This is a genomic window from Flavobacterium hydrocarbonoxydans (assembly GCF_009789235.1).
GTDB lineage: Bacteria > Bacteroidota > Bacteroidia > Flavobacteriales > Flavobacteriaceae > Flavobacterium > Flavobacterium hydrocarbonoxydans.
This window is the reverse complement of sequence record NZ_WSTB01000009.1, coordinates 57,672-115,342: the sequence shown is the minus strand read 5'-3', so window position 1 is coordinate 115,342 and position 57,671 is coordinate 57,672. Positions and strand designations below refer to the sequence as shown.

Annotated in this window: 46 protein-coding genes and 3 tRNA genes (2 of these 49 cut by a window edge); 22 read left to right on the top strand and 27 right to left on the bottom strand. The window is 35.2% G+C overall.

The genetic code is table 11. The features are described from left to right. Positions 1 to 1,096, bottom strand: partial view of a 3-isopropylmalate dehydratase large subunit gene (leuC, locus tag GON26_RS15815; protein WP_160375743.1) — the 5' portion only. The gene continues 299 nt to the left of window position 1, outside the view; 1,096 of the gene's 1,395 nt are visible here — the first part of the coding sequence; it begins with the start codon at positions 1,094 to 1,096; its stop codon lies beyond the left edge, outside the window. Between the two features lie 668 nt (positions 1,097 to 1,764). Between leuC and dnaE the strand changes: the two genes are divergently transcribed. Both dnaE and GON26_RS15805 read left to right on the top strand, forming a co-directional pair. Continuing rightward, a complete protein-coding gene (gene dnaE, locus GON26_RS15810) occupies positions 1,765 to 6,300 on the top strand; it encodes a DNA polymerase III subunit alpha (protein ID WP_160375742.1) in 4,536 nt (1,511 codons plus the stop codon). Between the two features lie 177 nt (positions 6,301 to 6,477). Next, positions 6,478 to 7,434: an outer membrane beta-barrel protein gene (locus GON26_RS15805; RefSeq protein ID WP_160375741.1), complete on the top strand. Its 957-nt coding sequence runs from the start codon at positions 6,478 to 6,480 to the stop codon at positions 7,432 to 7,434. A gap of 201 nt (positions 7,435 to 7,635) precedes the next feature. Here GON26_RS15805 and GON26_RS15800 read toward each other — a convergent pair whose 3' ends face one another. The 4 genes from GON26_RS15800 to GON26_RS15785 form a co-directional block, all read right to left on the bottom strand. Then, entirely contained in the window at positions 7,636 to 8,628 is a 993-nt protein-coding gene (locus GON26_RS15800; RefSeq protein WP_160375740.1) for a Gfo/Idh/MocA family protein, read from the bottom strand. A 950-nt stretch (positions 8,629 to 9,578) separates the two neighbouring features. Then, complete coding sequence (locus GON26_RS15795) at positions 9,579 to 11,666, bottom strand: prolyl oligopeptidase family serine peptidase (protein WP_394350408.1); 2,088 nt, start codon at positions 11,664 to 11,666, stop codon at positions 9,579 to 9,581. 370 nt (positions 11,667 to 12,036) lie between these two features. Beyond that, positions 12,037 to 14,244 (bottom strand): TonB-dependent receptor, encoded by a 2,208-nt coding sequence (locus tag GON26_RS15790; protein WP_160375738.1) that lies wholly within the window; start codon positions 14,242 to 14,244, stop codon positions 12,037 to 12,039. Positions 14,245 to 14,403: 159 nt separating this feature from the next. Continuing rightward, the gene (locus GON26_RS15785) at positions 14,404 to 14,757 is read right to left on the bottom strand and encodes a hypothetical protein (protein ID WP_160375737.1); all 354 of its coding nucleotides are present in this window, start codon (positions 14,755 to 14,757) and stop codon (positions 14,404 to 14,406) included. A 190-nt stretch (positions 14,758 to 14,947) separates the two neighbouring features. On the opposite strand from GON26_RS15785, the gene GON26_RS15780 reads away from it, so the two are divergent. Further along, positions 14,948 to 15,679 carry a porin family protein gene (locus GON26_RS15780; RefSeq protein ID WP_230407952.1) on the top strand — a complete coding sequence of 244 codons (732 nt, stop codon included), beginning with the start codon at positions 14,948 to 14,950 and terminating at the stop codon, positions 15,677 to 15,679. On the opposite strand, the gene GON26_RS15775 is transcribed toward GON26_RS15780, so the two are convergent. Then, complete coding sequence (locus tag GON26_RS15775) at positions 15,674 to 16,279, bottom strand: hypothetical protein (RefSeq protein ID WP_230407951.1); 606 nt, start codon at positions 16,277 to 16,279, stop codon at positions 15,674 to 15,676. The two genes, GON26_RS15780 and GON26_RS15775, sit on opposite strands and share 6 nt — an antisense overlap. A 132-nt stretch (positions 16,280 to 16,411) precedes the next feature. Here GON26_RS15775 and GON26_RS15770 point away from each other — a divergent pair, with 132 nt between their 5' ends. The 3 genes from GON26_RS15770 to GON26_RS15760 all read left to right on the top strand — a co-directional run bounded on the left by GON26_RS15770 (position 16,412) and on the right by GON26_RS15760 (position 20,482). After that, the gene (locus GON26_RS15770) at positions 16,412 to 18,880 is read left to right on the top strand and encodes a bifunctional UDP-N-acetylmuramoyl-tripeptide:D-alanyl-D-alanine ligase/alanine racemase (protein ID WP_160375736.1); all 2,469 of its coding nucleotides are present in this window, start codon (positions 16,412 to 16,414) and stop codon (positions 18,878 to 18,880) included. Between the two features lie 70 nt (positions 18,881 to 18,950). Then, positions 18,951 to 19,325, top strand: coding sequence for a large conductance mechanosensitive channel protein MscL (mscL, locus tag GON26_RS15765; RefSeq protein ID WP_160375735.1), 375 nt, complete (start codon positions 18,951 to 18,953; stop codon positions 19,323 to 19,325). A gap of 167 nt (positions 19,326 to 19,492) precedes the next feature. Next, positions 19,493 to 20,482: an aspartate-semialdehyde dehydrogenase gene (locus tag GON26_RS15760; RefSeq protein ID WP_160375734.1), complete on the top strand. Its 990-nt coding sequence runs from the start codon at positions 19,493 to 19,495 to the stop codon at positions 20,480 to 20,482. Between the two features lie 200 nt (positions 20,483 to 20,682). Here the strand turns inward: GON26_RS15760 and GON26_RS15755 are convergent, their stop codons facing one another. The 7 genes from GON26_RS15755 to GON26_RS15725 all read right to left on the bottom strand — a co-directional run bounded on the left by GON26_RS15755 (position 20,683) and on the right by GON26_RS15725 (position 28,304). Next, positions 20,683 to 21,000, bottom strand: coding sequence for a 2Fe-2S iron-sulfur cluster-binding family protein (locus GON26_RS15755; protein WP_007805184.1), 318 nt, complete (start codon positions 20,998 to 21,000; stop codon positions 20,683 to 20,685). Positions 21,001 to 21,059: 59 nt separating this feature from the next. Continuing rightward, entirely contained in the window at positions 21,060 to 21,533 is a 474-nt protein-coding gene (locus tag GON26_RS15750) for a hypothetical protein (protein WP_160375733.1), read from the bottom strand. 224 nt (positions 21,534 to 21,757) lie between these two features. Next, the gene (locus GON26_RS15745) at positions 21,758 to 21,997 is read right to left on the bottom strand and encodes a NifU family protein (protein ID WP_160375732.1); all 240 of its coding nucleotides are present in this window, start codon (positions 21,995 to 21,997) and stop codon (positions 21,758 to 21,760) included. Between the two features lie 106 nt (positions 21,998 to 22,103). Beyond that, the gene (locus tag GON26_RS15740) at positions 22,104 to 23,237 is read right to left on the bottom strand and encodes an Mrp/NBP35 family ATP-binding protein (RefSeq protein WP_160375731.1); all 1,134 of its coding nucleotides are present in this window, start codon (positions 23,235 to 23,237) and stop codon (positions 22,104 to 22,106) included. A 207-nt stretch (positions 23,238 to 23,444) separates the two neighbouring features. Continuing rightward, the gene (locus tag GON26_RS15735) at positions 23,445 to 25,874 is read right to left on the bottom strand and encodes an ABC transporter permease (RefSeq protein WP_160375730.1); all 2,430 of its coding nucleotides are present in this window, start codon (positions 25,872 to 25,874) and stop codon (positions 23,445 to 23,447) included. 205 nt (positions 25,875 to 26,079) lie between these two features. Beyond that, complete coding sequence (locus GON26_RS15730; protein ID WP_160375729.1) at positions 26,080 to 26,787, bottom strand: ABC transporter ATP-binding protein; 708 nt, start codon at positions 26,785 to 26,787, stop codon at positions 26,080 to 26,082. Positions 26,788 to 27,059: 272 nt separating this feature from the next. Continuing rightward, positions 27,060 to 28,304 carry an efflux RND transporter periplasmic adaptor subunit gene (locus GON26_RS15725; protein ID WP_160375728.1) on the bottom strand — a complete coding sequence of 415 codons (1,245 nt, stop codon included), beginning with the start codon at positions 28,302 to 28,304 and terminating at the stop codon, positions 27,060 to 27,062. 158 nt (positions 28,305 to 28,462) lie between these two features. On the opposite strand from GON26_RS15725, the gene GON26_RS15720 reads away from it, so the two are divergent. Then, positions 28,463 to 29,809, top strand: a complete 1,347-nt coding sequence (locus tag GON26_RS15720; RefSeq protein WP_160375727.1) for a sigma-54-dependent transcriptional regulator — start codon at positions 28,463 to 28,465, stop codon at positions 29,807 to 29,809. Positions 29,810 to 29,927: 118 nt separating this feature from the next. Then, positions 29,928 to 31,253, top strand: coding sequence for a sensor histidine kinase (locus GON26_RS15715; RefSeq protein WP_160375726.1), 1,326 nt, complete (start codon positions 29,928 to 29,930; stop codon positions 31,251 to 31,253). Between the two features lie 161 nt (positions 31,254 to 31,414). On the opposite strand, the gene GON26_RS15710 is transcribed toward GON26_RS15715, so the two are convergent. From GON26_RS15710 to GON26_RS15690, 5 genes are all read right to left on the bottom strand, one after another. Continuing rightward, positions 31,415 to 31,744, bottom strand: coding sequence for an MGMT family protein (locus GON26_RS15710; RefSeq protein WP_160375725.1), 330 nt, complete (start codon positions 31,742 to 31,744; stop codon positions 31,415 to 31,417). A 121-nt stretch (positions 31,745 to 31,865) separates the two neighbouring features. Continuing rightward, positions 31,866 to 32,501: a LysE family transporter gene (locus GON26_RS15705; RefSeq protein WP_160375724.1), complete on the bottom strand. Its 636-nt coding sequence runs from the start codon at positions 32,499 to 32,501 to the stop codon at positions 31,866 to 31,868. 43 nt (positions 32,502 to 32,544) lie between these two features. Continuing rightward, a complete protein-coding gene (gene trmB / locus GON26_RS15700; protein ID WP_160375723.1) occupies positions 32,545 to 33,222 on the bottom strand; it encodes a tRNA (guanosine(46)-N7)-methyltransferase TrmB in 678 nt (225 codons plus the stop codon). 198 nt (positions 33,223 to 33,420) lie between these two features. Further along, positions 33,421 to 34,803, bottom strand: coding sequence for an ammonium transporter (locus GON26_RS15695; RefSeq protein ID WP_160375722.1), 1,383 nt, complete (start codon positions 34,801 to 34,803; stop codon positions 33,421 to 33,423). Between the two features lie 260 nt (positions 34,804 to 35,063). Further along, positions 35,064 to 35,555 carry a nuclear transport factor 2 family protein gene (locus tag GON26_RS15690; protein WP_160375721.1) on the bottom strand — a complete coding sequence of 164 codons (492 nt, stop codon included), beginning with the start codon at positions 35,553 to 35,555 and terminating at the stop codon, positions 35,064 to 35,066. 516 nt (positions 35,556 to 36,071) lie between these two features. On the opposite strand from GON26_RS15690, the gene GON26_RS15685 reads away from it, so the two are divergent. After that, a complete protein-coding gene (locus tag GON26_RS15685) occupies positions 36,072 to 36,746 on the top strand; it encodes a hypothetical protein (protein ID WP_160375720.1) in 675 nt (224 codons plus the stop codon). A 156-nt stretch (positions 36,747 to 36,902) separates the two neighbouring features. On the opposite strand, the gene GON26_RS15680 is transcribed toward GON26_RS15685, so the two are convergent. The 5 genes from GON26_RS15680 to GON26_RS15660 form a co-directional block, all read right to left on the bottom strand. Next, complete coding sequence (locus GON26_RS15680) at positions 36,903 to 37,217, bottom strand: HPF/RaiA family ribosome-associated protein (protein ID WP_160375719.1); 315 nt, start codon at positions 37,215 to 37,217, stop codon at positions 36,903 to 36,905. Positions 37,218 to 37,340: 123 nt separating this feature from the next. Beyond that, positions 37,341 to 37,760: a very short patch repair endonuclease gene (locus tag GON26_RS15675; RefSeq protein ID WP_160375718.1), complete on the bottom strand. Its 420-nt coding sequence runs from the start codon at positions 37,758 to 37,760 to the stop codon at positions 37,341 to 37,343. A gap of 16 nt (positions 37,761 to 37,776) precedes the next feature. Then, positions 37,777 to 38,904 (bottom strand): HNH endonuclease, encoded by a 1,128-nt coding sequence (locus tag GON26_RS15670; protein WP_160375717.1) that lies wholly within the window; start codon positions 38,902 to 38,904, stop codon positions 37,777 to 37,779. Between the two features lie 6 nt (positions 38,905 to 38,910). Beyond that, positions 38,911 to 40,155 carry a DNA (cytosine-5-)-methyltransferase gene (gene dcm, locus GON26_RS15665; RefSeq protein ID WP_160375716.1) on the bottom strand — a complete coding sequence of 415 codons (1,245 nt, stop codon included), beginning with the start codon at positions 40,153 to 40,155 and terminating at the stop codon, positions 38,911 to 38,913. Continuing rightward, complete coding sequence (locus tag GON26_RS15660) at positions 40,152 to 40,373, bottom strand: helix-turn-helix domain-containing protein (RefSeq protein WP_160375715.1); 222 nt, start codon at positions 40,371 to 40,373, stop codon at positions 40,152 to 40,154. The genes dcm and GON26_RS15660 overlap by 4 nt, the downstream gene beginning before the upstream one ends. 284 nt (positions 40,374 to 40,657) lie before the next feature. Between GON26_RS15660 and GON26_RS15655 the strand changes: the two genes are divergently transcribed. Next, positions 40,658 to 41,155, top strand: a complete 498-nt coding sequence (locus tag GON26_RS15655; protein WP_160375714.1) for a hypothetical protein — start codon at positions 40,658 to 40,660, stop codon at positions 41,153 to 41,155. A 680-nt stretch (positions 41,156 to 41,835) separates the two neighbouring features. Here GON26_RS15655 and GON26_RS15650 read toward each other — a convergent pair. Further along, entirely contained in the window at positions 41,836 to 44,298 is a 2,463-nt protein-coding gene (locus GON26_RS15650) for an AsmA family protein (RefSeq protein WP_160375713.1), read from the bottom strand. Positions 44,299 to 44,540: 242 nt separating this feature from the next. Between GON26_RS15650 and trxA the strand changes: the two genes are divergently transcribed. After that, on the top strand, positions 44,541 to 44,858 hold the full coding sequence (gene trxA / locus GON26_RS15645; RefSeq protein ID WP_007805142.1) for a thioredoxin: 318 nt from the start codon (positions 44,541 to 44,543) through the stop codon (positions 44,856 to 44,858). A 308-nt stretch (positions 44,859 to 45,166) separates the two neighbouring features. Here trxA and GON26_RS15640 read toward each other — a convergent pair whose 3' ends face one another. Next, positions 45,167 to 47,242, bottom strand: a complete 2,076-nt coding sequence (locus tag GON26_RS15640; RefSeq protein WP_160375712.1) for an ATP-binding protein — start codon at positions 47,240 to 47,242, stop codon at positions 45,167 to 45,169. Then, on the bottom strand, positions 47,239 to 47,943 hold the full coding sequence (locus GON26_RS15635; RefSeq protein WP_160375711.1) for a LytR/AlgR family response regulator transcription factor: 705 nt from the start codon (positions 47,941 to 47,943) through the stop codon (positions 47,239 to 47,241). The genes GON26_RS15640 and GON26_RS15635 overlap by 4 nt, the downstream gene beginning before the upstream one ends. Before the next feature lie 164 nt (positions 47,944 to 48,107). Between GON26_RS15635 and GON26_RS15630 the strand changes: the two genes are divergently transcribed. The 4 genes from GON26_RS15630 to GON26_RS15615 all read left to right on the top strand — a co-directional run bounded on the left by GON26_RS15630 (position 48,108) and on the right by GON26_RS15615 (position 50,434). Continuing rightward, the gene (locus GON26_RS15630) at positions 48,108 to 48,695 is read left to right on the top strand and encodes a DUF4082 domain-containing protein (RefSeq protein ID WP_160375710.1); all 588 of its coding nucleotides are present in this window, start codon (positions 48,108 to 48,110) and stop codon (positions 48,693 to 48,695) included. Between the two features lie 133 nt (positions 48,696 to 48,828). Next, a complete protein-coding gene (locus GON26_RS15625; RefSeq protein WP_160375709.1) occupies positions 48,829 to 49,755 on the top strand; it encodes a DUF58 domain-containing protein in 927 nt (308 codons plus the stop codon). Positions 49,756 to 49,841: 86 nt separating this feature from the next. After that, a tRNA-Asp gene (locus GON26_RS15620) sits at positions 49,842 to 49,915 on the top strand. A 445-nt stretch (positions 49,916 to 50,360) separates the two neighbouring features. Then, positions 50,361 to 50,434: transfer RNA gene (locus GON26_RS15615), tRNA-Asp, on the top strand. Between the two features lie 350 nt (positions 50,435 to 50,784). Here the strand turns inward: GON26_RS15615 and GON26_RS15610 are convergent. Continuing rightward, positions 50,785 to 50,857 (bottom strand) — tRNA-Phe (locus GON26_RS15610). A 144-nt stretch (positions 50,858 to 51,001) separates the two neighbouring features. Between GON26_RS15610 and GON26_RS15605 the strand changes: the two genes are divergently transcribed. From GON26_RS15605 to GON26_RS15575, 7 genes are all read left to right on the top strand, one after another. Then, entirely contained in the window at positions 51,002 to 51,736 is a 735-nt protein-coding gene (locus GON26_RS15605; RefSeq protein ID WP_160375708.1) for a type III pantothenate kinase, read from the top strand. 22 nt (positions 51,737 to 51,758) lie between these two features. Further along, the gene (locus tag GON26_RS15600; protein ID WP_317164714.1) at positions 51,759 to 52,955 is read left to right on the top strand and encodes a hypothetical protein; all 1,197 of its coding nucleotides are present in this window, start codon (positions 51,759 to 51,761) and stop codon (positions 52,953 to 52,955) included. Between the two features lie 53 nt (positions 52,956 to 53,008). After that, positions 53,009 to 53,563: an LPS export ABC transporter periplasmic protein LptC gene (lptC, locus tag GON26_RS15595; protein ID WP_160375706.1), complete on the top strand. Its 555-nt coding sequence runs from the start codon at positions 53,009 to 53,011 to the stop codon at positions 53,561 to 53,563. Between the two features lie 12 nt (positions 53,564 to 53,575). Continuing rightward, positions 53,576 to 53,770 carry a hypothetical protein gene (locus GON26_RS15590; RefSeq protein ID WP_160375705.1) on the top strand — a complete coding sequence of 65 codons (195 nt, stop codon included), beginning with the start codon at positions 53,576 to 53,578 and terminating at the stop codon, positions 53,768 to 53,770. 3 nt (positions 53,771 to 53,773) lie between these two features. Further along, positions 53,774 to 55,033: a hemolysin family protein gene (locus GON26_RS15585; protein WP_160375704.1), complete on the top strand. Its 1,260-nt coding sequence runs from the start codon at positions 53,774 to 53,776 to the stop codon at positions 55,031 to 55,033. A 109-nt stretch (positions 55,034 to 55,142) separates the two neighbouring features. Further along, positions 55,143 to 57,242 carry a peptidylprolyl isomerase gene (locus GON26_RS15580; protein WP_160375703.1) on the top strand — a complete coding sequence of 700 codons (2,100 nt, stop codon included), beginning with the start codon at positions 55,143 to 55,145 and terminating at the stop codon, positions 57,240 to 57,242. Positions 57,243 to 57,511: 269 nt separating this feature from the next. Beyond that, positions 57,512 to 57,671 carry the 5' end (the start) of a hypothetical protein gene (locus GON26_RS15575; protein ID WP_230407950.1) on the top strand. Its footprint extends 299 nt past the window's final position, so the window shows 160 of its 459 coding nt (coding positions 1-160); its start codon is at positions 57,512 to 57,514; the stop codon falls past the right edge of the window.

Below are 57,671 nucleotides of genomic sequence, written 5' to 3'. Positions count from 1 at the left end.
CTTTTTTTCTTCCTTTTACAATTTCGGCGAAAGCCCTAAAATCTTCAATACGACCGTTGGTACAACTTCCTAAAAAGACATAATCAATTGGTTTTCCAATCATCACATCATCTTCGTTGAAACCCATGTAGGCAAGCGATTTTTTGTAAGTTTCCTCACCACCTTCAACCTGGTCGGCGCTCGGAATATGTTTTGAGATACCAATTCCCATTCCAGGGTTAGTACCATACGTAATCATTGGTTCAATGTCTGACGCTTTGATGTTTAATTCAGCATCAAAAACAGCATCAGCATCAGTTTTTAAAGTTTTCCAGTATGCAACTGCTTTATCCCAGGCTTCACCTTTAGGGGCAAACAATCTTCCTTCAAGGAAATCAAAAGTAGTTTGGTCAGGAGCAATCATTCCTCCACGAGCACCCATTTCGATAGAAAGGTTACAAACCGTCATACGGCCTTCCATAGTCATGTTTTCGAAAACGTCTCCAGCATATTCTACAAAATAACCTGTTCCTCCAGAAGTAGTTAACTGAGCGATAATGTAAAGTGCAACGTCTTTTGGTCCAACACCTTTGCTTAATTGACCGTTTACGTTGATACGCATTTTCTTTGGTTTTGGCTGCATGATGCATTGCGTAGAAAGCACCATTTCTACCTCAGAAGTTCCGATACCAAAAGCAATCGCTCCAAAAGCACCGTGAGTAGAAGTGTGGGAATCTCCACAAACAATGGTTGCACCTGGCAAAGTGATTCCGTTTTCAGGACCTACTACGTGTACAATTCCGTTTTTTTGGTGACCTAATCCCCAGTGCGAAATACCGTATTCGGCAGCATTATCTTCAAGGGCTTTTAGCTGATTGGCAGATAAAGCATCTTCAACTGGTAAATGTTGGTTTATGGTTGGTGTATTGTGATCGGCAGTTGCAAAAGTACGTTCCGGGTATAAAACCTTAACGCCTCTGGCTTTTAATCCTAAAAAAGCAACGGGACTTGTAACTTCGTGAATGAAATGGCGGTCAATAAAAAACACATCTGGTCCATCTTCAATTTTACGTACTACATGCGAATCCCATACTTTGTCAAATAATGTCTTACTCATTTTATTTTTTTTTAATTGTAATTTCTATAACCACGGCAATTTTCTGATAATAGCAAAACAAATGTAAAAAAAGATACAAAGGGGTCAATTTCAATATTTCATTATATACGATACCCAAAACAAATTACAAATTGTGATTGGCTTTTTTTGTAATCAGATTTGGTTGTAAAATGAATATAAATTGGTTTTGTTTTTCTTTTTTAGGCTAATTTTAGTTGAATTGCTTTTAATTTTGATAGTTTGCAAATTTATCTTAAAATCACTATAAAACACTGTGTTTTGTTTTAAAAAATGTAACAAAATGAGTAGAAATAGTAATAATTGTTATTTTTTGATTCTCTTTTAGAATTTAAGAAGTTGGAAATTAATATGATTTTAAAGCCTAAAAATTCAATTTAGAATGGATATTGGTAAGTTCCGTTTTAATTCAAATACTACGACATCCAAGAAGTGTATTTTTATGAAATTTTATGAATTTTAAGACGAAAGCTGATTAGTTGATAAGAATCATTTTTTCATCTTGAATCCATTTTCTTTCCCTAAAAAAAACGTAAATTTGAACTTCCGTCAAATTCGACTTGTTGCTTTTTTATAATCCCTATAATCAGGGATTTACAATATTAAGCATTGGAATTTGGAATTTTTAAAATTGTCTTTTTACAAAATCTATGTATTTAATATTCGATACCGAAACCACCGGACTGCCAAAACGCTGGGATGCTCCAATCACCGATTCTGATAACTGGCCTCGTTGTATTCAGATTGCGTGGCAGCTGCATGACGAAATGGGGCAACTCATAGAGCATCAGGATTATCTGGTAAAACCAGACGGATTTAATATTCCGTATGATGCGGAGCGTATTCACGGAATTTCAACCGAATTGGCGGAAGCCGATGGAATCTCATTGGCCGAAGTTTTAGAGAAATTCAACATCGCTTTAAGCAAAACCAAATTTATTGTGGGTCAGAATTTAGGTTTCGACGTCAATATTATGGGTGCCGAATTTCATCGAATGGGAGTAGATTCGCCAATGAGTACAATGCCAGTTTTGGACACTTGTACCGAAGTTACCGCTTCATTATTGAAATTGCCCGGAGGTCGTGGAGGGAAATTCAAATTACCTACTTTGACTGAATTACATAGTTATCTTTTTAATAAACCTTTCGCGGAAGCCCACAACGCAACTGCCGATGTTGAGGCAACTACGCGTTGTTTTCTGGAATTAATTAGAAGAGAAGTTTTTACCAAAGAAGAACTTGATGTTCCTAAGGAGTATTTCAGGGAATTTCAAGAGAGAAATCCACAGGAATTTCCTTTAATTGGTTTAAAACATATCAATTTAAAAGCGGCTTCTGATAAAATCAGGGAGCAGCTAAAATCGTTGGTTTCAGACGAACCAATTGTTACCGTTACTGAATCTGATAAAGCCGATTTTAAAGCGGCCAGATATGCACATTTACACAATCATACGCAGTTTTCGGTACTTCAATCAACTATTGGGATTGGGAATATTGTTTCGGCTACAGCCAAAAATAAAATGCCTGCCGTTGCGATGACCGATACGGGGAATATGATGGGGGCTTTCCACTTTGTGAGCGCTGTCATGAACCACAATAAAGCGGCTTCTGCAAAAAATAAAGCTTTGGTTGAAGCGGGCGAAGAACCTACTGAAACTGAAATGAAACCTATTGTGGGTTGCGAATTTAATGTTTGCGATAACCATTTGGATAAATCCAAAAAAGACAACGGAAATCAGGTTGTATTGTTGGCTAAAAATAAAAAAGGCTATCACAATCTGGCGAAAATGTCTTCGATTGCCTTTACGGATGGATTTTATTATGTTCCGAGAATTGATCGAAAAATTATCGAGCAATACAAAGAAGATATTATGGTTTTGTCCGGGAATTTATACGGAGAGATTCCGAGTAAAATTCTAAATATTGGTGAGGTTCAGGCCGAAGAAGCCTTAATCTGGTGGAAGGAACAATTTGGAGATGATTTTTATCTCGAAGTGATGCGCCACAATCAGGAAGATGAAAATCGTGTCAATAAAACCCTGATTGAGTTTTCTCAGAAACACAATGTCAAATTAATTGCAACAAATAATACTTATTATTTAAATAAAGAAGACGCCAATGCGCACGATATTTTATTGTGTGTAAAAGACGGTGAAAAACAAGCTACGCCAATTGGCCGTGGTCGTGGTTACCGTTACGGACTGCCTAATCAGGAATACTATTATAAGTCGGAAGAAGAGATGAAAAAACTCTTTGCTGATTTACCTGAAGCTATTATAAATATTCAGGAAATTGTGGATAAAGTGGAGGGATATTCACTTTACCGTGATGTATTGCTTCCAAAATTTGATATTCCCGAAGAATTTATAGTTGTCGAAGATGAAGCTGACGGCGGAGTTCGTGGAGAAAATAAATATTTGCGTCACCTGACTATGGTGGGAGCAAAGAAAAGATATGGCGAAATTACCGAATCGATTCAGGAACGTTTGGATTTTGAGTTACTGACGATTTCGAATTCCGGATATCCAGGTTATTTTTTGATTGTACAGGATTTCATTGCCGAAGCCCGAAATATGGATGTTTCGGTAGGACCTGGGCGTGGTTCTGCTGCAGGTTCGGCCGTTGCGTATTGCTTAGGAATTACCAATATTGACCCGATTAAGTACGATTTGCTTTTTGAGCGTTTCCTAAATCCGGATCGTGTATCGATGCCCGATATTGATATCGATTTTGATGATGAGGGCCGTGGTCGTGTTATGGATTACGTAATCAATAAATATGGAAAAAATCAGGTGGCACAGATTATCACCTATGGTAAGATGGCAACCAAATCGGCTATTCGTGACACGGCTCGTGTACTGGATTTACCGTTGTTTGAAGCCGATAGAATTGCCAAACTGATTCCGGGAATGATGCCGTCAAAATGGAATTTGGCGCGTTTTATTTCGGAGAGTGAAGAAGATGTAAAAAAGGCTTTGCGTTCGGATGAATTTGATAATGTAAAAGAATTAATTGCGATTGCGAACGAAGGCGATTTGGCTGGAGAAACCATTCAGCAGGCAAAAATTCTGGAAGGCTCGATGCGAAATACCGGAATTCACGCCTGTGGAGTAATCATCACGCCATCGGATATTACGAATTTCGTTCCGGTTACCACTGCAAAAGATTCGGATTTATATGTAACACAGTTTGATAACTCGGTTGCTGAAAGTGCGGGATTGCTGAAAATGGACTTCCTGGGTCTGAAGACCCTTACCTTAATAAAAGACACCGTAAAACTGGTAAAATACAGAACCGGAAAAGAACTGGATCCAGACACTTTTCCGATTGATGATGAAGAAACGTACGCGCTTTTCCAAAGAGGAGAAACGGTTGGAATCTTCCAGTACGAGTCGCCTGGAATGCAGAAATACATGAAGGATCTGAAGCCCACGGTTTTTGGAGATTTAATTGCGATGAACGCCTTGTATCGCCCGGGACCTTTAGAGTATATCCCTTCTTTCGTTCGAAGAAAAAATGGCGAAGAAGAAATTAAATACGATTTGGATGCCTGCGAAGAATATTTGGGAGAAACCTACGGAATTACCGTTTATCAGGAGCAGGTAATGCTTTTGTCGCAATCGCTGGCTGATTTTACCAAAGGTGAGGCCGACGTTTTGCGTAAAGCGATGGGTAAAAAACAAAAGGATGTACTGGATAAAATGAAGCCTAAATTTGTGGAACAGGCTGCAGCAAAAGGTCATGATGCAAAGGTTTTGGAGAAAATCTGGAAAGACTGGGAAGCCTTTGCAAGTTACGCCTTCAACAAATCGCACTCGACTTGTTATGCCTGGATTGCGTACCAAACAGCCTATTTAAAGGCGCATTATCCTGCCGAATATATGGCAGCGGTACTTTCGAATAACATGAATGATATCAAACAGGTTTCCTTTTTTATGGAAGAATGTAAACGCATGGGATTGCAGGTTTTAGGTCCTTGCGTGAATGAGTCGTATTATAAATTTACCGTAAACGATGATTATGCTGTTCGTTTTGGGATGGGAGCGATTAAGGGTGTAGGTTCAGGAGCGGTAAATACCATTGTAGAGAGCAGAAAAGACGGAAAATACAAATCGATTTTTGATTTGGCTAAACGAATAGATTTGCGTGCAGCCAATAAAAAAGCGATAGAAAACTTAGCGCTTGCAGGAGGTTTCGATTCTTTTGAAGGAACCACCAGAGCACAATATTTTCATGATGAAGGTGACGGAATTACCTTTTATGAAAAAGCCATGCGTTACGGTTCGAAATATCAGGAAAACGAAAATTCATCGCAGGTGAGTTTGTTTGGAGAAGCCAGTGAAGTGCAGATTGCAGAACCGGTTGTGCCTCCTTGCGAAGACTGGAGCACGATGGAAAAACTGGCCAAAGAAAAAGAGGTAGTCGGGATTTATATTTCCGGGCATCCGCTGGATGATTTTAGATTTGAAATGAAATACTTCTGCAATGCCCGATTGGAAGCCTTGAAGAGTATGGAACAATATGTAGGCAAAAATCTAACGTTTGCCGGAATTATTAATAATGTGCAGCATCGTGTTTCTAAAAACGGAAAAGGCTGGGCGATGTTTAATCTGGAAGGATATGATGAGAGTTATGAGTTCAGGATTTTTAATGAAGAATATTTAAAATTCCGCCATTTCCTGATTCAGAATAATTTTGCTTATATCAAAGTGTTAGTAAAAGACGGCTGGGTAAATCATGATACCGGTAAAAAATCTGATCCGAGAATACAATTTGTTGAGGTAAGACAATTGCAGGATGTGCTGGAAGCATTTGCTAAAAAACTGATTTTGTTATTGAATATTAAAGACTTACAAAAAGAATTTATTTATAAATTAAGTGATTTGTTTAATCATAATAAAGGTGATAATTCGGTTGCTTTTGAAATTATGGAACTAGAAAAAATCAAGCGATTAGTTGAGGTTGAAACTACAAATGATTTTGAAAATGATGATGCTGTTTTTACAGAAGAAAATGATGATGCAGATACTGGTCTGGAAGAAACCAAAACGCAGGAAGTAACTGAGGTAGAAGAGATAAAAGTAGTAACCAAACTTTCGATGCCAAGTCGTCGTCTGAAGGTTAAGATCTCGCATGAGTTACTGGCAGAACTGGAGAAAATGCAGATTAACTTTAAGCTCAACTAAATTTTAACAGTTAAAATTTAGAAGATAATTATTTTTTTTAGTTAAAAATATGCACGCATAGTAATTTTTTAATAGTATTGCGCCATAAGATAACGATTGCGCGTTAAGTCTAACAATGCAGGCAAAAAGATTGTGTTAAAATATTTTAAGTTTGCATAAATTAATTAAAACAAAATTATGAAAAAGAACCTATTTTTATTAGGACTTATGCTTTGCTCTATGGCCACGATAGCGCAAACTGAAACGACAGACAAACCAGAAAGCTGGTATTTTAAATTAGGAGGATCATACTTCAATCAAACTGCTTCAACTGAATTTCCAACTGTAGGAGGAAATGCAGCTTTATCAAAAACATATGTAGGCGGGAAATTAGTTTCTGAAAAAAGTGTCACTGGTTCTTTTGGACAAGGATATAGAACTGGAATTACTGCTGGTTACCGTTTTTCTGTTCGTTTAGGAGTTGAGTTAGGAGTTAATTATTACACAAGTAATGATAAGACTATGGCTCAGACTGTGTCAGATTTACCTATTACGCCAACTGGTGTTTATAGTTTCAAATCAGTAGGTCAGATTAGTGCTTTTGATGTTGCTCCGGCAATCGTAATGTTTTTAGGTGAATCTCATGGTTTTGAACCTTATACTAAAGTAGGTATTTTGGTTCCTATTCATGGAGATTTAGAAATTACTTCAGATGCTTATGCACCGATTGCTTTTAATCCAACTACAGGTGCTCCAGTTGCTTTTGGAGATGTTCACAGTGTTGATAAAGTAAAACCAAACCCTACTTTAGGATTCTCTGCTGTAATGGGTACTTCTTATAAATTAGGAAAACACATTTCTGCCTTTGCAGAATTAGAATACCGTAATTTTACTGTACACGGAAAAACTAAAGAAACAACAGAATTTACAGTGAATGGGAAAGATGCTTTGGCAACCAGAACTACAGCTCAAAGATATACAAATTACACAGACAGATTAGATGTTAATTCTAATAATCCTTTGTTTAATCCAAATACAGCGACACCAACAGATCCAAAAGATACTACACGTCCTAATGATAAAATGGATGAATTAAGTTCTTATGTTGGGATCTCAGGTTTAGGTTTGACTTTAGGTCTTAAATACAGTCTATAATTATTTAGAATTTATAGTTTTTAAAAAGAGGATATTCGGAAGAGTATCCTCTTTTTTTTTGGTTTTGTTCTTTTGAAAATGGGTGCCCTAGCCCTGATGGGAGGGAAGATCCTTTTGTGCCGGGGTTCGGCACAAAAGATCTGGAAGGACAGCAGGATTAGCTCCTGAAAATGCTATATCTTAAATAACTGCGCTAATAGTTTATTTTGAATTTCTGAATTCTTTTAAAACTTCATCGATCACCCAGGAAGTTCTGGCCGCAGAAGTTCCTTTTGAAGGAGCGATTCCTTCGTTGCCGAGCAGTTCAGCTACTACGGTTTCGATAAAGGGCTGTTGGATGTGCAAGGGGTTTTCGATGGTGATGCTTTCTTTTTCGCCGTTTGCAAGCTGGATATGGATAGGGTCGTTCCCAAAGGTGGAAAACGAAATTTTTCCTTTGTCGCCTACAATTTCAGTGTTGTCGTAACGCTCGTGACTGGCAAAATTCCATAAACCGGTTCCGTGTATTCCGTTTTCGAATAAAAAGGACATCGAGACAGCGTCTTCGGCAGGATACGCCTGAAGTTGCGAACTGGCATGACCGCGAACGGATTTTATTGGGCCAAGTGCATAATCCAGAAAGTCTAAAGTATGACAAGCCAGATCAACAAAGATTCCGCCGCCCGAAATATGAGGCAAAACGGTCCAGGGAAGATTGATTTCGTCATCGTAACGTGCTTCAAAAGAATGATATAAAACACAATTTACGTGTCTTACGGTACCAATTTTTCCCTGATCGATAAGTTCTTTTATTTTCAGGAAACGAGGCAAGCGTCTTCGGTAATACGCCACAAAAAGCGGAACATTATGTTCTTTGCAGGCGCTGATCATTTCGTTGCATTCTTCGAAATTCAGTGCCATTGGTTTTTCGACATAGACTGGTTTTCCGGCTTTGGCGCATAAAATTGTGTATTCTTTATGAGAGGATGGAGGCGTTGCGATATAGACGGCATCGACTTCGGGATCGTTTATTAGGTCATGGGCATTGGAGTACCATTTGGGTACATTATGGCGTTTGGCGTAATCTTCGGCAAGTGCTGCATCTCTGCGCATTACAGCAACCAGGGCTGAATTAGGTGTTTTTTGAAAAGCAGGGCCGCTTTTTACTTCGGTTACATTGCCGCAGCCTATGATTCCCCATCGGATAATATTCATGTTTTTGGTTTTTTGATTGTTTCAAATTTAAAAAAAGGTTTGCCACGAATTGCACAAATTTTCGCTAATTTTTGTTTTGAAAATATTTTAAAAAATGGCCACAAATTCACGAATTATTTTTCACGCAGATTTAAAAAAGATTTTAGCAGATGTGCGCAGATTTTTTTTAATTATTTAAATCTGCTCAATCTGCAGAATCTGCGGGAGACTAAAATTTTTAAAAATGGCCACGACCCGAGCGGTAGTGAATAGGCGAAGCAATTCACGAATTATTTTTCACGCAGATTTAAAAAAGATTTTAGCAGATGTGCGCAGATTTTTTTAATTATTTAAATCTGCTCAATCTGCAGAATCTGCGGGAGACTAAAATTTTAAAAAATAAGCCACGACCCGAACGGTAGTGAATAGGCGAAGAAATTCACGAATTATTTTTCACGCAGATTTAAAAAAGATTTTAGCAGATGTGCGCAGATTTTTTTTAATTTTAAATCTGCTCAATCTGCAGAATCTGCGGGAGACTAATTTTTTTAAAAAATAAGCCACGACCCGAGCGGTAGCGAATAGGCGAAGCAATTCATGAATTATTTTTCACGCAGATTTAAAATGATTTTAGAAGATGTGCGCAGATTTTTTTTAATTATTTAAATCTGTTTAATCTGCAGAATCTGCGGGAGACCATTTTCCAGCATATAAAAAAGTGAAGCCACGAATTAATTAGTGAAAATTTGTGTAATTCGTGGCGAAAAAAACAGCCACGAATTCACGAATTTTTTTTAATAGTTGAGGTAAAAAAAGTTCAGCCACAGATTAAAAGGATTCTCACAGATTAAGAAAAAGTGTTTACCACGAATAAATTAGTGAAAATTTGTGTAATTCGTGGCGAAAAAAATAGCCACGAACTCACAAAAATAATTCGTGAATTAGTGGCTATAAAAATTAGAATTAAAGTTTTACTTTTTAGGCAAAGCTTTAAAACCCATATTATAAAGTGTGAATGCTTGTATATCTACATTTTCCTGAATGGTAGCTGCTACAGATTTTCCTGCTCCGTGTCCTGCTTTTACATCAATGCGAATCAAAACCGGATTGTTTCCTGTTTGTTTTTCCTGTAATTCTGATGCAAATTTGAAACTATGAGCCGGCACTACACGGTCATCATGATCACCGGTTGTAACCATTGTTGCCGGGTAATTAACCCCTTTTTTTACATTGTGTACCGGAGAGTATCCTTTAAGGTATTCAAACATTTCTTTATTGTCCTGAGCTGTTCCGTAATCATAAGACCAACCCGCACCTGCAGTAAAAGCATTATAACGCAGCATATCCATAACACCAACTGCCGGCAATGCTACTTTTATCAAATCTGGGCGTTGTGTCATGGTTGCGCCTACCAATAAACCTCCGTTTGAACCTCCGCGTATGGCTAAGAAATCAGATGAGGTGTATTTTTGAGTAATTAGATATTCAGCCGCAGCAATGAAATCATCAAATACATTTTGCTTTTGCAATTTGGTACCGGCATCGTGCCATTTTTTACCGTATTCGCCACCACCTCTAAGATTCGCCACTGCGTAAACTCCGCCATTTTCCATCCAGACAGCATTTGCAATACTGAAACTTGGAGTCAGACTAATGTTGAATCCGCCATAACCATAAAGTATTGTTGGGTTTTTTCCGTCTAGTTTTATTCCTTTTTTATAGGTAATGATCATCGGGATTTTTGTTCCGTCTTTTGAAGTATAGAAAACTTGTTTGGATTCGTAATCGTCTGTTTTAAAATCAACTTTTGGTTTTTCATAAATTGCTGATTTTCCAGATTTTGGTTCAAACGAAAAGATTGTACCCGGTGTTGTATAATTGGTAAAAGAATAATACAGTGTTTTATCTTCTTTTTTTCCACCAAATCCAGCTGCTGTTCCTACGGCAGGCAGTTTGATTTCACGAATTAATTTTCCGTTGTAATCGTATTGCTGCACTAATGAAACGGCATCTTTTGTATAATTGGCAAAAAAGAAACCTCCGCCAGTAGCAGGCGACAAAATATTTTGCGTTTCAGCAATAAAATCTTTCCAGTTTTCCGGCTTCGGATTACTTACATCAACAGTAACTACGCGTTTGTTTGGCGCATTCAAATCAGTCTCGATAAACAATTTTGTTCCTTCGTTTTCGATGATGGAGTTATCGCTGTTGAAATTATCCACAATAGTCACAACCGGACTGTCTGTTGTTTTTAAATCTTTAATATATAATTCGTTTCCATAAGTAGAGTTTGCAGCCGAAATGACTAAATAATGATCATCTTCAGTAACATAACCTCCTACATATCTACGTTTTTCATCTGCTCCAAAAATAACTTTATCCTCTTTTTGAGAAGTTCCTAATTTATGAAAATACAATTTGTGCTGATCCGTTTTAGCAGATAATTCGCTTCCTTTAGGCTTTTCATAACTAGAGTAATAAAAACCTTCGTTTCCGTGCCAGGAGATGCCGCTAAATTTTACGTCAACCAAAGTATCTTCTAAAACCTTTTTAGAAATAGCATCAATAATAATTACTTTTCTCCAGTCGCTTCCGCCTTCAGAAATGGCATAAGCGGCTTTGGTTCCGTCTTTAGAAAAATCTAATCCGCCTAACGAAGTGGTTCCGTCTTTAGAAAATGTATTTGGATCCAAAAAAACTTCTTCTTTTCCGTTTGAATCTTTTCTGTAAATTACAGATTGATTTTGTAAACCATTATTTTTAGAAAAATAGGTAAACTTTCCTTCTATAGATGGAGCACCTATTTTTTCATAGTTCCAAAGTTTTTCCATGCGCTGTTTTAAAGCATCACGAAACGGAATCTGATTTAAATATCCATAAGTTACTTCGTTTTGCGCTTTAACCCAGGCTCCGGTTTCTGCCGATTTATCATCTTCCAGCCAACGAAAAGGATCGCTTACTTTGGTATCAAAATAAACATCAACAGTTTCCCCTTTTTTGGTTTCTGGGTATTTTATTTTGCTTTGCCCGAGCGAAATTCCTGCAGTTGTAATTGCCATTAGTATTATTGTTTTCTTCATAGTTAAGTTTTGTGGTATGTAACAAAAATAGTACTTTTTGTGAGAAAAGAATTTAAACCATATAAGTTATATGAGTAAATGTAAGCAGACTTAAATTAAATGAGCTTAACTCATTGGGTGAAATTATTTTTAACACATAGATACATAGCTTATTGAACTCAAAAAAGGCGTTTCACTTGCGTTAAAACATCCCGATAGTTATCGGGACTATGTGAGAAGAAACGAGTTTCTTTTTGATTTCCTTTTTTTAAAATCATAAAATCTATGTTTTCTATGTGTTTAATTAAATTCTTATTAATTACACCCAACGGGTAATGAACTTATATAACTTATATGGTTTAAGAAAAAATCATAAATTAAAATTTACTCCCAAAACAATGTTTCTTCCAATGTTTGGGATACCATCGGTCTTTAGTCTTGAAAGGTGTGCAATGTATTCTTTATCGAATAAGTTGTTTCCGTTCAGACTTAGGTCAAAAGCAGTTTTTCCTAATTTTATGGTTCCTCCAAAACCTAAATTAACCAAAGTATATCCTTTTGAAGCTGTTTCAAAACCACTCACATTTTTCTGATCTAATGTCGAAGAAACATTCAGTGAAGCATATCCTTCTTTTAGCCAGTTTTTAATATTAAATTCGGTTCTTAATGTATTGTTCCAATTGTTTGCAGGAATTAATGGTAAGTAATCTCCATTTTGTTTTTCGCCTGTTACGGTTTCAAAACTGGTTTCAAAATGCAGCCAGTCTAAAGGATGTGGATGCAAATGCAGCCCAACTTCTCCTCCGTATAATTTGGCATTATCTTGTGTGTAGGCAAAAACGTCATTGTCGTCTAAAACATCACCTGTTGGCGAAGTATAAATGTAATGGTTGATGTGATTATAGAATCCGTTTACGAAAAACTCAAAATGCGTGCTTTTGTATTCAATATTCAAATCCGTCTGAACGTTTTGTTCGGTTTTTAAATCACTATTTCCAATTTCGTATCTGTTCGTTCCTTCATGTACTCCGTTTGAAGTTAATTCGGCTAAATTGGGCGCTCTAAATCCGGTAGCCACATTCAGTCTTAATGTAAAATCTTCAGCAAAATTAGTTTTGTATCCAAGTGAAGCATTAAAACTGTCAAAAGATTTGTCTAAAGCTTCAAAATAACCTTCTTCACCTTCTATTCCGTGCGCTTCAGAGTTTACGTTTCGGTTGTCAAAACGTAAACCAGCTTGCAGAACATTACTTCCCCATTCGTAATTAGCTGTTCCAAAAACACCAAAATCGTTTGTGGTAGCATTCGGAATCAAATATTCTTCACCCAAATTATCATTGGTTTGGTGCATTCCCTGAACACCAACAATAGTTTCAATTTTACCGAATTTCGGGAAATGATATTTTGCGTTGTAATTGAATGTTTTCAGTTTCATTCGCAAAACGGCTTCGTTGCTGTCTTCGAACTCGCTTCGGTCATTGGCAATGTAGCCCAGATCAACATCTAATTTCGAATTTTCAAAAAAGATAACATTATTCAAACTCAACAAATGATTAAAAATTCCTTGTCTCGGGAATAAAGTATTCTTGCTGGAAGATTGTTCTGCGATACCTTCTTCTGGAATTCCGATGTCTAATTTATTGTAATTGTATCTCAAAACACTAGAAAAAGTCGAGTTGCTGTATCCAACGCCTGTTTTAAAATCGGTTTCGTTATAACGGGAATTGGTTACGCGATCGCCGTCTTTAATTTTGTAATCAGAATGCGTGTTGAAGCTGCCGCGTGCCAGAAATTTCCAGTTGTCCGTAGAAGTTTTCAATCCGATTGAAGAATTGCTTCCTTCGGTATTCGTGAAATATTTTTGACTTAAATTGGCTTTAAAAGTATTCGCATCAGCAAATTTTTCTGGATTGAAATATAAAACTCCTCCCAAAGCATCAGAACCGTATAATAAAGAAGCCGGACCTTTGATAACTTCGACGCTTTCAATTCCGGCATCGTTTAAGCCTAAACCATGCTCGTCACCAAATTGCTGGTTTTCGATTCGGACACCTTGCGAATACACCAAAACGCGATTGCCGCTAAGACCTCGAATAACCGGTTTTCCGATGGAAGTTCCGGTAGAAATTTGTGAAACTCCTGGAATAGTCGCTAAGCCTTCAATTAGGGTTGAAGTTCCTTTTTGTTGTAATGTTTTAATACTTTGATGTTCGACTTTCATCACGTTTTGCGATTGTAATCTGTTGAAAGGAGTTGAAACAATTACTTCGTCCATCTCCAGAATAGATTCTTCCAGCGTAATGTCTAGAGTGTTTTCTTTTACTAATTTCGGAATCGTTTTGTTGATAGTGGTGTAGCCAATATAAGTAAAATTCAATCGTAAACTTCCGTTTGGTAAGTTGCTGAATTCGTATTTTCCGTTTTCGTCAGTGGTAGTTCCTTTATGTAATTCAGAAGCATAGACAGAAACACCTGGTAATGCCTGGTTCTGAGAATCGGTTACGGTTCCAGAAATAGTATTTTGAGCAGAAACAATGCCCGAGAACCCTAAAATAAGGGCTATGATTAATTTTTTCATTTGAAAATGATTGCTATAGTTAATTGATTTTTTGCTTTAAAAATGAATTAAAAATAACGGTAAAACTTGCCGATCTCTACATTATAAAGATGGGGAAGGTGTACTGAATTTTAATTCAATTTTAGAAAAGATTGGTTTTATTTCGATTAAATCGAAAAATTAAGCAACTATAACAACAGGTGGGCCACGTAATAAATACGCATTTTCAGAAAATAAAATAATGTTTTCCTGAATCGTAAAGAAATAGGGAATTTCTTTGTGAAAAGTAATAAATCGAAACGAAAAAGTTTCAGGAATAATAGAACTTCCAAAAGCAAAATGGCAAACATAACATAAGTCATAATTATCATGCTGATGTGTTATACCACCTTGTTTTTCATCGTATTGATGATGACAATGTTTTTCAGAAAGCTGTTGTGCAACGTGTTCATAACTGTGTACGGACTGAAACAATATCGAGAACAATATTGTCAGAGCCAAAGAAACACTTACTATCAGTTGCTTTTTATTCATGCAGGACAAAGGTATAAAAGAGCTTTGAAAAATGATTGGTTTTTTAGGGATAAGTAATGGTTTTGTTGAAAATAATTCGGCAATTGATTTTATTTGTAATCAAAAATAGAATTATTGCATTCAAATCTATTCTTAAACTACCATTATAGTATATTTGTAAGTGAAATATTTTACCCTAAAAAACGTTTACTTGAAACCATCCTTAAAACCAAAATACGATATGCGATTATTTTTTAGTTGTTTGTTTTTAGTGTCGTTTTTCAATGTTTTTTCGCAGGAAGAAACAAAACCTGAAATAAAACCAGTTGTAAAAATTGATTCTTTGTACAGAGAAGATCAGTTTTATGTTTTGGTAGTTTACAATGCTATCATGAAAGGACCAGACGGAATTAAGCAAGACCGTTTTTCTGCTGGACTTTCGGTTGGTTTTTTAAGAGATATGCCTATTAATAAAGACAGGACTTTTGCCTTAGCAACAGGATTGGGACTGAGTTATAAAAATTATTATCAAAATATGACTATAACAGGTACAAAAGACGCTCCGGTTTATAATGTTGTCGATTATAATGATATCAATAAAAATAAATTTTATGGATATTCAGTTGATCTTCCGGTCGAGTTGAGATGGCGAAATTCTACTTACGAAAGTTATAAGTTCTGGAGAATTTATGGCGGAATGAAGTTTAGTTACGTCATGTTTGATAAATCCGTTTTTAATGGCGATGGTCAAACCGTAAAAATCAAAAACAACCCGGATTTCAACAAATTTCAATACGGAGTTTACCTTTCTGCAGGCTTTAATACCTGGAATTTATACGCGTATTACGGATTGAATTCGTTGTTTAAATCTTCTGCCAGAACCCCTACAGAAGAGGTTGATATCAGGACAATGAATTTAGGGATGATTTTTTATATTTTATAACCACAAATACAAAAATAATAACTGAGGAATAATCCCAATTGCTGTTCCTATTACGAGTTCATTATTAGAATGTGCCTCCATTACCAAACGCGATGACGCGACAATTCCCGTTAACATAATCAAAAAAGCTGCCCAGTACGGATTGTGCATTTGCAAGTGCATGTTCAGCCCGATGACAAAAATGGCCAAACCACTAATGGCAATCATGTGCAGGCTTGCTTTTATTTTGAAAAGCGAACAAATTAAGGCTAATATTGTGCTGAACAACGCACCAAGAAAAAAGAAATGAAGCTCAGGATAACGGCTAATAACAATGCTTCTTTTGACCAATAAAATAAGTAAAAAGCATTGCAAAACCAACGGAATTCTGCGTTGTGAGTTTTCATGAATCATGACCGATTTTACATTTCCCGTTGACCTTAGCAACAAGAAAAATAAAATAGGAACCAGAAAAGTAATAATGAAAATCTGAAACAGAACATAGTATTTTTCCTGATTAGTAAAAGCATCATCTTTGCAAAAAAGATAAAATAAGGTAGCGTACATCGGGATAAAAACCGGATGTAATATATAGGAGAATATGGGCAGAAATTTTTTCAAAATACTCAGATTTGAGGTCTTCAACAAATATAATCAAATATAAATACCGATTTGCAAACGGTATATTTTTTAAGAAAATCACAACTCTTTTCTGTTTTTAATGTTTTAAATTTGACAAAAAGAATTTTCTACATGAGCATAAATTCAAAAAATCTTGTCCCGGTTCTTCATGCTGAATGGGTAGGTTCTCAGACTGCCGTTTTAATTGACACTATTTCTATCGATAGCCGTTCGTTGCAAAACGGGGCACAAACGTTGTTTTTTGCTTTATCAGGCACGAACAATGATGCTCATTTATATATTTCTGAGCTTATAGAAAAAGGCGTACAAAACTTTGTTGTACAATACATTCCAGATAATTGTTTAGGCAAAGCCAATTTTTTAATAGTGAAAAATTCGATAACGGCACTTCAGAAATTTGCAGGCTATTATCGTGATTTGTTTCATTTCCCTATTATCGGATTGACCGGAAGTAACGGCAAAACGATAGTAAAAGAATGGCTCAACTTTTTATTGAGTCCGGATTATAATATTATTCGTAGCCCTAAAAGTTACAATTCGCAGGTAGGTGTTCCGCTTTCGATTGTGGCTATTAACGAAAAACATAATTTAGGTATTTTCGAAGCTGGAATTTCAACAGTGAACGAAATGGACAACCTCGAAAAAATCATTAAACCTACTATTGGAGTGCTTACGAATATTGGCTCTGCACACGATGAAGGTTTTCTGAATTTAGTTCAAAAGATTGATGAAAAACTACTTTTATTTAAAGAAAGTGAAGTCATTATTTATCAGAAAAACGAAATTGTCGATTCTTGTCTTTCACAATTTCTGGCCGAATACATGCTCAATACCAGAATACTTTTTTCCTGGAGTTATACAGATAAACAGGCCGATGTTTTTATTCAAAAAAAAGAAAATATAACTGGAACTAATACTTTAGAATACCAATATAAAGGCGAAACTTTTGATCTGGAAATTCCTTTTCTGGACTCGGCCTCAGTAGAAAACAGTATTACGTGTTTGTTGGTTTTGCTGTATTTTAAATATGATTTTGCCATCATTCAGAGTCGGATGCAGCTTTTATATCCGGTAAAAATGCGTCTGGAAGTAAAAAACGGAATCCATAATTGCAGTATTATTGATGATAGTTATAGTTCTGATTTTCAGTCTTTAAAAATTGCTTTGGATTTTTTGGAAAGTCAAAAAAAGAATGCAAAAAAGACAGTTATTTTATCAGATATTTTTCAGAGCGGATTTTCAAATTCAGAATTATATTCTAAAGTAGCGCAATTAATTTCAGATAATAAAATCAATAGAATTATCGGAATTGGCGAAACAATCACTTCTTTTAAAGATCAATTTTCTAATATTATAACTTTTCAAAACAAGGAAGATTTTATAAAGAATTTTGAAAACTTAGCATTTGAAAATGAAACGATTTTAATAAAAGGCGCAAGATCATTTCAGTTCGAGGAAATTGTTGCTTTATTAGAAGAGAAAACCCATGAAACCATTCTTGAAATCAATCTGGATTCCATAAGTCATAATTTGAATTTCTTTAAATCTAAATTAGGGGCAAATGTCAAAATCATGGTGATGGTTAAAGCATTTGGTTATGGAAATGGAGGCTTGGAAATCGCTAAATTATTAGAACATCATAAAGTAGATTATTTAGGTGTGGCTTTCGCCGATGAAGGAATTTCGTTAAAAAATGGAGGAATTATGTTGCCCATAATGGTGCTAAATCCGGAATCAACCAGTTTCCCTTCGATTATTCAATATCAATTAGAACCTGAGATTTACAGCATAAAAGGGTTAAATGCTTTTTTGAAAATCGCCCAGGAAAAGAATTTAAAAAATTATCCGATTCATATAAAACTCGATACTGGAATGCATCGTTTGGGTTTTGAAGAAAATACGCTTGACGAATTAATTGCAACTCTTAAAGGAAATACAACAGTTCAGATTCAGAGTATTTTGTCGCACATGGCTACCAGTGATGAGGCCAGGCATTATGATTTTGCCAATTCTCAAATTCAATTGTTCGAAAAATTATCTTCTAAATTGATGAATGCGCTGAACGTAAACCCAATACGTCACATTTTGAATACTTCCGGAATTAGCAATTTTCCGGATGCACAATACAATATGGTACGCTTAGGAATTGGTTTGTACGGTGTTTCCAATGATTTATCGGAACAAAAATATCTGGAGAATGTTGGGACTTTAAAATCCATTATTTCTCAGGTGCGAACCATTCCGGCTGGAGATAGTGTGGGTTACGGACGACGTTTTATGGCAGAAAAAGAAACTAAAATTGCCACGATTCCAATAGGTTACGCCGATGGAATTTCGAGACTATGGGGCAATGAAGTTGGTTATGTGATGATCAAAAACCAAAAAGCACCAATCGTAGGCAGTATTTGCATGGATATGTTAATGGTAAATGTTACAGGAATTGATTGTAAAGAGGGCGATTCGGTTATTATTTTTGGAGAAAATCCTACGGTTACCCAAATGGCAGATGCTTTAAAAACCATTCCGTACGAAATTTTGACAAGTATCTCGCAACGTGTAAAACGGGTATTTTTCAGGTAGATTTACAAAACTTTAGAGAAAATTATGTATTTTCGATATTCAATTAATTCTAAATAAAAGCAAATCAATTATGGGAATATTTACAGAGTTTAAGGAATTTGCAGTTAAAGGCAACGTAGTTGATTTGGCTGTCGGTGTAATCATTGGAGCGGCTTTTGGTAAAATTGTTAGCTCATTTATAGAAAATGTAATTACACCATTATTATTAAAACCAGCATTAGATGCCGCACATTTATCAACTATAGAAGAATTAACCGCTTTTGGAGGTGTAAAATATGGCTTATTTATTTCGGCTGTGATTAACTTTATAATTGTTGCTTTTGTATTGTTTATTATAATTAAAGGTATAAACGCAGCAAAGAAAAAAGATGAGGTTGCTCCACCACCAGCTGGACCAACTCAAGAAGAGCTATTAACGCAAATTAGAGATTTGCTTAAAAAATAATTCCGCTACACTATTGTCTAACTAAACCGTTTCTTAACTGAGGCGGTTTTTTTACTTTTTGTTTGTTTTGTAACATTTTGTTATTTTTTGTGAACCGAATTGTTTTCGCTTTTATTATTCTTACTTTTGCATTCTAAATTAGTACATTCATAATAAAAAATATAAAAATGAGAATAGCGGTTGTAGGCGCCACTGGTATGGTTGGCGAAGTAATGCTAAAAGTTTTAGCAGAAAGAAATTTTCCGGTTACAGAATTAATTCCGGTTGCTTCTGAGAGATCAGTAGGAAAAGAAATTGAATATAACGGTAAAAAATATAAAGTAGTAGGCATGCAAACGGCTGTAGATATGAAAGCTGATATTGCTGTTTTTTCTGCTGGAGGAGATACTTCGCTAGAATGGGCACCAAAATTTGCTGCTGCAGGAACAACCGTTATCGACAACTCATCGGCATGGAGAATGGATCCTACTAAAAAATTGATCGTTCCGGAAATCAATGCTTCGACTTTGACAAAAGAAGATAAAATTATTGCAAACCCAAACTGTTCTACTATTCAGATGGTTTTGGCATTGGCTCCTTTGCATAAAAAATACAACATCAAAAGAATCATTGTTTCTACCTATCAATCTATTACTGGAACAGGTGTAAAAGCAGTTCGTCAGTTAGAAAATGAATACGCAGGGGTACAAGGTGAAATGGCTTATAAATACCAAATTCATAGAAATGCAATTCCTCACTGTGATAGTTTTGAAGAAAACGGATACACAAAAGAAGAAATGAAACTAGTTCGTGAGACTCAAAAAATTCTGGGCGATAACACCATTAGAGTTACTGCTACTGCTGTTCGTGTGCCTGTTGTTGGTGGACATAGTGAAGCGGTAAATGTGGAGTTTACCAACGATTTTGATGTAAATGAAGTTCGCGAAATCTTACACCACACTGATGGAGTTGTTGTTCAGGATAACCTGGATACTTTTACCTATCCGATGGCATTGTATGCTGAAGGTAAAAATGATGTTTTTGTGGGAAGAATTCGTCGTGACGAAAGCCAGCCAAACACTTTAAACATGTGGATTGTTGCAGATAACTTAAGAAAAGGCGCAGCTACTAATACAATTCAAATCGCTGAATATTTGATTGCAGCTGGCTTAGTATAATCTGAGAATAAAGAAAATTGTTATAAAGAGAAAACCGTAATTGCAGCAATGTAATTACGGTTTTTTTGTTATGAATAATCAGAAAAAGATCAAATAAAAAATTCCAAATTACAATCGGCGAACTGCTACATTGGAATTTGGAATTTTTAATATTGGAATTTCGTCCCGAAGTCTTGGGATAAAATAGTGATAATTATTATTTAGTATTCTGGAGCTAATTCTAGTTCCAGTCCTTCTAATTCTGTAGTAATTGGTATCTGACAACCTAAACGGCTATTAGACTTAACATAAAATGCCTCCGAAAGCATGGCCTCTTCATCATCTCCCATTTCTGGTAATGCAACATCGTTTAGAACATAACACTGGCAGGAAGCACACATGGCCATCCCTCCACAGGTTCCTTCAACAGGAAGTTCGTATGCTTTGCATAACTCCATTATATTCATTGCCATATCAGTAGGAGCTTGTAATTCGTGTATAACTCCTTCACGATCTTTAATCTTTATTAATACATCCATTTTTTATTATTGGAATTTTTATAGGATTTGAAAACGTGTTCAAAACCTTTAATTATTAATTAACTAGCTGGTTTAAAGCTAAAAGCGTATTCTTTACTCGCATCTTTTACGTGCATTTTTAAACCTAAAATACTACCTTTTTCTAAAATGGTAATAACTGCTACAACAGAATAATAATCATTATCCTTTTGAAAAACAAGCATCCCTTCATAGGTAGAATTTACTACTCCTTGTTTATCCGTTTGCGTTTTAATTTTTCTTGGACTTGTAAACTCGGCAGAAGTATAAGTGTTCTTGTTCGAAAACTTGGCTCTTCCATCGCAAAAATCATATAAAAAATCATAATTGGTAATTCGTAAGCTTCCGGCTTCTGTAGTTGTCGAAACAACAATTTGTCCTGAATATTGAAAATCTGACCATTCTTCTGATTCGTTTACCCAGGCTTTATCTACAAATAAATTTTGTGGTGTTTGCTGAGCATAATTTGCTGAAATAGTAAATAACAATAAAAATAGAGCGTAATAATTCTTCATAATTTAAGATTTAGGGTTATGTTACAAATTTAAGTTAAAAGTGTAACAATTGTCTAACTAAATCTCTTAAAACTTTATGTTCTTTTTTGTTAAAACCACAAAAAAACACTCTTTTTTAAATGATATCTTCATTTTTAATAAAAAAATCGACCGTATGGAGTATTATTCTTATTAAAAACCAGATTTCTTTTTAGGCATAAAATAGCTAAAATCGATGTAATCTACTACATTATATTTACCACAGTTTCGATTTGTGGAGCATATTTTTTTATAGTAGTTTCAACACCAGCTTTTAGTGTCATTTGATTTACACTGCAGCTAATACAGGCGCCCTCAAGACGAACTTTTACGTGTTTGTCTTCTTCAATAGAAATTAAGGTAATATCTCCACCATCCGAATTCAGGAAAGGTCTGATTTCGTCCAGTGCCAATAAAACATTATTTGTTAATTCTTCTGTTGTCATAATATTTAATGTGTCAATTAAACAATGTGTCAATGAGATAATGTGTCAATTAGATAATTTTAACTACCCAATATTCATTATCTAATTTTCTCATTATCTAAATTTTCTAATTTTTCTTTACTGCAGAACATCCTGCCATTGTTGTTATTTTGATGGCTTCTGTAGCTGGTAAACTGTCATTTCTGTTTACAACTTCCTGTACTACATTTCGGGTGATTTCCTCAAAAACAGTTTCGATTTTCGAAGCCGTTTGCAAAGCTGCTGGGCGACCGTAATCACCTGCTTCACGAATAGATTGTACAATTGGAACTTCTCCTAAAAACGGAACATTTAAATCTTCTGCCAGGTTTTTAGCGCCTTCTTGCCCAAAGATATAATATTTATTGTCAGGTAATTCTTCGGGTGTAAAGTACGCCATATTTTCGATAATACCTAAAACTGGGACATTGATATTATCTTGCATAAACATCGCTACCCCTTTTTTGGCATCGGCAAGTGCCACAGCTTGTGGGGTACTTACTACAACAGCACCCGTAATTGGCAATGATTGCATGATCGATAAATGAATATCTCCTGTTCCCGGAGGCAAATCCAGTAACATGAAATCTAATTCACCCCAATCAGCATCAAAAATCATTTGGTTTAATGCTTTCGCAGCCATTGGACCTCTCCAGATAACAGCCTGACTTGGCGCAGTAAAGAATCCGATAGAAAGAATTTTCACTTCAAAACTTTCGATAGGTTTCATTTTAGATTTTCCGTCAACCGTAACGGATATTGGTTTTTCATTTTCAACATCAAACATAATAGGCATCGAAGGTCCGTAGATATCAGCATCTAAAACTCCAACTGAAAATCCCATTTTTGCTAATGTTACCGCAAGATTGGCAGTAACAGTAGATTTTCCAACACCACCTTTTCCGGAAGCAACAGCAATAATGTTTTTGATTCCCGGAATGGCTTTTCCTTTTATTTCGTTTGGATTTTCTTTAGCTTCAACCTTAATGTTTACTTTAACCTTTGCTTCAGGCGAAATCAATTCGTGAATTGTTTTCTTAATATCATCTTCGGCTCTTTTTTTGATGTGCATTGCAGGTGTGTGAAGCAATAAATCTACTACCACTTCATCACCAAAAGTAATTACGTTGGCAACAGCACCACTTTCAACCATATTTTTTCCTTCTCCAGCTATGGTAATTGTTTCCAGAGCTTTAAGAATTTCTTTTCTGTCTAATTTCATTTTTAATGTAGTATTTTCTATTGATCGAAATCGATTTGGAAATTAAATTAATTTAAACGGATTTCAGACTGCAAAGATAAATCATTAAGTTCGGATTTTTACTGTTTTAGATTGTATTTATTGATGACGTGATTGATAGACTGTATTTATAAAAGAAACCCGATAAATCCTTGGAATCTATCGGGTTAAAAAAAATGGTCTACAAGATTATTCGTATTTCAGGTATTTTAAAATATCTATTTTAGTTACCTGATATGCTTTTGTTAAAACTATTATTAAGGTTAAAAGCAATAATGATACCAAAGCGATACTAAACGGGATAAAAGAAATATTAATTCTGAAAGCAAAATCTTCCAGCCATTTTTGCAGCAAGATGTAAGCCGGAACAATCCCGATGACAAAACCTAAAAGACAAAAAAGAATGTATTGTTTTGATAATGTTCTCAGTAAAACATCTGTTTCGGCTCCTAATGTTTTTCGGATTGCAATTTCTTTTAATCTTCTTTCCATCGAAAAAGAAGCTAAAGCAAATAATCCAAAAATAGCAATGATGATAACGACAAGATTCAAAATAAAGAATAAGTTTTTCTGTTTCCCCTGTTGCTCGTATGTTTTAGCGAAACCCTTATTTACAAATTCGTAGTCAAAAGGATAATCAGGATTGATGTTTTTCTCCCAATATGCTTTTAATTTAGCCAAAGTCTCCGTTAGATTATTAGGAGAAACTTTTACATAAATATTACCAAAGTTATTCCATTTTAAAGTTTTTGTATTGATGAAAACCATTGGTGGAACTTCGTTTTGAAGTCCTGTAATATGAAAGTCTTTGACAACTCCCACAATTTTAAATTTCATACTTTCTGGGGTACCATTGCCCCAGCCCGAAGTTATGATGGTATTTATGGGGTTTTTAAGGCCAAGTTTCTTCACCAACGTTTCATTTACCAACCAATTACTAACTGTATCTGAGGCATATTTAGGTGATAAATCGCGACCTTTTACCATTTTTATTTTCATCATTTCCAAAAAACCAAAATCCATTTCAACATTTCTTGGTTGTACAAAAACACCATTATGTGTAAATCCAGAGCTGGAATTGGTGCTGTTTCCAAAAGTACCAGCAAAAGTAGAAACCTCCTGAACTCCCGGTATTTTTAGAACTTCTTGTTTTGTTGTTTGATATTTTTGTCCTTTTGTTTTGTAATCCTGATAATTAAAAGAAATTCTCATTACCTGGTCTCCACTAAACCCCAAGTCTTTATTCATCATATAATCAACTTGAGAATTGACAATCAAAGCTCCAATGATAAAGAATGCTGCAATTCCGAATTGAAAGATAAGCATCGAATTCCGAATCCAAATACCGCTTTTGCTTCTTGAAAAATTACCTTTTAATACTTTTAAAGTTTCAAAATTTGAGATATAAATAGCAGGGAATATACCCGCAAGAATGATTACTAATCCAAATATAAAAATAAGCTGCAGGTAAAATTCGCCGCCATTCATAGTCAAAGATTTCTTTAAAAAATTATTATAGTAAGGCAATGATAGTTCTACAAGGGCTAAGGCAAATAGAATAGCCAAGATTACAACAATCGCCGTTTCAAAAATAAATTGACTAATAATCTGATTTTTTGAAGCACCTACAATTTTACGGACACCCACTTCTTTAGCCCGTTTTATGGCAGAAGCAGTTGCCAAATTGATGTAATTTACCAGTGATAAAACTAGAATTAAAGCGGATAATCCCGCCATGATATATAGAAGTTGTAAGTTTCCTCTACCTTCAGGAGTCGATTGTCCGGAAGCTTTTGTACCATGAAGACGAACTGTTTTCAACTGATCGAGAATAATTTTAATTTCACCATTTTCTTTGATGTATTGCTCTGGAGTCTGGCCGCTTTCTTTAGCATCTTTTAAAGTTCTGTTTACATAATTTACGTTATGCATTTTCTTTAAAACTACAGCAATATCACTGTTCTTTTTGGTTTTAATCATCAAGCCATAATTAAAGTTTCCCCATTGGTTTTGATCGCCTTCACGAACGACCCCTCCAAAAACATAATTAGGTTCAACAGTAGATGGTCTTATCAAACGGTAAACTGCTTTTACAGTATAAAGTTGATTTTCATAGTTAATAGCTTTTCCAATCGGATCTTGATCGTTAAAAAGTAATTTTGCCTGTTCTTCTGAAATGGCAACGCTGTTTTTCTCTTTCAAAATGTCTTTTTTCGAACCTTTTAGGATTGGAAAGGGGAAAAAATCAAAAAAGTTATTATCAGATACCGTGATCTTTTTGTCTATTAATTTTTTATTTTGATATTTAATTACAGATTCGTTGTACCAAATATTCAGAAAGCAAATTTTCTCAATTTCAGGAATTGTGGCTTTGCAGGTATTCCCAAAAGGGATAGAACTTGTTCCCCAAGTGTCGCCAGTTTCTCCTATTACATTAAGAACCTGATACACATTTTCTTTCTCAGGATTCCATTGATCATAAGCATGTTCGTTATTCCAGTATAAAATAGCGAAAATTACTCCCGCAATACCGATGCTTAATCCCATAACATTTAAAAACGAAAACAGTTTGTTTTGTTTTAAATGATAAATAAATATTTTAAACCAGTTAGAAATCATAGTTTATGTTTTTTATAATGTTTATGTTTTTTTGCCACAGATTTAGAGGATTTGATGATTTTTCAAAATCAAATCCAACGTGTTTTTATCTGTGAAAATCCTGCTAATCTGTGGCTAAATAATTTTTTAAATACTAGCCAATATGTTGCAAACAAACTCTACCAGAATCTGAATAACGGTTACAATAAGTTTTATCATTTTAAAATTATTTAGCGTCCATAAAAACATCAACATTCCGCTGATTTAATCGCTCAGAGAAGATGACACCATCTTTCATGTGAATCGTTTTTTGCGAAAACGAAGCGTCATAATCGGAGTGGGTTACCATCAGGATTGTTGCACCTTTCGCGTGTAAATCGGTCAAAAGTTCCATTACTTCATTACCGTTTTTACTGTCTAAGTTACCTGTTGGCTCATCGGCCAGGATGATTTTCGGGTCATTAACCAAAGCTCTGGCAACTGCAACTCTTTGCTGTTGCCCTCCTGAAAGCTGTTGCGGAAAATGTTTCAAACGGTGAGAAATATTCAGTTTTTCAGCAATAGCTTCAATTTTTTGTTTTCTGTCTGAAGCTTTCACGTTGTTATAAAGCAAAGGCAATTCGATATTGTCATACACCGAAAGCTCATCGATTAAGTTGAAATTCTGAAAAATAAATCCAATGTTTTCTTTTCGTACCGCAGCCCTTCCTTTTTCTTTTAGACCAATCATTTCCTGATCTAATAATTTATAACTTCCATCATTACCGCTATCCAAAAGCCCGATAATATTTAGTAAAGTCGATTTTCCACAACCTGAAGGCCCCATAATGGTTAGGAAATCACCTTTTTTAATTTCTAAATTAATGCCGCTCAAAGCAGCTGTTTCTACTTCTTCGGTTCTGAAAACTTTAGTTAAATTTTGGATGGTTATCATATTTTTAAAGTATTAAGTTGTTATTATTCGTTTTTTGATTGATGATTGATTTTTTTATGTTTGTTTTTTTGCCACTAATTATTATCCGTTTTTTTGTCATTTCGATTTCTATGATAAAACCAATTTTTTTCAGGAGCTAATCCCGCTATCCGTTTCAATCTTTTGTGGCGAACCCCGCCACAAAAGGATTTTCACTTCTATCGGGGCTAGGGCATCCGTTTTCAAAAAGAATATTTCCGTTTATTTTTGTCACAGAAATGACAAGATTGTGTTTACTGCCCGCTAATTGATAATTCTTCGACGTCTTTATAATCAGCATAAGAAGAGATAATTACAGATTCACCTTCTTTTAATCCGTCCAGGACTTCGTAATAAGAAGGATTTTCACGCCCTAATTTGATAGCTCTTCTTTCGGCTTTATTGCCTTTCGTAACAAAAATCCATTTCCCGGCAGTTTCCTGATTAAAGCTTCCTTTTTGTAAAACCAGAATTTTATTTTTCTCTGATAAAACCAGTTTTACTCCAAAACTTAATCCATCCTGCAACGCTATATTTTCTTTTGATACAAAAGCCAATTCCGCTATAAAATGTCCTCCTTTTACTTCAGGAATTACTTTGGTAACCAGAACTTCCAGCGTTTTTCCTTTATATTCTACTTGTCCTTTCAGACCTTCGCGTACTTTTTCTAAATAAAATTCATCAATTTCGGCCGTTAGTTTATACCCTTGTTTAGAGTCAATTTTACCAATACTTTCACCTGCCTGAAATGTTTTTCCTAAAACAGGTTCAAAAGAGGTTAGTCTTCCGGATGCTGGCGCTGTTATCAAAAAGTTCTTTTTGTTGTCTCTTAAGATGTCCAGACTTTTTTCCATAGTCTGAATCGAACGGTTGATTTGCGAAATCTGAATCTGATTGGTTTGTTTTTCTTTCTGGATACTTTGCTGAATCGTTCTTTTTCGTTCTTCCTGAAAACGCAGACTTTCTTTAAAAGTATTCCAGTCATTTTTCGAAATCACATCTTTATCATACAATTTCGAATTCATATCATAAATTCTCTTCGCGTCATTGTAATCGTGTTCTATCAAAACCAAATCTTTATTCAAATTCAGTTCCTGATTACGAATGTTAAGTTTTCCGGTATTCAAATTGTTGATTTGCTCAATAATGGCCGTTTCCTGCGTTAGGTAATTCAATTCGGTATTGGGGTTGTACAATCTGGCAAGCGGCTGTCCGGAAACAACTGTAGCGCCATTTTCTACAAAAATCTCTTTTACAGATCCGCCTTCGGTAACATTTACGAGCATGACATTCAAAGGTTCTACTTTAGCCTGAAAAACAATAAAATCTTCAAAAAAAGCTTTCTCTACTTTTTGAACCATTAATTCGTCGGCTTTTACATTTAAAGTTCTTTTTTTACTAAACGAAAGAAAAACAAGTACTGCTAAAACTAAAAAAGCACCAATTCCTATTGTGAGATATCTAAATTTTCTATTTTTACGAGGAATTACTTTATCCATTTTTTTAAATAATTTGTTGATTACCAATAGGGAAATATTGTGCCAAAAAAAGAATTATTTGTAAAGTGTTGATTTTGAAGAGTCTTTAAAAATCATCAAAAAAAGAAGTGTTCGATAATGAACAGTTGACCGTTCGCAATCGAACAAAAACCAAAACCATGCGAAAGAAACAAGCCCAGATATTAATCGTTGACGACCAGGAAGAAATTCTTTTTTCGGCAAAAATGATTCTCAAAAAACATTTTGAAACCATTTTTACTGCTAATAGCCCTAAAAAAATCATTTCTATTTTGAATGAAAATGAAATAGATGTGGTTTTATTGGACATGAATTACCGAATTGGTTTTGAAGATGGAAGAGAAGGTATTCACTGGCTCAAAGAAATTAAAACGCTTTCGCCTCAAACCGTTGTGATTTTGATGACAGCATTTGGGAAAATTGATACCGCTGTTGAAGGTATAAAAATGGGTGCTTTCGATTATGTTTTGAAGCCTTGGCACAATGAAAAATTATTAGAAACTATTGAAAAAGCCGTTTTGGAAAGCCGTAAAAAGTCAAAAAAACAAACGGTTATAACTGATGAAAAAAGATATTTTGTAGGGACTTCTCCTAAAATTAAACAAGCCTATTCTATTGCTGAAAGAGTGGCTAAAACCGAAGCTAATGTTTTGGTTTTGGGCGAAAATGGAACAGGAAAGTATGTTTTTGCCGAATATATTCATCAAAATTCTCAACGAAAAGACCAGCCTTTTGTGCATGTAGATTTGGGTTCGTTGAGTGATAATCTCTTCGAAAGTGAACTTTTTGGGTACGCCAAAGGTGCTTTTACCGATGCCAAAGTCGATACCGCCGGACGATTTGAAGCAGCATCAAACGGAACCATTTTTCTGGATGAAATTGGTAATATTCCGTTGCATTTGCAGGCTAAATTATTACATGTTTTGCAAACCAAAACGGTAACGCGTTTGGGCGAAAGCAAACCAAGGCCGCTGAATGTTCGTATTATTTCGGCAACCAATTGTGATATTAAAGCAGAAGTAAAAAATAAAACTTTCCGTGAAGATTTATTGTACCGAATCAATACGATGGAAATAAATTTGCCTTCGTTGCGAGAGCGAAAAGAAGATATTTTTCCGATGGCACATTTTATTTTAGAACAAATCGCCGAAAAATACAATCAGGAAAATTGGCGTTTTGATGAAAATGTTAAACCGTATTTAGAAAAATATCCCTGGAAAGGAAACGTGCGTGAGATGGAAAATAAGATCGAACGCGCTTTAATCTTAGCGGATAATAATACAATATCAGTTACAGACTTAGATATTCTTGAATTCGAAGAAATTCAGGAAAATGATGATAATCCATTATCTGAAATGGAGAAAAGTGCAATCGAAAAAGCGCTGTTCAAAAACCACGGAAACATCAGTAAAACTGCTGAAGAGTTGGGTTTGTCCAGAGCTTCTTTGTACCGTAGAATCGAGAAATATGATTTAAAAAATAGTTAAATCTAAAAAAATATTGAGCCACAGATTAGCAGGATTCTCATAGATTTTTATTGTAAAATCCTTTTAATCATAATAATCTGTGGCTAAAATAAATCAGCAGCAAAAAAAATATTTAAAAATGAAAAATTGGAAATTCTATAACGCTTTGTTTTTAAGGGTTGTGTTAATCATTATGCTCTTTTTTGTTTTTCTTTTTTTAATCGGAAGAGGGTTTTATTATAACGGGATTTTGGTTGCTTTTTTCGTGATTTTACTCTTTGCCGAAATGTATTTTTTTATCAAAAATCAAATGGTTATTTATGATAAAACGCTGCTTTCCATTCTTCAGAATGACTTTTCAAATAATTTTCCAGACGAACAAAAGGAAGGGAATTTCAGGAATTTATACCTTTTATATGAAACTCTAAAAAACAGACAGCAAGAGCAGACTTCAAAAGAAATGATTTATCGTTCTATTCTGAATAGTATTGATACAGCGACTTTAATTTTAGAAAAAGAAGACCAAGAATGGAATATATTTTTAATGAATGACTGTTTTTCGAATTTGTTTAAAGTGCCAAAAGTGAGTCATTGGAAATACCTTCAAAACTACTTGCCTTCGTTGTGCGGAGAAATAGAAAAAGCTGGTTTTACTGAACTTAAATCGGCCATTTCGATAAAAATAGAACAACAGGATTTGCAGACTTTTGTGCTGCAAACGTCACATACCAAATCGTACAATAAAGAATATTTTATTATTTTACTGGATAGCATTCAGCGCGTGATTGAGAAAAAAGAAAAAGAAGCCTGGATCAATCTGATGAAAATCATTTCGCATGAATTGATGAATTCACTGACGCCAATTCGTGCGCTTTCGCAAAATTTACTTCAGATTGTCGATCAGGAAAAACTGGAAGAAGAAGATTTTGAAGATATTAAAAGCAGTATTTCGACGATCATCAATAGAAGCGATCATTTAGAAGTTTTTGTTGAGAATTACCGAAAACTGGCCATGTTGCCAACGCCAAACAAAAAAATGACGCCTATCAATTCGCTTTTTGAGGATTGCCTGAAAATAATGGCACCAATTTTAAAAGCCGAAAAGATTGAATTGATTAACGAAATCAATAGCTCGCGTTCTATTTTGATTGATAAAAATCAGATGGAGCAAGTCATTATCAATTTGATTACCAATAGTATTCATGCCCTAAAAGAGAAAGAAGACAAAAAGATGTTTCTGTCCAGTTATACCGAGAATAATCGCTTTTTCATCATCATTTCGGACAACGGAAAAGGAATTGATTCTGAGATTCAGGACAAGGTTTTTCTGCCGTTTTTCACCACCAGAAAAGACGGCGCGGGGATTGGATTAACACTTTCAAAAAACATCATCGAAGCCCACGGAGGTTATTTAAGCTACCAAACCGATGAAGAAAAAACCGATTTTGTAATTTGTTTGATTTGATTTTTTTGAACCATATAAGTGATATAAGTTCATTTTAAAAGTATTGATTTACTTTGTTTTTTAATCTCGCAAAGGCGCAAAGGAAATTTTAAAGAAAAAACTTTGTGGCTCTGCGCCTTTGCGAGAAATTTAAACGCAAAGTATAAATGAACTTATATCACTTATATGGTGGAAATTTCAGGCTCCCAAAAGTGTTTTTCCAAATCAATAATCTGATTGTTCACCACTTCGATTCCTTCGCTTTCCAGAAGCTGCTGCATTAAATTAGTGCCGTCAAAATGATGTTTTCCGCTTAAAAGTCCTTTTCTGTTCACCACTCTGTGCGCCGGAACATCTTCCATGTTGTGGGAAGCGTTCATTGCCCAGCCGACCATTCTGGCAGAACGAGCGGTTCCTAAAGCTTTTGCAATGGCACCATAAGAAGTTACTTTCCCGTAAGGAATTTGTTTTACAATGGCGTAAACTCGTTCAAAAAAATTATCCTCAGCCATAATTTATTTTTTTGCCACAGATTAACGGGATTAAAGAGATTTTTTAAAATCTGCGTGATTTTTTTACCGCAAACTACGAGAGAAATCATTTTAATCCCGTTAATCTGTGGCTTATATTTTTCTATCCAAAATAATAATTCAGAATATTGATTAAAGTCACCACTGCAATTATTCCGGTGATGCTTCCAATAATTCGATTCATGTTTTTTAGGAGATAATCGGTTTTGCTTTCGATGCTTTTAAAAAAAGCAATATAGCTGTACAGTACGGCAAAAGAGCCTAAAACAGACCCCAATACAAAAGTAAAAATAATATTATTCTCGAACTCGAAAAGATTATACGACGCCAGTGTAACACTCACTACGACATAATACGGAATCGGGAAGAAGTTCAGTCCGGAAAGCAGCATTCCTAAAAAGAAACGGCTTTTTTTACTGCTTTTTTTAATCTTTGATTTTTTAGTTTTTGGACCTTTGGCAATAAATAAAAAATAAATCGTAAGAATCGAAAAGATGACAAAACCTACTTCGCGCAATAAGGTTACGACATCCGGACGGTCGTCGATGACACGGGCAAACAAAACAGCCACGTAAACCTGAAAAAAGATAATGATAACGGCTCCCACCACAAACCATAAAGCGTTCTTTTTTCCTTCTTTCAAATTTATTTTAGCGGCAGTCATATTGATTAATCCTGGCGGAATAATACCAATGAAAGCGGCTATGAAACCTGAAAGTAAAGGAGTAAGTAATGCCATTCAGTTGTGTAAGGGTTATGGGTAATTTGTTTTTAAAACTAAATTAGTCTTTAATTTTAAAACGAATGTACGTAATTGCCTTGTTAATTTCCAAATATTGTTTTTCGTAAAAAGTCTGAAAAGCAGTAACCTCTTCAGGACTTCCTTCGTTTGTATAAACATTATGGTTCGCGTATAAAACCTCATGACCTTCACCGTGAAGCAATCCTAAAGTATAACCGTGCATAAATTCGCTATCGGTTTTCAGGTTAACGACACCATCTTTTTTAAGGATTTTTTTATACAATTTCAAAAACTCAGAGTTGGTCATTCTGTGTTTTGTTCTCTTGTATTTTATTTGTGGATCCGGAAAAGTAATCCAGATTTCATCCACTTCATTCTCAGCAAAAATATGATTGATTAACTCAATTTGAGTTCTGATAAAGGCAACATTATGCAGACCGGTTTCAACAGCAGTTTTGGCACCTCGCCAGAAACGGGCACCTTTAATATCGATTCCGATAAAATTTTTGTTAGGATATCTTTCGGCTAAACCTACTGAATATTCCCCTTTTCCACATCCTAATTCTAAAACTAAAGGATTATCATTTTTAAAGAAATCAGTATTCCATTTCCCTTTCAAAGGCATTAAATCGCCTACAACTTCTTCTCTGGTTGGTTGGAAAACGTTTTGAAATGTTTCGTTTTCTCTGAATCTTTTTAGTTTATTTTTACTTCCCACTTTTACAAAAATTTTCAGCAAAATTAAGGAATATAAACGAATGAAAATAGCCTGAATCAGGTTTTAAAATTTTTAGCCACGAATTCACGAATTTTTAGTTATCTGTTCTTATCAATACAAGCAGAAAAAATTCGTGAATTGCTTCGCCAATTCGCTATCGCCCGGGTTGTGGCTAATTTTATTTTGCGATTATATTTTTTAACCGTAATGTGCCTCTGTAATTGGTTTAGATTTTGGATCTAAAGTTTCATCGTGTTGCGATAAATCCAGACCGATGTGCTCGTTTTCTTCAGAAACACGTAACGGAATAATGAAATTCGTTACTTTAAATAATAAATAAGCTCCGAAAAAAGTAAAAAGCGAAACCAATACCAATGCTATCATGTGATGTGCAAAAACATTCCATCCGCCGTGCAGTAAGCTTGCGTTTTCGCCATGAGCAAATATAGCGGTTAAGATCATTCCCATAATGCCGCCAACACCGTGACAGGCAAAAACATCCAAAGTATCATCAAAGCGTTTTGAGAAACGACAATTTACAGCTGAATTTGAAACCAATGCAGTTACAAAACCAAAGAACATACTTTCAGGAACCGATACAAAACCAGCTGCCGGAGTAATCGCTACCAAACCAACTACAGCACCAATACAGGCTCCTAAAGCCGATACTTTTCTTCCGTTGATTCTATCAAAGAAAATCCAGGTAAGCATGGCTGCTGCCGATGATGTAGTGGTGGTTGCAAAAGCCATTGCGGCAGTTCCGTTGGCTGCAAGAGCAGAACCGGCATTAAATCCGAACCAGCCAAACCATAACATTCCGGTACCTAATAATACAAACGGAATATTGGTTGGAATATGCTGACTGTTCTTTCTTTTTCCTAAAACCAAAACTCCTGCCAAAGCCGCAAAACCGGAACTCATGTGCACTACGGTTCCTCCGGCGAAATCTTTTACACCAAAATAACTTCCTAAAATTCCTGTAGGATACCAAACCGAGTGGCACAACGGAGCGTATATAAAAATCGTGAATAAGCTAATAAAAAGTAAATACGAGATGAATCGAACGCGTTCTGCAAATGAACCGGTGATAATTGCAGGAGCGATGATAGCAAACTTCATTTGGAACAAAGCAAAAAGCATAAACGGAATGGTATTGGCCAATTGTTTGTGAGGTAAAATATTCACATAATCCATGAAGGCAAAAGTGGCTGGATTACCAAAAAAGCTATAGAACTTTCCGCCAATGTTAATCCCTACTGGTTCACCAAAAGCCAGACTAAAAGCGACCACAACCCATAATAGTGTTACTACGCCCAAACAAATAAAACTTTGCAACATCGTCGAAATGACATTTTTCCGGCCTACCATTCCGCCATAAAAAAACGAAAGCCCCGGAGTCATGATCAAAACCAGACAGCAGGAAGTTAACATCCAGGCAACATCGGCGGGAACGATATGTTCTGTAGTGCCAAATGCGGATAATACATAACTGTTTTCAGTAACGGTTGGCCAAAAAGCGCCAATAATACAAACGATACTAATAATAATAAAGGAAATGACCCAGCGTTTTTCTATTTTCATTTTCAAATCTTTATTGAACCCTATTTTTTTTGGGGTCAAAGTTAAAAAAAAATAAATATTTTGATTTTAAGGGCTGTTAAAATAGAGGCTAAAGTTTTATTTTAATTAATTTTTCAAAATTCGATTCGTTTTTTTGAGAGTATGATATTTGAAAGTCGAAAAAAACAGGGCAAATTGCCAAATATGTTATAATGAAATCGCTAAGCCATTTTTTTTAGGGACTAAAAAGTTAGGATTATCAAAAGAAAATCGAAATTTGTTTATTTTTTTTGAAGTTTGCTAATCAAAGCGTCTTCGATTGGCGCTTTTACTTTTATTACGGCATCAACTTCATCATTCGGGATGGTCATGGAGAGTACGTAATGCTGAATCTTCCATTCTTTGCCCACTTTGATTAAAACTCCGGAGCCACGACAGATTTTCATTTGTGTATTCAATAATTCGTCAAACCAGGCAGTTTTACCCGTTTTATCAAAATAAATATGACGTTCCAATGCCGTAAAACTCCAGGCACTTCCTTTATCGAAAAAAGGCTTGGCCCAAACCTGAAAATCTTTTTTATTCCAGTTTTCAGTTGCATCTGTCCCGATATAAATCGCATCTTCGGCCAATGCACTAAAATAAGCATCAAACTTTGTCTCAGCAGCTGCTTTGTGCCAGTTATCCAGTAATTGATTGATTTTGTCTTTTTCGGTAGTCTGAGCAATAGCGAATGTGCTAATACATAAAAGCAGTAAAAATGATTTTTTCATGATAAGGTTATTTGGATTTAAAGTTAATGATTTTTATTATTTCGCGGAGATGCGCGGAGGTTTTCGCAGAGCCACGCAAAGGTTTTTATTTGATTGCTAAAATTAATCTCGCAAAGGCGCAGAGCCGCCAAGTTTTTTGCCACAGATTATAAGGATTAGTAAGATTAGAAATAAATCTGCTCAATCTGCTGAATCTGCGAGAAAAAAAGAATCTTTTGCGACTTCGCGCCTTTGCGAGACTAAAAGACAGCGTAACTCAAAGTGAAGCTTATATTTTCATTATTTCTCGCAAAGGCGCAGAGACGCAAAGTTTTACTTTAAGCTTTTTTCTTTGCGACTTTGCATCTTTGCGAGACTAAAAGACAACGTAGCTCAAAGAATCTGCGAGAAAAAAAGAATCTTTTGCAACTTACCATCTTCGAAACTCCAAGACAACGCAACTTAAATTTTCTTATATCACTTATATGGTTTAAAATCAAAAACGAGTATATTTGAGTTCTTTAAAATACCGCAACTATGAATCCGAAAATCCTTATAAGTTCGTTACTCATTACCTCATTGTTTTTTGTTTCGTGCAAGAAAGAATTAGAGCCACAAGAAAGCACACCCACCTCAGAATTAGTGAAACTGGGACTTGCAAAAGATACCGCAAAAACCAAATCGATAGTAGAAATGCCTGCGGGTAGTCAGAATGTTGCCCTGAATGCAGCTTCCGGAAATACTGGCCCAGTAAATCCTGCGCACGGAGCACCGGGTCACCGTTGTGATATTGCAGTAGGAGCACCTTTAAATTCGGCAGCCCCTCAAGCACAGGCAGCACAGCCTGGGCAAACCGTACAGGTAAACCCGAATCAGCAAAACGTGGTAACCACCACTACCATGACACCTGCTAAAGTAGCGAAAGGGATGAATCCGGCTCACGGACAACCCGGACACCGATGTGATATTCCGGTTGGGGCACCTTTAAATTCGCCAGTAACTAAACCAGCTGCTGCAAGTACAAGTACTCAAGGCGGAACTGCTACGCAAAACTTTACCGTTACACCGCCAGCTGCAAATCCGGCTGTTCCGGCTTTATTAAGCACCGAAAGTACTGCAACAACAACAGTAGCCGAAGGAATGAACCCAGCTCACGGACAACCCGGACATCGTTGTGATGTTGCCGTGGGAGCACCGTTGCCAAAATCTTAATTGTAAGGTGCAAAGGCTCAAAGGCACAAAGGTTCAGAGTTTCTAACCGATAATAATAAAAAAAGGATGAGTTTAGCTCATCCTTTTTTGTTTTAAATCTTATAGATTTAAGCCTTTGCAGCTTTGAATCTCTGAACCTTTGTCCCTTTTTTTAATTTAATATTCTTTCATCTTCTCGAAAGTAGTCGTCAGTGATTTTTTAATTTTTGCCAAAGCTCCCTGAAAAGCTTTTTCAATACTGTCTGCGTGTTCTGTAACGGTTAGGGGTTGTAGTTTAGCAGTACGAACTTCGATTACACATTTTTTATCTTTTACACTGAATTTTTCTCCATTTTCATCTCCAAAATGCACTTCGATGCGGGTGATTTTTTCTTCAAAACGAGTTAGGCCTTTTTCTAATTCTCCAGAAAAATAAGCTTCTAATCTTTCGTGTCCTTCTATGTTCTTGTCGGTATTGATTTGAATTTTCATAACGGTGTATATTTAATGATTATAGACCCAAGTTACCTAAATGAAAATAGAAGGACAAATGAATTAATAAAAGTTTGGGAAAAGTTGAAGTGCTTTTTGTTATTTCGAAGTTCGAAGAATGAGCTAGAGGTTTTGTCTTTTTGTAATTGCGTTTTGAATTTCAAGGAGACAGGAATCTAAATTCTTTTTGATGTCATTACTCCAGAAACGAAGAATCTTCCAGTTTTGGGATTCTAAATATGCATTGACTTCTATATCTCGTTGCATATTTCTTTCTATTTTTTTGATCCAGAATTCAGGATTGGTTTGGGGTTTCTTTTTGGTTTCCCAGTCTTTTCCGTGAAAGAATTCTGAATCTACGAAGATGGCTATTTTCAGTTTTTTAAAAGTGAAATCTGGTTTACCGAAGACTGTTTTGTTGTTTTTTCGGTATCGATATCCTAAATTCCATAACGCTTTTGCCAAAGTAATTTCGGCTTTTGTTGCGGTGCTTTTGATGGCACGCATGTTTTTGGAGCGTTGTTCTGGATCGTGGACATCCATCCTTTAGCATTTTAATTTATATTAAATCAATTATGTTATCCTGGAACACATGCTTTCTATGATACTCCAAATAACCTTCTCTATTTTCAGGTAGTATTTTCATTTTATTTTTTGCTAATGGATTAATATTTAATTTATCCCAAGTATAAGAGCTAAGCTGCGTACCACAAATTAATTCTCCACTATCTAAAAATGTTATATATCCCTGATCGAAAAGTCTATCGTATGTGGGTGAAAGTGCAAGTCCATTTAAATGGTCTAACGCCTGATCATGTCTGTTCTCTTTTATACAAGCACTGTATGGCTTAATATGACTTGCTATTAAAAGTCTTTCATCTGTTATTTTGGAAAATGGACATTGAAGCATATGTTCAATAACATTTCGTCTATATTTTTCTTGCCCAACTCGATATGATTTTTTAATCTCTACTATTTCTTCATCATCAACTAAGATCTCTTCAGCTAATTGTAAAGCACTAGGATGCACAAAAGTTCTAAATTGATAATCTAATAGAATTCTAAAATAGAAAATTGGCTTATTATTTTGTTCAGTTGGAGTAACCGGAACTAATTTTAATATTGACAGATAGCTTATTTTTGGTAAAATTAATTCTCTCCATAATTTCCAAATACTATCATCAGATCTAATATATCCTCTATTTTGTTCTTTCGATAAATTATCAGAAGCATCGTAGATGCTGAAAAAAATATGTTCCTCATCAAGATTTGAAACTTTTTCATATCTTTTTTCATAATATTTTCCAATATCATTATGGTATAATTGTTCTTGAGTGTAATATTCAGCTTTGGCATCATCTAAATACTGAAGCATATTAGACTTGCTGAAAAAACAACTTTTTTCTTGGACTACAGCGCCGCTTTCTCTTGCTGAGTTTATTGTTTTTCGATTTTTCTTTTTATCAAGATGAGCTTGACCCCAATTTGAGTAATTAAAAAAAGCAGACATTTTTTTACTTTTATCCCCCTTATAGGTTCCTATGTGTTTTTTTGCTTCTCCATTACCTGTAAATTGAGATAATTTATTTTTGGGGTCAATAAAACTATCCTCTGCTCTATAATCTTGAATAGAGTCAATTATATGGTATTCTATTTCGTCAATTTTAATTTTTTGATAATTACTCATAATGTTTTATACTCCAAATTTAGTTATATCCATTTGTTTCATCAATGCAATAAATACATTCACAACGATACTATTGCCAGCCTGTCTATACATTTGAGTATCACTAACTACTTGTTTGAAATCTTCTTTGAAACCCATCAAACGAAGGCATTCACGAGGTGTTAATTTTCTAATTTTACCTTTATTATGAGTTACATAATTGTCAACTCCTGAACGATGCATTTTGTGCATTGATTGTAAAATTGGTCTTGCTATTTCTAAGTCAGTTCCAACGGTTGTTTTAAATGATTTTGTTCCAGTGGCTAAAACATAAGCTTTTGTTTTTTCAGATAGATAATATTTTTCTTCAACATCATTTACATTAAAAATGAAATCGTTAAAATCGCTTTCGGCCTCTTCAAAAACAAAATCACCATGCCAGTTGAATTGTTGGTTAGCCTTTTGACATAAAGCAATATCTCCATTTATTTGCGTATATCTTTTATTTCTATTTTTTGTACTTGTTACGAATTTTACTCCTTTTTCTTTTAGGTAATATTTGCTATCGATGTAGTCTTCCAGAAAATCTTGCATTTTATATTCTAAAGGAATTGCTTCTGGAAATTGAAATTCAGTATCAATATCTCTAAACCCAACGACAAATATCCTTTCTCTATGTTGAGGGATGCCAAAATCTTTAGAATTTAATAATTGATAATTGATTTTGTAACCTAACTCTTTAAAGGTCTCTTTAATTACTTTGAAAGTATTTCCTTTATCATGATTTACTAACCCTTTTACATTCTCAAATATGAAAACTTTAGGCTGGCTCTCTTTTATAACTCTTGCAAATTCATAAAAAAGCGTTCCTCTAGTGTCTTCAAAGCCTTTTCTTTTTCCGACCATGGAGAATGATTGGCAAGGACTTCCTCCAACTAATAAATCAATACCCCCCTCGTATTTTGATCCATCAATTTGGGTAACATCGTCATACCAACTATTTTCAGAAATTTCGTAATTGGCAAAATAACTTTGTTTAACGTGTTTGTCATTGTCGCATGCAAAAACAATTTCACTTGAAATATCTAATCTTTGTAAAGCATGTTCTATTGATCCAATTCCGCTAAACATTGTTGCTAGTCGAATTTTTGCTGATGGATTACTAAACTTTTTATCAACCCAGTTTTCTTTTTCGTAAAAGATATTATACTGAGGTTCGTTTAGTTCTTCGTTGATAACTTCTTTAATTTCGGCATATTCTTTTTTCTTCATTTCTTAAAATTGTTATCGTTAAAAAAAGCTCCAAAATCAGTGTCAAGAGCGGTAATTATTTTTTCTATAATTTCTATAGAGACATTCCTTTTTCCTTTTTCAATATCAGAGATGTAGGTTCTGTCAACATTAGATATATTGGCTAAATACTCGATCGAGTGCCCTTTTTGTTCCCGAAGCTCTTTGACTTTTGATCCGAATTTTTCTTTTATATTCATAGTTTATAAAAGTAGTTTTGTGAGGACAATTGGCCTGCTTACAATTGGCCACATGGTTAAATAGTTTTCAACGTGATATTAACTTGCAGTTTCAATTTCTCCCATAAAAAAAAACGCCAATCATTTCTGACTGGCGTTTCTACGTATTCTGATACCTACATAATAGGTTTTTACAAAAAAGTAGTAAAAAGATTAAAGAAATAAAACATAAAATGTTTTTAATGTAGGTTTTTTATTATATTTGAAATTCAAATATTTTATTTATAATTTAAAAAACTTTTACTATGCCATTTGAAAATTTAAACAACAGCCACTATCAGGCTACTGAAAAATCAGCCATCTTAACCGCCTTGAGTACACTTGAAAAAACATTGGCACCGAAGTACCGAAACCTTAATCCGGAGGAGCGCAAAAAGTACGGAAGTATAAACGAGCAGAACAAGCTCATAGTAAACAAAGTACTGGATTACCGAGTGAATACACCAGAGTTAAGTGCTCCGGATGTGGACTGGGTAGAGTTTCAGGCCGATTATGACTCCCGCGATTTTCTACAAAAAGTCATGACCCGCTTGCAGAATATGCAGGATAGCCTGAACAACAATAAAATTTTGCATGATTTTGATAACTACCACGCAGCTTTAACAGATTATGGCTATAGCCAGTACAAGGCTGGGACAAAAGTAGGAGGCTTTGAAAACAAAGTAACTGAAATTGGGCAGTTTTTTAGTCGTACAGGTATTAACAACACTGGAGAAACACCAATACCGCCAGTTGAGCAGTAATTAAAAATTGAATAAAATAGAGAAACCTTTTTGTAGCAATACAAAAAGGTTTTTTTATGCCTATTATCGAAATAATGCCATCGTTTACGTCCGCGATGTGAAATTTCACGTCACGGACGTGAAATTTCACGTTCCGGACGTAAACGTTTACCTCTTTGATGTGAAATTTCACATCACGGACGTGAAATTTCACGTTCCTGATGTAAACGTTTACGTCTTCGATGTGAAATTTCACATCACGGACGTGAAATTTCACGTCGCAGACGTGAAACTTGGGGTTTTTTAGAGAAAAGAGGGAGTAGTCATTAGATTGTGTAAACTAAAAAGGATCAGAAACTTCTTTATGAAACCGAAACCCCTAGCCCTGATAGAAGTGGAAATCCTTTTGTGCCGGGGTTCGGCACAAAAGATTGAAACGGATAGCAGGAATTAGCTCCTGAAAATTGAAATTACAATTCTGAAGGCTCTGAATAAATTACAATCTTTCCTGAATTACTTTGCTGGGATTCCTTCGGAATGACAAGATTGTGTGGTTGTGCTTTAAAAAAGTTTCTTTGTGGCATTACTTTGCTGAGATTCCTTCGGAATGACAAGATGGTGGGGTTTTGCTTTAGAAAATTTCTTTGCGGCATTGCTTTGGTGGGATTCCTACGGAATGACAAGATGGTGTGGATTTGTTTTTACTTCTTATTCTTCCCCCACTTAATTTTCATTTTTCCTGCATCATCTACCGCTAATAAATGCAGTACGATACCGCGATCGCGCACCGCATCCCGTTCGGCTTTGGAGGCTAGTTTGGCGTCGTTTTTTGAGTTTCGGAGTGGGATGGTGAGGGCCAGATTGGTACCGCGTCCGAAGGAATAAATGCCTTCGATATCGAAGTTGAGCACGCTCGAACTGATGGTAAGCTGGTTGATGTCGATTTGCTCGCCACGCATATTGAGGTTGCCCGACAAATCGCTGAACGTAATGTTGCGGACGTCGCGAAACGGAAAGGCAAACTTGCCGACTCTGACTATAGGCTCAAAATTGACTAAGGCGCCCTGGGTAACATTAAAATCGAGTTTTCCGTGCATCGAATTCGTAATGAGCTCGCCCTGACTGTTGATGTATCCGCTTACGTTGGCGCGGCTGCTGAGTTTTCCCTTGAGGTTATTAGGACTGAACGACTGGATACCAAAATTGTTAAACGAACGCAAAAAACCCGCAATATCAACCCGGTTTACCTGTGCGCCTGATGCAAAGGTGTAGTTCTTGCCTTTGGGCGCCACGACAGCATTAAAAGCGATACTGCCGCCGGAGGTTTGCAGCGAACCGTTTTTGATGATGAGCTGCGAATTGACCATCTCGATCGTGGCACGGGTGTTAGTGGCCGTGAGTTTGTTGTAGAGTATCTTGTCGGCCTTGATGTTGATGGCTACGGCACATTTTTCGATCGTGGTGCGCAACTGGTCAGATAGCGTGGCTCTCTTTTTGGGTTTGGCCGCGATTTTAGCCTTTTGCGAATTGGCCAGTACGCCCAGAAATTGTTTCAGATCTATATAAGGAGCATAGATGTTCCAGTTGACGACCATTTTCTCGGGCGCATCATAATAGAGATTGAGGAAATTATCGATTTTGCCGTCGATATAGATCATGTTTTTGTTGTGTTTGTAAGCGATTTTTTTGATGATCAGCGCCTTCTCGGTAAAGTCAAGCTGCACATTTACTTTTTCGGCTTTGACTTTTTTCGGAATAAAATGAAAGGAGGCGTTCTTAATATCGACATTGCCTATAAAACGGGGTTTGGTAATGTAGAGATCGACTACATCAAACTGAAATTTGAGATTGGCTTTGGCATGACCTTCAGAAAAATGAATCCACTTATCGTTGCTCATTTCGTTGAGGTTCTGAATGTCGAAATCCGAATTGACATTTCCGGTTGCCAGCGGTTTCTCTAAATTATTAATGACGGCTTGCGGAATGCTAATGGGGATGTTTTGGAATTTACCCGAAAACCGACTCAGGATAATGGCAGAATTGGCGTCGTTGATACCGTTTTTGGGTCTGAAATTATTGGTAAAAAATCCTCTGAAGGTACAGTCGGTAATGCGTCCGTCCGGAATGCTGAGTTCGTTGTTCCTGATCTCGGCATGCACGACAATTTTAGGATCGCCTTCGTCGTTGAGGTCGCCTTTGATGTCGCAATTGACTGCAATTTTTTCTTTCAGATCAAAGCGGTTGAGTTTCGAGCTGATGTTTTGCGACAATACATTCGAAGCGTTTCGCCATAAAATGTGGGTGTTAATGTTGATGCCGAATAGCGAATTGGCTTTGCCCACATTAAAAAAAGCAATAATATCAAAAGAGTCATTTCCTATTTTTAGGTTTTGGGTATCTACATTTATGAGCTGTCTGGCGGCTATAAAAGAAACTTTTAGCGTGCCCTGAAGTGGTTTGTTTTGGGCAAACGATCCCAGTTGGGTATTAAAGGCCAGGCTTTTTATCTGTGTTCGTATATAGAGATCGGTCTGCCAGTCGTCGCCATCATATTTTACTTTCGATTCTAAACGGGCTACATCAAAATCAAATAATTTATGACCTACCCGATTGTCTAGTATAAAATGAACCTGTTTTAAGGCGATTTGGTCTATCGTGGTTTCTTTGGTAGCAGTGTCAGTGGTAGTTTTTTTCTTTTTGGTTTTAAAGATATCCGAATTCGAATAACCGTTTTCGGCCTTATAAAGGTAAATCTGCGCTTCGTTGATTAGTATTTTATGAATGTTGATTTCGTCATGCCATAAACTCCATAAATTCAGACGGGCTTCGATTTCTTTGGCTTTCAAAAGGGTGTGTTTGTGCGAGTTCCACTGATTGTCTTTGAGTTCGACGTCTTTGAGTGCCAATGTAAAATTGGGAAAACCAACCAGAAACTTGTATTGAAAATCGCCAATATGAAACTTACCGTTGATGTTTTCGTTTATTTTAGAATTGATTTTGGCAATGATTTCGGGTTTATGCTGCTGAAAGTAAAAAGACAGTCCTCCGCAGGCTATAAGCAGTAATCCGATGCATACTAAGACAAAAAAACCAAAACGTCTGGCGTATTTTTTAAAACCTGGCGCTTGTAAAAAACTTTTTATTTTGTTTAGGAATGGTTTCATGGGACTGAATTTTTCGGACATTAAAGATAACATAAAAACAAACGCCATTTTAAAAAGATGATTTTCAGTTTGTTATTTGATGAAAGCTTATAAACAGGAGATTTATTGTTAATATAATTATTGACAATACATTTATAATCAAAACTAATTTGCGAATGGCGTTTCTTTTGTTTTAAATTTTTAAATTTGTACTCAAGTTTGAATGTTGAATTGATCAAACTATAATTTTAAAATAAAATATTATGGCATTAGCAATTACAGATGCTACTTTTGACGAAGTAGTTTTGAAATCAGATAAACCGGTAATGGTAGATTTTTGGGCAGCATGGTGTGGACCTTGTAGAATGGTTGGGCCAATCATCGACGAATTAAGCAGCGAATACGAAGGTAAAGTAGTTGTTGGAAAAGTTGATGTAGATGCAAACCAGGAATTTGCTGCAAAATACGGTGTTCGTAACATACCAACTGTTTTGGTTTTCCATAACGGTGAGGTAGTAGGAAAACAAGTAGGAGTAGCTCCTAAACAAACCTACGCTGATAGTTTAGACGCTTTATTGTAATCGAAAGATTATGATTGATATAAAAAAGGTTTGACGCAAGTCAGGCCTTTTTTATTTGGGATTGTTTGCAGATTTTTTTTTCACGCATATTAAAATGATTTTTTTCACGCAGATTTTAAACAGATTTTAGCTGATTTAATTTGAGATTAATTAAAAAAAATCTGCGCGCATCTGCTTTAATCTGTTTAAAATCTGCGTGAAAATTTCAGATGATTTATTAAAGTAAAATCTGCGTGCATCTGCTAAAATCTGTTTAAAATCTGCGTGAAATTTTCAGATAAGTTATTAAATAAATCTGCGTGAAAAATTTAGAATATAATAGTAAATGTAGTTCCCGAATCAGGCTCTGATACCACCTCTATTTTACAATTTATAGCGGTTGCCAAATCCCGGATAAGGTGCAGTCCTAAACCAGTTTTGATTCCGGTAACCTGAGTGTCGTCATACAAAGCCCTAAATTTCTCCTGACTTCCCCCTGGTCCATTATCTGTTATCGAAAGAAAATGCGAACCGTTTTCCTGCCACGCTTTCCAGAGTATCGTTCCGTTTGGGGTTTTGTCAAGTGCCTGTATCGCATTTCCGGTTAGGTTTCGAATAATGGTTTTCAGGTAATTTTCATCGGTAAACAAAATAATATTTTCAGGATCTTCAAATGTTATTTGAATGTTTTCTACACTCGAAAAATGTTTGTCTGTCTCTTCGAATACAATCCCAATTGATACTTTTTTAGGCTGAGGTTTAAAGTTTTCCATCTGGCCTTTGCTCCACAGTAAAATATCCTCCATAGACGATAATAAGTTTTCGGCACCCGTAATGACTTTGTTCTGCATTCGGATAGCAGCCGCTTCATCAAGGAGTTCGGGGCTTTCTTTCTGAAGGTGCAAAAAGTGAATCAAATTAGAAACCGGACTCCTTAAATCATGGTTAAGGATGCTAAAAAACCGCGCTTTGATTTTATTGGCTTCGTCGAGTTCCTGATTCAGCAGCTGTAGTTTTTGGTTGGTCTTTTTACGATTTTGGTTTTGTTTGAATAATAATAACCCAATCACACCCACAAGAACCAACCCTGAAATTAAGTAAATACGCTGCTTTCTCGCATCCTCGATCTGAATATTTTTAAGGGTATTTTGGGTTGACAGGTTTTTTATTTCCTGCTTTTTGGTTTTGTTTTGAAACCGTGCTTCGGCATTGGCAATATTCTGACTGGCAGACTCCTGCATCATCTCGTCATTGTATTTGCTGTAGATTTTGTTGTAATGATACGCTTGCTGCCAATTCCCTAATGCCGCATAACTCTGAGAGAGTTTTTCATTAATGATAACAAAGGATTCTTTGTCGTAACTCAGCGCATGTTCTGAGGCTTTCGTAAGGGTTTCAATCGCTTTTTTATACTCGTGGTTTTCATATAAAACTCTCCCCATGATGGTGTTGGCTTCCATCAGGATTTCGTCGTCGTTGGATTTCTTAGCCATCAAAATTGCTTTTTGGGCATAAACGGCAGCTTTGCTCAACTGCTTTTCGTTTATATGATATTCCGACAGGCTTCGGTTGGCAAAACTCAAATTAAGAAACAAAGAATCTTTTGCAGAAGGGAACGTGTAAATATGAGTATAATACTTGCTGGCATTATTAAAATCGTGTAATCCTACATAACACTGAATGTAATAATTGCACAAAAAAGCACTTACATACGGAGAGTTTATTACGTACGGTTTTGCTTCGTCCAGATACTCAATCGCTTTTTGGTATTGCTTCATTTTAATATAAGCCCCTGCAATCTGACTGTATGAAATACCAATATTCTCCTGATTGACTTTGCTTTTTTCCAGCAGCTTTTTATGCGTTATGGCTTTTAGCTGATAATGAATAAAAGTTTCGTATTCAGAATTATTCTGATAATATTCAGCCAGGCTCCCGTTGAGCACCGCTTTGGTATAAGTATTTTTTGTGGTGTCCAGAACTTTCCTGATATATTGAGACAGTTCTTTGTTTTTTGTGGTTAAATGCAGCGAGTAATAAATATAATTAAGGCGCATCAAAGCCGATGTCTCGGTTTTAAGATTTCGGGATTGTTGGGCGTATTTCCAGCAAAGTTCATAGTTTGTCAGTGCTTTTTGGTACTGATTATTGCTAAACTCATACGCAAGACCCTTATAAAAATAAAAGCGCGCCAGATAAAAAGGCTGATTTTGAGCCATCTTAATTCCTTTTTCAGCTGCTGCTAATAGTTTGGGATAATCTTCCAGATCAGTTAACTGCTGGCAATACTTAGTCCATGCTTTATGTTTGTCGTTTGTTGTTTTATGCGATGCCAGATTGGGTTCTTGTTGTGCAAAACCAGAGAGCGTTATGAAATACAGCAACAGCAACACATTTTTTATCATAACAATAGGCTTAGGTTGTCTTTGTAGCTTCTTCCAACCGGAATGGTCATATCATTATTAAGGACAATTTCGGTCGAATTGATCTTCTGGATGTATTGTTTCTGAATAGCATAACTGCGATGAATCCGGATAAAAGACTGAAAATGATCTTCTTTCAAAAGCAAACCAATACTCGATAAAACGCAGTGTCTCTTTTTGTCGGTAATAATTAGGGTGTAATCTTTTAAAGCTTCGAGGTATAAAATTTCATGAAGCTTTACTTTGATTTGCTCATGTCCTTCTTTAATATAAATAGTATCGCCTCCAATACTGGACTCAAAAAGAGAGGCTTTGAGTTTAATTTCCATAAATTCCTCAATCCTGTTCATGCTTTGTGTAAAGCGGTCCAGCTTAAGGGGTTTTACGATAAAATCCAGGGTTTCAATTTCAAAACTTTCTACAGCATGCTCAGGATGTGCCGTTATAAAAATACAGACCGGAATCTCTAATGTTTTTTTTCTGAAATCAATTCCGTTTAAACCCGGCATATCAATATCAAGAAACAGGATGTCTATATTTTCTTTTTCTATAAAAGGAAGCGCTTCATCTGCTGATTCAAAAACACCTAAAATGGTAAGTACAGGAAACCTTTTGGCAAACGATAAAACCGTAAGCCTGTCTATTTCGTCATCATCTATAATAATACAAGTGTATTTTTTCATGAGCTGTAATTGATTTTTCAAATGTAATAAAATAATAACAGCAGGAATTAATGTTGTCTGTCTATTTAAAACGTTGTTAGTCTATTAGTGGTTTTTATAACGAATTTATTCGGGCAAATTTGTCCTGTAATTAATAATACAAAACCAATTAAAACTAAATTATTATGAAAATTTTTAAAGTTATGTTCGCACTTTTATCAATCGCATTTTTTTCAGCTTCATGTAGTAGTGATGATGATAACGAAGTAGTGGCACCCGTTTTTGAAACTGAAAATCCATTAGCCACTTATTATGCCGAGACCGGATTTAATACATCTGTTAATTTTATCAATTCCGGAGATTATGAATTTGGATTAGTGTTTACACCAACAGTAAAAGGAAAAATTAAGGCCATAACCCTTAAAATGCCGGATGCAAATCCTACTCTACGTGTAACCATTTGGGATTTTGCATCAAAAGCAGTATTGCGTTCTGAAACCTTAAATGTAGCAACTGCAGATGTTGCTGTAACCAAAGTTATTGGTGAAATGGCATTAGAAAAAGATAAAAAATATGTGATCACCATGAACTCAAATGATTGGTATAAAAAATCTAAAGCTGATAATACAAATATAGTTTATCCTATTACAGCAGGTAATATCCGTTTTGAAGAATACAGATGGGTGAGTGGATCAGCGCAGCTTTTCCCAACAAATATCTCAGCGAATTACAATGGCGGAGATTTAAGTTTTGATTTTCAGCAAACCGAATAAATAAAGGAAGTATATTTTTTGAATTAGTAATGAAGAAGGTCTGGCGAAAGTCAGGCCTTCTTATTTGTTTGTCAGGAAGAGATTTCAAAGCGTTTAATTTTTAAATGATTTATTCTTTTAATACATTTGAAAGATGAAGATCGAATCAGAAATAGAAAAAATATCAAGTTTCCAGCATCTGGAGATGTTGGCCAATCAGGTGGTCGAAGGTTTTATTTCAGGAATGCACAAGAGTCCGTTTCATGGCTTTTCGGCTGAATTTGCAGAGCATAAAGTGTATAATGCAGGCGAAAGCACCAAACATATCGACTGGAAATTGTTTGCCAAAACCGATCGTTTATATACCAAACGTTTTGAGGAAGAAACTAACTTACGCTGCCATATTATAGTAGATAACTCCTCATCGATGCATTATCCGGAACTGAAAACAAATCAGCCTTTTTATGAAAAGAAAATAGGTTTTGCGGTTTTGGCTTCGGCGGTTTTAATGAATATTTTAAAGAAACAGCGCGATGCCGTTGGTCTGAGTGTTTTCTCGGACAGTTATGAATATTATGCGCCGGAGAAAGGAAGTGACCGCCATCACAGGATGTTGCTTAATAAATTAGAGCAGTTATTAATTCAGCCAAAAGTTAAGAAAACAACCGACACGATTACCTATCTGCACCAGATTGCAGAAAAAATGCACCGTCGTTCGATGATTATTTTGTTTACCGATATGTTTCAGTCCGCAGATGAGGAAAAGCTTTTTAATGTCTTGCAGCATCTAAAACACAACAAACACAAAGTAGTTTTGTTTCATGTAGTAGATGATAAAACGGAGCTGAAATTTGAATTTGATAATGCGCCCCGTAAATTTATAGACTTAGAATCAGGTGAAGAAATATCTATTTTTGCTGATAATATAAAAGAAGAGTATGAAAAAAGAGCTTCGGCATACTTCAAAAACTTAGCTTTAACCTGCGCCAAGAACCAAATTAAGTACGTTTCGGTAAATGTTGGGGATAATTTCGAAAAAATATTGACTACATATTTAGTTGAAAAACAAAACTTTGGCTAAGAATTTAAAAATTTATTTCATTTTTTTTGATAAAACACTTGCAGAAATGAAATTCTGTACTATCTTTGCAACCGCAATAACGCAGAGGTTTGGTAGTTCAGTTGGTTAGAATACATGCCTGTCACGCATGGGGTCGCGGGTTCGAGTCCCGTCCAGACCGCAATATTGGGAGAAGCCTTTCTTAACGGAAAGGCTTTTTTGCCCAAATACGGTATCTAAGATTAGTTGTGTTGTTTGCTACGACTTTGTAACTCGTAGCTGGTTTAGTAGTTAGACCAATGAAAAGCTTTCCACTTTTGTGGATGGCTTTTTTGATTTACGACATACGTTAAATCTCAATATTTTAAAATCCCAAATTCCAATTTTGAAAAAAGTTTCTTTTTTGAATCGTAAGATTTGAGGAATATTTATGCTTGTTTTAAAGTCGAAATTTGGAATATTGGATTTCAGAGATTTAAAATTTGCGCTTAAATGCGTTTTAAAATTCGAATTTAGGATTTTAAAATATTGGAATTTAGCGAATTAAAATTTTATCAATTTTAATTCATAAAAACCCTTGTAGAATCAAAGTTCTGTTGTATTTTTGCACTCACAATAACGCAGTGGGTTTGGTAGTTCAGTTGGTTAGAATACATGCCTGTCACGCATGGGGTCGCGGGTTCGAGTCCCGTCCAGACCGCAAATATTGTTTAAAAGCCTTTCTTAACGGAAAGGCTTTTTCTGTTTTAATATCTTTCTTTAAAAAATGCCAATATTTTTTAAATTCCAAATTTTCTATTTGAAATGTATTTTTGAGATTCTGTCTTTTGTTTCTGTTTTCTACGCTAAATTTCTATATAATGTTGGAATTTGGAATTTCAAAAGTAAAGTTGGAATTTGGAATTTGAGAAAATTGGAGTTTTTCTATAAAATGTTATCCGTTAGAATCTATTAAAGTCTAAAGATTGGAATTTGGAATTTCAAAAATTTGGAATTTTTTAAAGAAAGTAATAAAAACAAAAAACCCGAATATTGCTATTCGGGTTTCAGTGGTGCCTCCAGGGATCGAACCAGGGACACATGGATTTTCAGTCCATTGCTCTACCATCTGAGCTAAGGCACCTTGCTTATCAGGTCACGCTATTTCTTTTTTCAAAGCTGTTGCGTGAACGTGTTTGCGGGTGCAAAGATAGAATCATTTTTCGTTTATCCAAAACATTTTTTTAAAAAAATCAATTCGTACCTTCGCATTTGTAAATATGCAAATATGGTTTTAACAGTTGATGTTGGTAATACCCGAATTAAAGCGGCTGTCTTTGAGGGGAGTACTGTTTTGGAAAATTTCGTTTTTGAGAAAAATGAACTCGAAAAAAAAATTAAAATAATTTTAAAAAAAATTCAAAATTGTTCTGATTTGGTCGTGGCTTCGGTTGGAAATGTCGAAAAACAAGCTTTTTTGGCTTTCGAGAATCAACTTAAAATTCATTTTTTGACCCATGATGATGCTTTTCCTTTTATCAATAAATATGCAACCCCAAAAACGCTGGGAATCGACCGGATGGTTTTGGCTGCAGGAGCAACTTTGCAATATCCAAAACAAAACAGATTGGTCATTGATGCCGGAACTTGTATTACCTACGATTTTATCGACGAAAACGATCATTATTTAGGTGGCGCAATTTCTCCTGGGCTTCGTTTGAGGTATGAAGCTCTGCATAATTTCACGGCCAGACTGCCTTTGCTTACACTTGAGAAACCAAAATCATATATAGGAGATAGTACTGCAGAAGCAATACATTCGGGAGTTGTAAATGGTTTCGTCTATGAGATTGATGGTTTTATCGATGAATATCGGGAGAACTTTTTAAATTTTATCATAATTTTAACGGGAGGTGATGCAGATTTTTTGGCTAAACGATTAAAAAATACCATATTTGCCAATTCAAATTTCCTACTGGAGAGTTTGAACCAAACATTTCAATATAAAATCAACAATGATTAAAAAATTTATAATAAGCGCTTGCTTGCTTATATCGTTCGTTTCATTTGCGCAACAGGGTACATCTTCTCCTTATTCTTTTTATGGACTTGGTGATGTAAAGTTTAACGGAACACTTGAAAACAGATCGATGGCCGGAGTTTCGGTTGAACAGGATAGTATTCACATAAATGTGAATAATCCGGCAAGTTATGCGAGTTTAAGACAAACCACTTTTACGGTTGGAGGAACTTTTGCTACTTCTAAGTTGAAAAATGAAACTGAAACTTCAAAAGCGCAAAGATCTACGTTTGATTATTTATTAGTGGGAATACCAATGGGTAAGTTGGGTGTTGGTTTTGGTTTGATTCCGACTACGTCTGTAGGATATAAAATAAAAAATGATAATTCAGCTGGGCCTGAAGGTTCAAGAAGCAGTCAGTTTGAAGGTTCGGGAGGATTGAATAAAGTGTTCTTTGGGGCTGGTTATGAAATCAAGAAAAACTGGACAATTGGTGCTGATGTACAATATAATTTTGGTAGAATTGAAACTAACAGTATTGAGGCTATTACAGGAATTCCGGTTTCTACCGTAGAGACGAATGTTACAACCTTGTCAGGGATTAATTTTAATTTAGGGACTATGTATCAGCGTAAAATTGATACAAAACTAAATTTATATACGAGTTTGAATTATACTTTTGGAACAACATTAAAATCTGAAAACACAAGGTTGATTCGTACTGATTTAGAAGTAGATGATCAAGTGACAGATAATAGAGATTTAGAATTGCCTAGCAGATTTACTGTAGGTGCAGGTTTAGGAGAGGCTAGAAAATGGTTAATAGGTACTTCGGTAGCTTTTCAGGGAAAAGGGGAGTATGAGAACTATTATAATACTAGTGATGATGTTCGCTATGAGAAATCTTCTAAATATGCTATTGGAGGTTATTATATACCTAACTATACTTCTTTCTCAAGTTATTTTAAAAGAATTACCTACAGAGCTGGTTTTAAGTATGAAAAAATTGGTTTGGTGGTAAACTCAGAGTCCATTAAAGATGTAGGAGTGAGTTTGGGAGCAGGATTTCCTGTTACCGGACAGTTTTCTAATGTGAATTTTGGTATTGAATTTGGGAAAAAAGGAACTGTTACTGCTAATTTGATTCAGGAAAACTACATCAATTTCAGTCTTAGCTTCTCATTTAATGATAAGTGGTTTGTGAAAAGTAAATTCAACTAAAAACATAAAATTTATGTTTTTATAAGCTCATTACAATTTAGTACATTTGGCAAATGAATTTACCAAAGAGACATAATATATTAATGGTTGTCACAGCACTTGCTGTGACACTGTTTTTTGGATGCGAAAGTAATTTTAAAGAAGTTCAGAAAATCAATTTCTCAGAGTTTGTTCCTGCGGGTGATACCGACATGGCAACTACTAAATATACCGATTCCGGGCGTATTACAGGGGTTTTAATTAGCCCTAAAATGCTGGATTATTCAAATGTCAGTTTTCCTTTTACCGAGTTTCCAAAAGGGATAGATGTTACTTTATATGACAAAAAAGGAAAGAGAACTTTTATAAAGTCAAATTATGCGGTTTCCTATAAAAACACCAGTATTATAGATTTGCAGGGAAAAGTAAAAATCACTTCTGAGGCGGGACAAATGTTAGAAACCGAGCAATTGTTTTTTGACCAGAAAAACGAATGGTTTTACACCGAAAGAAAATTTAAACTGACGGATGTTAAAGGGGTTTCGAATGGTCAGGGGATTGATTTTAGCAAAGATTTTAAAGTAATAAATTCACAACGTATCAGCGGTGAAATAGAAGCTGACGAATAAAAAGACATTATTATGGGTTACATGAAATATACGCAGTACGTTTATTTAGTATTTGCAGCTTTCTTTATTTATGACGGAGTTACCAAGCTGACTCAGGGAAGTAATGAGGCTTGGTTAAGTCTGATTATTGCAGGAATGGCAATATTTATGTTTTTCTTCAGAAGAAGATTTCTTAAGAAGATGGAAGAACGCAACAAAAAACAATAAAAAATGGAAATTAGTATTATAATACTATGTTTAATACTAGCCGCTTTTTTTTCAGGAATGGAAATAGCTTTTATTTCCTCCAATAAAATTTATCTTGAAATAGAGAAAAAACAGGATAATTTTCTGTCTCAGATCCTTACTAAGCTTACTGAAAAACCATCTAAATTTATTGCAGCAATGCTTATTGGCAACAATGTAGCGCTTGTAGTGTATGGTTTTTTTATGGGTGATTTGGTTTTAAAATGGATTCTTGGATCCGGATTTGAGTTTTCTAAATTTACCCATTTATTTCTTCAGACTTTAATTTCGACTGTTGTAGTTTTGATGACGGCAGAGTTTTTTCCGAAGGTCTTTTTTCAGGTGTATGCCAACTCTTTAATTAAGTTTTTTGCAATTCCTGCGTATTTATTTTATCGGTTGTTTTACTATATCTCTACTTTTTTTATTTGGATTTCCGATTTAATTCTGAGAAAATTTTTCAAAACAGAAGGCGATCAGGTACAATTATATTTTAGCAAAATTGAACTGGGACATTACATTACAGAACAAATGAGTTCTGTAGAAGACGATGAAGAAGTAGATTCTGAAATTCAGATTTTTCAAAACGCTTTAGAGTTTTCCGGTGTGAAAGCCAGGGATATTATGACGCCAAGAACAGAAATTGTTGATATTGATTTGTTTGATAGTGTCGCTGATTTGAAAGCGTTGTTTATAGAGACAGGATATTCGAAAATTGTAGTGAGCCAAAATTCGTTAGATGATATTGTGGGTTATGTGCATTCTTTTGATTTGTTTAAAAAACCAGCCACAATTAAATCTGTCTTGATGGCGGTTGAGTTTGTGCCAGAAACTATTTTTATAAAAGATGCACTGGATTTATTGATAAAAAAGCGAAAAAATGTAGCTGTAGTTTTAGATGAATATGGCGGTACTTCAGGGATTATTACAATCGAAGATATTGTAGAAGAACTTTTTGGAGAGATAGAAGACGAACACGATCTGGACGAAGAATTAATTGAGCAGGAATTAGGAGAAGGAGAGTATCTTTTTTCAGCCAGATTAGATGTTGAATATTTAAACGAAACCTATAAACTGGAAATTCCGGAGGGAGATTCTTACGGTACTTTAGGAGGTTTTATTGTAGATTTTACAAAAGAAATACCTCAAAAAGGAGAGAAAATACGTATAGACAGGTTTCATTTTGTCATCGAAGAATGCTCGAATAAGAAAATTGAATTGGTAAAAATGTCCTTAAAAGAGTGATATTTTTTCATTAATTAAAAAAATATTGCAAAATAAAACCCTAGTTGTATTGTTATTAACTAGATAATTGTATTTTCGCAAACTGAATATAAAATTAACGATAATAAAAATGGCAGTTTTAGCAAAAATTAGACAGCGTTCCGCTTTATTGATAGGAGTTATTGCACTTGCATTATTTGCATTTATAATACAAGATTTGTTCAATAGCGGTACTTTTAGTCAAAGTTCAAAAGATGTGGGAAGCATCGATGGAAAAGATATTTCATTTGAAGACTTTAGAGTTAAAGTTAGTAATGTTGAAAAAAGTGGACAGGGAATTACTTCCACAGAAGCTGCAAACAGAGTTTGGGATCAAGAGGTTTCAATCGCTTTATTATCATCTCAGTTTGATAAATTAGGTTTGAGAGTTGGCGAAAAACATCTTTTAGAAGTTTTAAAAGCAGATCCTAATATTGGAAAAAATCCAATGTTCCTAAATGCGGCAGGTATGTTTGATATTGTGAAATTCAAGGAGTACTTTAAAACGAATCCTGAAGCAGCACAATTCATTACTGAAAAAGAAAAAGATGCTGCACTAAATGCAAAATATCAAATCTATAGTACATTAGTAAAATCAGGACTTTATACTACTGCTAGCGAAGGTAAATTGAAATACGAAATGGAAGCTAACAAAGTAAACTTTGCTTACGCTGCAGGATTGTATTCTTCTATCAAAGACAGTGAAGTAAAAGTTTCAGATGATGAGATTGTAGAGTACATGAAGAAAAACGAGAAGAAATTCAAAGCGGATGCCACTCGTGAAATTCAATACGTTTTAATTGAAGACAAACCTTCGAAAGAAGACGAAGTTGAGATTAAATCAAGAATTACTGCTTTGTTAACAGGAAGTGTTAAATACAACGAGCAAACCAAACAAACAGATTCTGTAGCAGGATTTAGAAATGCAAAAAACATTGCTGAGTTTGTAAACGCAAATTCTGATGTTCCTTACGATTCATCTTATGTTCCTAAAAATGCTTTGCCAGCAGTTGATGCTGACAAATTATTCAGCTTAGCTCCAGGTGCTATTTATGGTCCTTATATTTTTGGAAAGTACTATGCAATTTCTAAATCTCAAGGGTTCAAGGCAGGTGTAAATGCAAAAGCTAGTCATATTTTGATCGGATACGAAGGTTCTCAAACGCCAAATACTAAAGAAAAAAGAACAAAAGAAGAAGCAAAAGCTAAAGCAGAAGAAATTCTGGCTCAAGTTCAGGCAAATCCGGATAGTTTCATGATGTTGGCATTTACAGCTTCTGATGATTCATCTGCACAACAAGGTGGTGATTTAGGGTATTTTGGACCAAACCAAATGGTAAAACCATTTAATGATTTCGTATTCTCTAATGGTATTGGAAAAGTTGGTTTAGTTGAAACACAATTTGGTTTCCATATTATAAAAGTTACAGATAAGCAAGACGGAATTCGTTTGGCGACTATTGCTCAAAAAATTGAGCCATCTGAAGCTACTTCAGATAAATTATTTGCTTTGGCAACTAAATTTGAAATGGATGCTGCAGATAAAGATTTTGCTGCAACTGCAAAAGAGTTAGGTTTAAAAGTAGCAACTCCGGTAACGGCTAAAGCTATGGACGAAGCATTTGGTCCATTAGGTAACCAGCGTTCAATTGTAAGATGGGCATTTGATAAAGAAACAAGTACTGGTGATGTAAAACGTTTTGAAATCGCTAATGTTGGAAACGTAATTGCACAATACAAAAGCGAAAATAAATCTGGTTTAGTTTCTGTAACAGTGGCAAGACCTTATGTTGAGCCAATCTTGAAAAACAAGAAAAAAGCAGAGTTACTAAAAGCTAAAATGACTGGTTCTTCTATCGAAGAGATTGCTAAAAAAGCTGGTGTAGCCGTTCAACAAGCTACAAATGTTACTTTAGACAATGCTGTTTTACCAGGCGGAGTTGGACAAGAACCTAAAGTTGTAGGTACTGCATTTGCTTTAGCTCCTAATAAAGTTTCTGCTCCAATCGAAGGAAATACAGGTGTTTATGTTGTAAAAAACATTAGTACTGTAAAAGCTCCTGCGATTGCTAATCACGCTCCTTATGTTGCTAAATTAAAAGCGCAAAGCGGTTCTGATGCAAGCAGAATTTTACCAGCCTTGAAAAACAATGCTAAAATCGAAGACAATAGATTGCAATTTAACTACTAGTTTTTAGTAGAAAAATCATAAAAATGCCCGAAACGTTTAATTTGAACGTTTCGGGCATTTTGTTTAAACAGGCTTTAAATGTTATTTTTGTAATAATTATCTACCTATTTTCTTAAGTTATATGGGAATAATAGAAATATAATTTAAAAAATTTGGGATATCCAAAATATTGCATTTAATTTGTCGGTCTTTTGTTTTAACAAAATAAATTTGACGTTAGAAAAGGGCTAAATAAAACTGTAAATGAATGATAAACAACTACTTTGATAATGAAACATTTAAATTTTTTTATGTTTAATTTATTCAGAAAAAAACCTAAAGTATATTCTAAAATAGAGAATCATATTTTTGGTATAATTACTGAGCTTCTAAAAGTAAGTAGTACGGACATCAATGTTGATGAGTTAGGAGGTAAGTATTATTTAAGCA

Bases quoted from the DNA above. Each gene is read 5' to 3' on its own strand.
- dnaE (WP_160375742.1), top strand. From the start codon at position 1,765: ATGTATTTAATATTCGATACCGAAACCACCGGACTGCCAAAACGCTGG.
- GON26_RS15805 (WP_160375741.1), top strand. From the start codon at position 6,478: ATGAAAAAGAACCTATTTTTATTAGGACTTATGCTTTGCTCTATGGCC.
- GON26_RS15800 (WP_160375740.1), bottom strand. From the start codon at position 8,628: ATGAATATTATCCGATGGGGAATCATAGGCTGCGGCAATGTAACCGAA.
- GON26_RS15795 (WP_394350408.1), bottom strand. From the start codon at position 11,666: ATGGCAATTACAACTGCAGGAATTTCGCTCGGGCAAAGCAAAATAAAA.
- GON26_RS15790 (WP_160375738.1), bottom strand. From the start codon at position 14,244: ATGAAAAAATTAATCATAGCCCTTATTTTAGGGTTCTCGGGCATTGTT.
- GON26_RS15785 (WP_160375737.1), bottom strand. From the start codon at position 14,757: ATGAATAAAAAGCAACTGATAGTAAGTGTTTCTTTGGCTCTGACAATA.
- GON26_RS15770 (WP_160375736.1), top strand. From the start codon at position 16,412: ATGAGCATAAATTCAAAAAATCTTGTCCCGGTTCTTCATGCTGAATGG.
- mscL (WP_160375735.1), top strand. From the start codon at position 18,951: ATGGGAATATTTACAGAGTTTAAGGAATTTGCAGTTAAAGGCAACGTA.
- GON26_RS15760 (WP_160375734.1), top strand. From the start codon at position 19,493: ATGAGAATAGCGGTTGTAGGCGCCACTGGTATGGTTGGCGAAGTAATG.
- GON26_RS15755 (WP_007805184.1), bottom strand. From the start codon at position 21,000: ATGGATGTATTAATAAAGATTAAAGATCGTGAAGGAGTTATACACGAA.
- GON26_RS15750 (WP_160375733.1), bottom strand. From the start codon at position 21,533: ATGAAGAATTATTACGCTCTATTTTTATTGTTATTTACTATTTCAGCA.
- GON26_RS15745 (WP_160375732.1), bottom strand. From the start codon at position 21,997: ATGACAACAGAAGAATTAACAAATAATGTTTTATTGGCACTGGACGAA.
- GON26_RS15740 (WP_160375731.1), bottom strand. From the start codon at position 23,237: ATGAAATTAGACAGAAAAGAAATTCTTAAAGCTCTGGAAACAATTACC.
- GON26_RS15735 (WP_160375730.1), bottom strand. From the start codon at position 25,874: ATGATTTCTAACTGGTTTAAAATATTTATTTATCATTTAAAACAAAAC.
- GON26_RS15730 (WP_160375729.1), bottom strand. From the start codon at position 26,787: ATGATAACCATCCAAAATTTAACTAAAGTTTTCAGAACCGAAGAAGTA.
- GON26_RS15725 (WP_160375728.1), bottom strand. From the start codon at position 28,304: ATGGATAAAGTAATTCCTCGTAAAAATAGAAAATTTAGATATCTCACA.
- GON26_RS15720 (WP_160375727.1), top strand. From the start codon at position 28,463: ATGCGAAAGAAACAAGCCCAGATATTAATCGTTGACGACCAGGAAGAA.
- GON26_RS15715 (WP_160375726.1), top strand. From the start codon at position 29,928: ATGAAAAATTGGAAATTCTATAACGCTTTGTTTTTAAGGGTTGTGTTA.
- GON26_RS15710 (WP_160375725.1), bottom strand. From the start codon at position 31,744: ATGGCTGAGGATAATTTTTTTGAACGAGTTTACGCCATTGTAAAACAA.
- GON26_RS15705 (WP_160375724.1), bottom strand. From the start codon at position 32,501: ATGGCATTACTTACTCCTTTACTTTCAGGTTTCATAGCCGCTTTCATT.
- GON26_RS15695 (WP_160375722.1), bottom strand. From the start codon at position 34,803: ATGAAAATAGAAAAACGCTGGGTCATTTCCTTTATTATTATTAGTATC.
- GON26_RS15690 (WP_160375721.1), bottom strand. From the start codon at position 35,555: ATGAAAAAATCATTTTTACTGCTTTTATGTATTAGCACATTCGCTATT.
- GON26_RS15685 (WP_160375720.1), top strand. From the start codon at position 36,072: ATGAATCCGAAAATCCTTATAAGTTCGTTACTCATTACCTCATTGTTT.
- GON26_RS15680 (WP_160375719.1), bottom strand. From the start codon at position 37,217: ATGAAAATTCAAATCAATACCGACAAGAACATAGAAGGACACGAAAGA.
- GON26_RS15675 (WP_160375718.1), bottom strand. From the start codon at position 37,760: ATGGATGTCCACGATCCAGAACAACGCTCCAAAAACATGCGTGCCATC.
- GON26_RS15670 (WP_160375717.1), bottom strand. From the start codon at position 38,904: ATGAGTAATTATCAAAAAATTAAAATTGACGAAATAGAATACCATATA.
- dcm (WP_160375716.1), bottom strand. From the start codon at position 40,155: ATGAAGAAAAAAGAATATGCCGAAATTAAAGAAGTTATCAACGAAGAA.
- GON26_RS15660 (WP_160375715.1), bottom strand. From the start codon at position 40,373: ATGAATATAAAAGAAAAATTCGGATCAAAAGTCAAAGAGCTTCGGGAA.
- GON26_RS15655 (WP_160375714.1), top strand. From the start codon at position 40,658: ATGCCATTTGAAAATTTAAACAACAGCCACTATCAGGCTACTGAAAAA.
- GON26_RS15650 (WP_160375713.1), bottom strand. From the start codon at position 44,298: ATGAAACCATTCCTAAACAAAATAAAAAGTTTTTTACAAGCGCCAGGT.
- trxA (WP_007805142.1), top strand. From the start codon at position 44,541: ATGGCATTAGCAATTACAGATGCTACTTTTGACGAAGTAGTTTTGAAA.
- GON26_RS15640 (WP_160375712.1), bottom strand. From the start codon at position 47,242: ATGATAAAAAATGTGTTGCTGTTGCTGTATTTCATAACGCTCTCTGGT.
- GON26_RS15635 (WP_160375711.1), bottom strand. From the start codon at position 47,943: ATGAAAAAATACACTTGTATTATTATAGATGATGACGAAATAGACAGG.
- GON26_RS15630 (WP_160375710.1), top strand. From the start codon at position 48,108: ATGAAAATTTTTAAAGTTATGTTCGCACTTTTATCAATCGCATTTTTT.
- GON26_RS15625 (WP_160375709.1), top strand. From the start codon at position 48,829: ATGAAGATCGAATCAGAAATAGAAAAAATATCAAGTTTCCAGCATCTG.
- GON26_RS15605 (WP_160375708.1), top strand. From the start codon at position 51,002: ATGGTTTTAACAGTTGATGTTGGTAATACCCGAATTAAAGCGGCTGTC.
- lptC (WP_160375706.1), top strand. From the start codon at position 53,009: ATGAATTTACCAAAGAGACATAATATATTAATGGTTGTCACAGCACTT.
- GON26_RS15590 (WP_160375705.1), top strand. From the start codon at position 53,576: ATGGGTTACATGAAATATACGCAGTACGTTTATTTAGTATTTGCAGCT.
- GON26_RS15585 (WP_160375704.1), top strand. From the start codon at position 53,774: ATGGAAATTAGTATTATAATACTATGTTTAATACTAGCCGCTTTTTTT.
- GON26_RS15580 (WP_160375703.1), top strand. From the start codon at position 55,143: ATGGCAGTTTTAGCAAAAATTAGACAGCGTTCCGCTTTATTGATAGGA.